Origin of the sequence: Pseudomonas sp. DCB_AW (assembly GCF_026240895.1) — a bacterium.
Lineage (GTDB): Bacteria > Pseudomonadota > Gammaproteobacteria > Pseudomonadales > Pseudomonadaceae > Aquipseudomonas > Aquipseudomonas kermanshahensis.
Genome location: NZ_JAPFCE010000033.1, coordinates 1 through 54,710 on the forward strand (window position 1 = coordinate 1; position 54,710 = coordinate 54,710).

57 protein-coding genes and 1 pseudogene are annotated in these 54,710 nt (G+C 63.6%); 6 read left to right on the plus strand and 52 right to left on the minus strand.

The window, feature by feature from the left end:
• Positions 1–88: 88 nt before the first annotated feature.
• Complete coding sequence (locus tag OO306_RS17665) at positions 89–1,015, minus strand: class I SAM-dependent methyltransferase (protein WP_265969478.1); 927 nt, start codon at positions 1,013–1,015, stop codon at positions 89–91.
• A 147-nt stretch (positions 1,016–1,162) separates the two neighbouring features.
• Positions 1,163–2,059: a DMT family transporter gene (locus OO306_RS17670; RefSeq protein WP_265969479.1), complete on the minus strand. Its 897-nt coding sequence runs from the start codon at positions 2,057–2,059 to the stop codon at positions 1,163–1,165.
• A 133-nt stretch (positions 2,060–2,192) separates the two neighbouring features.
• On the opposite strand from OO306_RS17670, the gene OO306_RS17675 reads away from it, so the two are divergent.
• The 3 genes from OO306_RS17675 (at position 2,193) to OO306_RS17685 (ending at position 5,379) form a co-directional block, all read left to right on the plus strand.
• Entirely contained in the window at positions 2,193–2,630 is a 438-nt protein-coding gene (locus OO306_RS17675) for an Lrp/AsnC family transcriptional regulator (RefSeq protein WP_027592981.1), read from the plus strand.
• A gap of 471 nt (positions 2,631–3,101) precedes the next feature.
• Positions 3,102–4,634 (plus strand): NCS1 family nucleobase:cation symporter-1, encoded by a 1,533-nt coding sequence (locus OO306_RS17680; RefSeq protein ID WP_265969480.1) that lies wholly within the window; start codon positions 3,102–3,104, stop codon positions 4,632–4,634.
• Positions 4,635–4,650: 16 nt separating this feature from the next.
• The gene (locus OO306_RS17685) at positions 4,651–5,379 is read left to right on the plus strand and encodes an aspartate/glutamate racemase family protein (RefSeq protein ID WP_027592983.1); all 729 of its coding nucleotides are present in this window, start codon (positions 4,651–4,653) and stop codon (positions 5,377–5,379) included.
• Positions 5,380–5,494: 115 nt separating this feature from the next.
• On the opposite strand, the gene OO306_RS17690 is transcribed toward OO306_RS17685, so the two are convergent.
• From OO306_RS17690 to ccmA, 17 genes are all read right to left on the minus strand, one after another.
• Entirely contained in the window at positions 5,495–6,688 is a 1,194-nt protein-coding gene (locus tag OO306_RS17690) for a D-amino acid dehydrogenase (RefSeq protein WP_265969481.1), read from the minus strand.
• Between the two features lie 45 nt (positions 6,689–6,733).
• Positions 6,734–7,396, minus strand: a complete 663-nt coding sequence (locus OO306_RS17695) for a hypothetical protein (protein WP_027592985.1) — start codon at positions 7,394–7,396, stop codon at positions 6,734–6,736.
• A 236-nt stretch (positions 7,397–7,632) separates the two neighbouring features.
• Positions 7,633–8,139, minus strand: a complete 507-nt coding sequence (locus OO306_RS17700; protein ID WP_099428663.1) for a hypothetical protein — start codon at positions 8,137–8,139, stop codon at positions 7,633–7,635.
• A gap of 309 nt (positions 8,140–8,448) precedes the next feature.
• Complete coding sequence (locus OO306_RS17705; protein WP_265969482.1) at positions 8,449–8,787, minus strand: FKBP-type peptidyl-prolyl cis-trans isomerase; 339 nt, start codon at positions 8,785–8,787, stop codon at positions 8,449–8,451.
• Between the two features lie 41 nt (positions 8,788–8,828).
• Positions 8,829–9,770: a DMT family transporter gene (locus OO306_RS17710; protein WP_265969483.1), complete on the minus strand. Its 942-nt coding sequence runs from the start codon at positions 9,768–9,770 to the stop codon at positions 8,829–8,831.
• 387 nt (positions 9,771–10,157) lie between these two features.
• Entirely contained in the window at positions 10,158–10,946 is a 789-nt protein-coding gene (locus OO306_RS17715) for a PhzF family phenazine biosynthesis protein (protein ID WP_265969484.1), read from the minus strand.
• A gap of 51 nt (positions 10,947–10,997) precedes the next feature.
• Positions 10,998–11,936: a 2-hydroxyacid dehydrogenase gene (locus tag OO306_RS17720; RefSeq protein ID WP_265969485.1), complete on the minus strand. Its 939-nt coding sequence runs from the start codon at positions 11,934–11,936 to the stop codon at positions 10,998–11,000.
• 96 nt (positions 11,937–12,032) lie between these two features.
• Positions 12,033–12,452, minus strand: coding sequence for a hypothetical protein (locus OO306_RS17725; protein WP_027592990.1), 420 nt, complete (start codon positions 12,450–12,452; stop codon positions 12,033–12,035).
• A 12-nt stretch (positions 12,453–12,464) separates the two neighbouring features.
• Positions 12,465–13,655: a c-type cytochrome biogenesis protein CcmI gene (gene ccmI, locus OO306_RS17730; protein ID WP_085272511.1), complete on the minus strand. Its 1,191-nt coding sequence runs from the start codon at positions 13,653–13,655 to the stop codon at positions 12,465–12,467.
• Positions 13,648–14,136, minus strand: coding sequence for a cytochrome c-type biogenesis protein (locus OO306_RS17735; RefSeq protein ID WP_265969486.1), 489 nt, complete (start codon positions 14,134–14,136; stop codon positions 13,648–13,650). The genes ccmI and OO306_RS17735 overlap by 8 nt, the downstream gene beginning before the upstream one ends.
• Positions 14,133–14,669, minus strand: a complete 537-nt coding sequence (locus tag OO306_RS17740) for a DsbE family thiol:disulfide interchange protein (protein WP_027592993.1) — start codon at positions 14,667–14,669, stop codon at positions 14,133–14,135. Before OO306_RS17740 ends, OO306_RS17735 begins: the two co-directional genes overlap by 4 nt.
• Entirely contained in the window at positions 14,666–16,639 is a 1,974-nt protein-coding gene (locus OO306_RS17745) for a heme lyase CcmF/NrfE family subunit (protein WP_172960407.1), read from the minus strand. The genes OO306_RS17740 and OO306_RS17745 overlap by 4 nt, the downstream gene beginning before the upstream one ends.
• 11 nt (positions 16,640–16,650) lie before the next feature.
• On the minus strand, positions 16,651–17,106 hold the full coding sequence (ccmE, locus tag OO306_RS17750) for a cytochrome c maturation protein CcmE (RefSeq protein ID WP_099428657.1): 456 nt from the start codon (positions 17,104–17,106) through the stop codon (positions 16,651–16,653).
• Positions 17,103–17,279 carry a heme exporter protein CcmD gene (gene ccmD / locus OO306_RS17755; RefSeq protein WP_099428656.1) on the minus strand — a complete coding sequence of 59 codons (177 nt, stop codon included), beginning with the start codon at positions 17,277–17,279 and terminating at the stop codon, positions 17,103–17,105. The genes ccmE and ccmD overlap by 4 nt, the downstream gene beginning before the upstream one ends.
• A complete protein-coding gene (locus tag OO306_RS17760) occupies positions 17,276–18,043 on the minus strand; it encodes a heme ABC transporter permease (RefSeq protein ID WP_027592997.1) in 768 nt (255 codons plus the stop codon). The genes ccmD and OO306_RS17760 overlap by 4 nt, the downstream gene beginning before the upstream one ends.
• Before the next feature lie 46 nt (positions 18,044–18,089).
• The gene (gene ccmB, locus OO306_RS17765; RefSeq protein ID WP_027592998.1) at positions 18,090–18,758 is read right to left on the minus strand and encodes a heme exporter protein CcmB; all 669 of its coding nucleotides are present in this window, start codon (positions 18,756–18,758) and stop codon (positions 18,090–18,092) included.
• Positions 18,755–19,387, minus strand: a complete 633-nt coding sequence (gene ccmA / locus OO306_RS17770) for a cytochrome c biogenesis heme-transporting ATPase CcmA (protein ID WP_265969487.1) — start codon at positions 19,385–19,387, stop codon at positions 18,755–18,757. The genes ccmB and ccmA overlap by 4 nt, the downstream gene beginning before the upstream one ends.
• Before the next feature lie 165 nt (positions 19,388–19,552).
• Here ccmA and OO306_RS17775 point away from each other — a divergent pair, with 165 nt between their 5' ends.
• The 3 genes from OO306_RS17775 to OO306_RS17785 all read left to right on the plus strand — a co-directional run bounded on the left by OO306_RS17775 (position 19,553) and on the right by OO306_RS17785 (position 24,265).
• Positions 19,553–21,109 (plus strand): flagellar hook-length control protein FliK, encoded by a 1,557-nt coding sequence (locus tag OO306_RS17775; RefSeq protein ID WP_265969488.1) that lies wholly within the window; start codon positions 19,553–19,555, stop codon positions 21,107–21,109.
• On the plus strand, positions 21,106–21,444 hold the full coding sequence (locus OO306_RS17780) for an EscU/YscU/HrcU family type III secretion system export apparatus switch protein (protein ID WP_265969489.1): 339 nt from the start codon (positions 21,106–21,108) through the stop codon (positions 21,442–21,444). The genes OO306_RS17775 and OO306_RS17780 overlap by 4 nt, the downstream gene beginning before the upstream one ends.
• A gap of 82 nt (positions 21,445–21,526) precedes the next feature.
• Positions 21,527–24,265, plus strand: a complete 2,739-nt coding sequence (locus tag OO306_RS17785) for a DUF6543 domain-containing protein (RefSeq protein ID WP_265969490.1) — start codon at positions 21,527–21,529, stop codon at positions 24,263–24,265.
• Positions 24,266–24,512: 247 nt separating this feature from the next.
• On the opposite strand, the gene OO306_RS17790 is transcribed toward OO306_RS17785, so the two are convergent.
• From OO306_RS17790 to OO306_RS17950, 33 genes and pseudogenes are all read right to left on the minus strand, one after another.
• Positions 24,513–24,908, minus strand: coding sequence for a DUF2802 domain-containing protein (locus tag OO306_RS17790; RefSeq protein WP_027593003.1), 396 nt, complete (start codon positions 24,906–24,908; stop codon positions 24,513–24,515).
• Between the two features lies 1 nt (position 24,909).
• Positions 24,910–25,389: a chemotaxis protein CheW gene (locus OO306_RS17795; protein WP_003254393.1), complete on the minus strand. Its 480-nt coding sequence runs from the start codon at positions 25,387–25,389 to the stop codon at positions 24,910–24,912.
• 42 nt (positions 25,390–25,431) lie between these two features.
• On the minus strand, positions 25,432–26,307 hold the full coding sequence (locus OO306_RS17800) for a CheW domain-containing protein (protein WP_085272507.1): 876 nt from the start codon (positions 26,305–26,307) through the stop codon (positions 25,432–25,434).
• A complete protein-coding gene (locus OO306_RS17805) occupies positions 26,307–27,095 on the minus strand; it encodes a ParA family protein (RefSeq protein WP_265969491.1) in 789 nt (262 codons plus the stop codon). The genes OO306_RS17800 and OO306_RS17805 overlap by 1 nt, the downstream gene beginning before the upstream one ends.
• Positions 27,096–27,270: 175 nt before the next feature.
• Positions 27,271–28,116 (minus strand): flagellar motor protein MotD, encoded by an 846-nt coding sequence (motD, locus tag OO306_RS17810; protein ID WP_186679668.1) that lies wholly within the window; start codon positions 28,114–28,116, stop codon positions 27,271–27,273.
• A gap of 2 nt (positions 28,117–28,118) precedes the next feature.
• Positions 28,119–28,859 carry a flagellar motor protein gene (locus OO306_RS17815; protein ID WP_027593007.1) on the minus strand — a complete coding sequence of 247 codons (741 nt, stop codon included), beginning with the start codon at positions 28,857–28,859 and terminating at the stop codon, positions 28,119–28,121.
• Positions 28,859–29,992: a chemotaxis response regulator protein-glutamate methylesterase gene (locus OO306_RS17820; protein ID WP_186679667.1), complete on the minus strand. Its 1,134-nt coding sequence runs from the start codon at positions 29,990–29,992 to the stop codon at positions 28,859–28,861. Before OO306_RS17820 ends, OO306_RS17815 begins: the two co-directional genes overlap by 1 nt.
• A 46-nt stretch (positions 29,993–30,038) precedes the next feature.
• Positions 30,039–32,258: a chemotaxis protein CheA gene (locus OO306_RS17825; RefSeq protein ID WP_099428647.1), complete on the minus strand. Its 2,220-nt coding sequence runs from the start codon at positions 32,256–32,258 to the stop codon at positions 30,039–30,041.
• A 12-nt stretch (positions 32,259–32,270) separates the two neighbouring features.
• Entirely contained in the window at positions 32,271–33,059 is a 789-nt protein-coding gene (locus tag OO306_RS17830; protein WP_027593010.1) for a protein phosphatase CheZ, read from the minus strand.
• Between the two features lie 20 nt (positions 33,060–33,079).
• Entirely contained in the window at positions 33,080–33,454 is a 375-nt protein-coding gene (locus OO306_RS17835; RefSeq protein WP_077068541.1) for a chemotaxis response regulator CheY, read from the minus strand.
• Positions 33,455–33,571: 117 nt separating this feature from the next.
• Positions 33,572–34,312, minus strand: coding sequence for an RNA polymerase sigma factor FliA (fliA, locus tag OO306_RS17840; protein WP_027593012.1), 741 nt, complete (start codon positions 34,310–34,312; stop codon positions 33,572–33,574).
• Entirely contained in the window at positions 34,309–35,142 is an 834-nt protein-coding gene (gene fleN, locus OO306_RS17845) for a flagellar synthesis regulator FleN (RefSeq protein ID WP_027593013.1), read from the minus strand. Before fleN ends, fliA begins: the two co-directional genes overlap by 4 nt.
• 93 nt (positions 35,143–35,235) lie before the next feature.
• The gene (flhF, locus tag OO306_RS17850) at positions 35,236–36,543 is read right to left on the minus strand and encodes a flagellar biosynthesis protein FlhF (RefSeq protein ID WP_265969492.1); all 1,308 of its coding nucleotides are present in this window, start codon (positions 36,541–36,543) and stop codon (positions 35,236–35,238) included.
• An 11-nt stretch (positions 36,544–36,554) separates the two neighbouring features.
• Positions 36,555–38,684 carry a flagellar biosynthesis protein FlhA gene (flhA, locus tag OO306_RS17855; RefSeq protein WP_027593015.1) on the minus strand — a complete coding sequence of 710 codons (2,130 nt, stop codon included), beginning with the start codon at positions 38,682–38,684 and terminating at the stop codon, positions 36,555–36,557.
• 318 nt (positions 38,685–39,002) lie between these two features.
• Positions 39,003–40,145: a flagellar biosynthesis protein FlhB gene (flhB, locus tag OO306_RS17860; RefSeq protein WP_027593016.1), complete on the minus strand. Its 1,143-nt coding sequence runs from the start codon at positions 40,143–40,145 to the stop codon at positions 39,003–39,005.
• Positions 40,146–40,147: 2 nt separating this feature from the next.
• Positions 40,148–40,924 carry a flagellar biosynthetic protein FliR gene (fliR, locus tag OO306_RS17865; RefSeq protein WP_027593017.1) on the minus strand — a complete coding sequence of 259 codons (777 nt, stop codon included), beginning with the start codon at positions 40,922–40,924 and terminating at the stop codon, positions 40,148–40,150.
• Positions 40,925–40,931: 7 nt separating this feature from the next.
• Positions 40,932–41,201: a flagellar biosynthesis protein FliQ gene (gene fliQ, locus OO306_RS17870; RefSeq protein ID WP_027593018.1), complete on the minus strand. Its 270-nt coding sequence runs from the start codon at positions 41,199–41,201 to the stop codon at positions 40,932–40,934.
• 21 nt (positions 41,202–41,222) lie between these two features.
• Entirely contained in the window at positions 41,223–41,978 is a 756-nt protein-coding gene (gene fliP / locus OO306_RS17875) for a flagellar type III secretion system pore protein FliP (protein ID WP_027593019.1), read from the minus strand.
• A complete protein-coding gene (fliO, locus tag OO306_RS17880) occupies positions 41,978–42,412 on the minus strand; it encodes a flagellar biosynthetic protein FliO (protein ID WP_099430875.1) in 435 nt (144 codons plus the stop codon). The genes fliP and fliO overlap by 1 nt, the downstream gene beginning before the upstream one ends.
• Before the next feature lie 12 nt (positions 42,413–42,424).
• Positions 42,425–42,889 (minus strand): flagellar motor switch protein FliN, encoded by a 465-nt coding sequence (gene fliN, locus OO306_RS17885; RefSeq protein WP_186679658.1) that lies wholly within the window; start codon positions 42,887–42,889, stop codon positions 42,425–42,427.
• A 47-nt stretch (positions 42,890–42,936) separates the two neighbouring features.
• On the minus strand, positions 42,937–43,905 hold the full coding sequence (gene fliM / locus OO306_RS17890; RefSeq protein ID WP_027593022.1) for a flagellar motor switch protein FliM: 969 nt from the start codon (positions 43,903–43,905) through the stop codon (positions 42,937–42,939).
• A gap of 9 nt (positions 43,906–43,914) precedes the next feature.
• Positions 43,915–44,412, minus strand: a complete 498-nt coding sequence (fliL, locus tag OO306_RS17895; protein ID WP_085272506.1) for a flagellar basal body-associated protein FliL — start codon at positions 44,410–44,412, stop codon at positions 43,915–43,917.
• Between the two features lie 338 nt (positions 44,413–44,750).
• On the minus strand, positions 44,751–46,016 hold the full coding sequence (locus OO306_RS17900) for a flagellar hook-length control protein FliK (RefSeq protein ID WP_265969493.1): 1,266 nt from the start codon (positions 46,014–46,016) through the stop codon (positions 44,751–44,753).
• Between the two features lie 72 nt (positions 46,017–46,088).
• Positions 46,089–46,436, minus strand: a complete 348-nt coding sequence (locus OO306_RS17905; RefSeq protein WP_027593025.1) for an Hpt domain-containing protein — start codon at positions 46,434–46,436, stop codon at positions 46,089–46,091.
• A gap of 60 nt (positions 46,437–46,496) precedes the next feature.
• Complete coding sequence (locus OO306_RS17910; RefSeq protein ID WP_265969494.1) at positions 46,497–48,188, minus strand: fused response regulator/phosphatase; 1,692 nt, start codon at positions 48,186–48,188, stop codon at positions 46,497–46,499.
• Positions 48,189–48,196: 8 nt separating this feature from the next.
• Positions 48,197–48,502, minus strand: coding sequence for an STAS domain-containing protein (locus tag OO306_RS17915; protein ID WP_265969495.1), 306 nt, complete (start codon positions 48,500–48,502; stop codon positions 48,197–48,199).
• A 248-nt stretch (positions 48,503–48,750) separates the two neighbouring features.
• Entirely contained in the window at positions 48,751–49,203 is a 453-nt protein-coding gene (gene fliJ, locus OO306_RS17920; RefSeq protein ID WP_027593028.1) for a flagellar export protein FliJ, read from the minus strand.
• Positions 49,204–49,209: 6 nt separating this feature from the next.
• Positions 49,210–50,568 (minus strand): flagellar protein export ATPase FliI, encoded by a 1,359-nt coding sequence (gene fliI / locus OO306_RS17925; RefSeq protein WP_085272503.1) that lies wholly within the window; start codon positions 50,566–50,568, stop codon positions 49,210–49,212.
• Positions 50,558–51,328: a flagellar assembly protein FliH gene (gene fliH / locus OO306_RS17930; protein ID WP_085272502.1), complete on the minus strand. Its 771-nt coding sequence runs from the start codon at positions 51,326–51,328 to the stop codon at positions 50,558–50,560. The genes fliI and fliH overlap by 11 nt, the downstream gene beginning before the upstream one ends.
• A gap of 160 nt (positions 51,329–51,488) precedes the next feature.
• Positions 51,489–52,508, minus strand: coding sequence for a flagellar motor switch protein FliG (gene fliG, locus OO306_RS17935; RefSeq protein ID WP_027593031.1), 1,020 nt, complete (start codon positions 52,506–52,508; stop codon positions 51,489–51,491).
• On the minus strand, positions 52,501–54,279 hold the full coding sequence (gene fliF / locus OO306_RS17940) for a flagellar basal-body MS-ring/collar protein FliF (RefSeq protein WP_238215376.1): 1,779 nt from the start codon (positions 54,277–54,279) through the stop codon (positions 52,501–52,503). The genes fliG and fliF overlap by 8 nt, the downstream gene beginning before the upstream one ends.
• 15 nt (positions 54,280–54,294) lie before the next feature.
• Entirely contained in the window at positions 54,295–54,579 is a 285-nt protein-coding gene (gene fliE, locus OO306_RS17945; RefSeq protein ID WP_265969496.1) for a flagellar hook-basal body complex protein FliE, read from the minus strand.
• 5 nt (positions 54,580–54,584) lie between these two features.
• Positions 54,585–54,707, minus strand: a pseudogene (locus OO306_RS17950) (multifunctional CCA tRNA nucleotidyl transferase/2'3'-cyclic phosphodiesterase/2'nucleotidase/phosphatase); the annotation flags it as partial.
• Positions 54,708–54,710 lie beyond the last annotated feature (3 nt).

The window sequence follows — 54,710 nt, forward strand, 5'->3', positions numbered from 1 at the left end:
CCCGCTCCCACAGCGCTCTACTGCGCTCGAATGTTGAGCTGATCCTGTGGGAGCGGGCTTGCCCGCGAAGGGGCCAGCAAAGCAAGCCTCAACCCTGCCGGAATACCAAGGCTTTAAGGCCCCCAGCCGGATCCGCATCAGGAAACTCCGGCGGGTTCTCCAGCCGCTCGACAAAAGCCAACGCCGGCGCCTGCTCGGCCATGCCTTCGATCAAAAACGCTGGCCCGATCGCCGGGTCGTTCACACAGGCCAGCACGGTCCCGCCCTCACTCAGCAGCTCCGGCAACCGCCGCAGAATCTTCGCGTAATCCTGGGTCAGCACAAAGCTGCCCTTCTGGAAGGTGGGCGGGTCGATGATGATCAAGTCATAGGGCCCGTACTTACGCACCTTGCCCCAGGACTTGAACAGCTCATGCCCCAGGTACGCCACCCGTGACGCATCGTGGCCATTGAGCCGGTGGTTGTCTCGCCCGCGGGACAACGCCGACTTGGCCATGTCCAGGTTCACTACCTGCTCCGCCCCACCCGCAATGGCCGCTACCGAGAAACCGCAGGTATAGGCAAACAGGTTGAGCACCCGCTTGCCTGCTGCCTGTTCGCGTACCCAGCGTCGGCCATAGCGCATGTCCAGGAACAGGCCATTGTTCTGCCGTACGCCCAGGTCCAGCAGGTAGGTCAGGCCGTCCTCGACGACCTCCCGCTGCTGGCACGGCTCGCCCCACAGCCATTGGCCGGGGCTGTCCGGCAGGTAGCGATGCTGGATGAGGATGGCCTGGCCATGCCATTGCGGGCGCTGGGCGAGGTCACTCAGCATGGCCTCCAGCTCCGCCAGTTGGCCTTCAGGCGGCTCACGGAACAGCGCCACCGACAGCACACCTTGCAGCCAGTCCACCGTCACCTGCTCAAGGCCCGGCCAGCAGCGGCCACGGCCGTGGAACAGGCGACGGGTTTCCTGTGGGGCGGGGTCGAGGGCGGCGAGCAGGTGTTGCTCAAGGGTCTGGATCGGCGAGGTCATGGCGGGTCGCAAGCTGGAAAAAGCGGCATTCTACCCTTGCGGGCCTCTTCGCGGGTAAACCCGCTCCCACAGGTATCGTGCTGTCCTTCGAAGCGGTGCAGTACTGGTGGGAGCGGGTTTACCCGCGAAGAGGCCCGCAAGGTCACCTCAATGTTTGGCTGCAACCCGCGCAGAACTAAACCACCATCCCTGCTGCATCCCCGCCGCTGCCAGCAGAATCAGTGCCACGCCCAGCCATTGCAACGGTGCCAGCCGGTGCCCAAAGGCCACCCAGTCGACAAGAATTGCCGCAATCGGGTAAACGAACGACAGCGCGCCAGTCAGTGCGGTAGGCAAGCGCTGGATAGCGCTGTACAGCAACACATACATCACCCCGGTATGAACGATGCCGAGGGTCACCAGGCTGGCCAGCGCCGAAGTCTCACCCGGCAACCCACTCAGCTTGACCCACGGCGCCAGCAGCAGCACGCCGGTGGCAACCTGGATCAATGCAATCAGGTGCGGTGGCGTACCTTTAAGGCGCTTGATGATCAACGCAGCGATTGCATACAAAAACGCCGCGCCCAGCGCCAGGCCAATGCCCAGCAGGTAATCCTCGCCACTGCCCTGCCCCACGCCGTGGGCGCTGACGATAGCCAGCATGCCCAGGAAGGCAACGCTCAACCAGGTGACCTTGGGCAAGGTGATCTTCTCGCCCAGAAACACAGCCGCCAGGCCCACCAGCATGAACGGTTGGACGTTGTAAACGGCGGTGCCGATGGCGATCGAAGCGCGTGAATAAGAGGCGAACAGCAACACCCAATTGCCGACGATGGCCACACCGCTGGCAATCGCCAGCACAAACGCCGTGCGGCCGATCACACCCGGCTTGAGAAAGCCCAAGGCCGCGCAGATCACCAGCAACGTGCCGGTACCGAACACGCACCGCCAGAACACCACGTCGAGTACTGGCTGGCCCGACACCAGCACGAACCAGCCGATGGTCCCGGAAATCAGCATGGCAGCGACCATTTCCAGCGAGCCACGGCGCAATGAACTGTCCATCTCACACCTCCGTTGATAATGGCAACAGTATGCAAAGGGTGACGTGGGACCTTCCAGCGGATATCAAAGGCGCATCCGCCAGCTTGCCTTTACTATCAAGGCAAATCACCCGAATAGCCTGATGAGGTTACGCATGACCGATGCTATCGACCAACTGCTGATCAACGCGTTGATGGAAGACTCGCGGCGCTCACTCAAGGCCCTGGCGCAGATCAGTGGCTTGTCTGCCCCCAGCGTCAGCGAGCGCTTGCGCCGCCTGGAAGAGCGCGGTGTCTTGCGCGGTTACACCGTGGATGTCGACCCACGCAGTTTTGGTTACCAGTTGCAGGCGATCGTGCGTATCCGCCCGCTGCCGGGGCAGTTGCAGGAAGTGGAGCGGCAGATCATCGCGATCCCTGAGTTCACCGAATGCGACAAGGTGACCGGCGAGGACTGCTTCATTGCGCGTTTGCATGTGCGCTCGATGGAACAGCTCGACACCCTGCTCGACCGGATCAATGTGCTGGCCGAAACCAACACCGCGATCATCAAGAAGAGCCCGGTGAAGCGACGCCTGCCGCCGATGGGCTGAACCTGCCTCGAGGTGGTCGGCACAGGCAAAAGCTGACTATTTTTTGTACACACAAATGTCACCATAGGTGCCATTTTTGTGTGCACTTTTCTCAACCGCGCCCCAATACGTTACACCCTTCACGCCACTAATTTTGACCAACTGATCAACTAACAAAACGATAAAAAAATAAAAGCTGTTTAGTTGGTCAATTTTTATTTCCTTAATTTCATTTAGTTAGCGTTAAACAAGACGAAATCAAAACAATGGCAACTTGAACGTCGCTTTTCGGCTGGCATGGAACTCGCTTTTGTGTGTTCGTGTTTTGTATACAAGTTAGGCAAAACATAAATACACAAGAACCCGCGACGCCGCCCTACCCGTCGGCCGCCGCGCCCAGAACCCAGTGATGCCAACGCTGCACCGACGAGATGGCGAGCCCGTGCGCATTGCCCGCTCATCGCAGTCCACGTGCATCAGGAGCCTGCCGGAATGCGTACAAGCCTCGACCTTGCCCCTGAACTTTCCGTCGCCAGCAGCAACCCCATCTCCACACTTGCCGGCCCTGCGCCAGCACTTGAACTGAGCCCACGCCTGCACAACCGCGACCTCGCCCCGACACGGGCCGAAGGTCGGCGCTGGGGCGGTTACAGCATCTTTGCGTTATGGACCAACGATGTGCACAACATCGCCAACTACTCGTTCGCCATGGGGCTGTTCGCCCTCGGGCTGGGCGGCTGGCAGATACTGGTGTCGCTGGCCATTGGTGCGGCGCTGGTGTACTTCTTCATGAACCTGTCGGGTTACATGGGGCAAAAGACCGGTGTACCGTTTCCGGTCATCAGCCGCATTGCCTTCGGTATCCATGGTGCGCAAATACCGGCGTTGATCCGCGCGGTCATTGCCATTGCCTGGTTCGGCATCCAAACCTACCTGGCCTCGGTGGTGCTGCGCGTGCTGCTGACTGCCGTGTGGCCGCAACTGGCCGTCCACGACCAGGACAGCATCCTTGGCCTGTCGAGCCTGGGCTGGGTCTGCTTCGTGGCGATCTGGTTGGTGCAGTTGGTGATCCTCGCCTACGGCATGGAGATGGTGCGCCGCTACGAGGCCTTCGCCGGCCCGGTGATCCTGCTCACCGTCGCCAGCCTGGCGGTGTTCATGTACTTCAAGGCCGACGCGCGTATCGCCTGGTCGGTGGCGGCGCCGCTGACCGGTTACGAGATGTGGCGCAACATCTTCGCGGGCGGTGCCCTGTGGTTGGCGATCTACGGCACCCTGGTGCTCAACTTCTGCGACTTCGCCCGCTCTTCGCCCTGCCGCAAGACCATCCGCGTCGGTAACTTCTGGGGCTTGCCGGTGAATATCCTGGTGTTCGCGATGATCACCGTGGTGCTGTGCGGCGCGCAGTTCCAGATCAACGGCCAGATCATCGACAGCCCGACGCAGATCGTCGCCAGCATCCCCAACACCCTCTTCCTGGTCCTGGGTTGCCTGGCCTTCCTGATCGTCACGGTGGCCGTGAATATCATGGCCAACTTCGTCGCCCCAGCCTTCGTGCTCAGCAACCTGGCGCCACGCCACCTGAACTTCCGTCGCGCGGGGCTGATCAGCGCCACCCTCGCCGTGTTGATCCTGCCCTGGAACCTGTACAACAGCCCGCTGGTGATCGTGTACTTCCTGTCGGGCCTGGGCGCCCTGCTCGGCCCGCTGTACGGGGTGATCATGGCCGACTACTGGTTGCTGCGCAAAGGCTGCATCAACGTGCCGCAGCTGTACAGTGAAGACCCGGCCGGCGCCTATCACTACACCAAGGGCATCAACCTGCGCGCCGTGGCCGCCTTCGTGCCGGCCGCACTGCTGGCCATCGTGCTCGCCCTGGTACCCAACTTCCATAGCGTGGCGCCGTTCTCCTGGCTGATCGGTGCCGGCATCGCCGCGGCCCTTTACCTGCTGATCGCGCCACGCAACCGCCACTACCTGGATGTCAGCGGTGAGTGCATCGCCGTTGACCACAGCAGCCACTGATCAGGGAGAACTGTCCATGCGTATTCTGATTGCCAACGTCAACACCACCGAAGCCATCACCGAGGCCATCGCCGAGCAGGCGCGCGCCGTTGCCGCGCCAGGTACCGAAATCATCGGCCTGACCCCGTGGTTTGGCGCCGAGTCGGTGGAAGGCAACTTTGAAAGCTACCTGGCGGCCATCGCGGTGATGGACCGGGTGCTGGCCTATGATGGCCCCTACGATGCAGTGATTCAGGCCGGCTACGGCGAGCACGGCCGCGAAGGCCTGCAAGAGCTGTTGAACGTCCCCGTGGTGGACATCACTGATGCCGCCGCCAGCACGGCCATGTACCTGGGCCATGCCTACTCGGTGGTGACCACCCTGGACCGCACCGTGCCCTTGATCGAAGACCGCTTGCGGCTTTCCGGCCTGTACGACCGCTGCGCGTCGGTGCGCGCCAGTGGCCTGGCCGTGCTCGAGCTGGAAGCCGACCCGCAGCGTGCCGTGGAAGCTATCGTCGAGCAGGCCGAGCGCGCAGTGCGCGACGACAAGGCCGAGGTGATCTGCCTGGGTTGTGGTGGCATGGCGGGGCTGGATGAGCAGATCCGTCAACGTACCGGCGTGCCGGTGGTGGACGGTGTAAGTGCGGCGGTGACCATTGCCGAGTCGCTGGTGCGGATGGGGTTGAGTACGTCCAAAGTGCGGACCTATGCCACGCCGAGGGTGAAGAAAGTGGTGGGCTGGCCGATGCGCTTCGGGCGTTAACGCTACTTCGTTCTTACCGACCTCTTCGCGGCTAAAGCCGCACAGGCTCAGCGCTGCTTTCGGGCACTGCGCGGTCCCTGTGGGAGCGGGTTCACCCGCGAAGAGGCCGGCACATTCAGCGCAATATCCTGGCCAACCGCTCCCCACTGCCACAGGCCAACGTAAAACCCAGTGCCCCATGCCCCACGTTCAGCCAAAGGTTCCGATACGCCGTCGCCCCAATGATCGGCACCCCGGTAGGCGTCGCTGGCCGCATCCCCGCCCATTCCACCGCCTGCCCGTAGTCGGCGGCATTGGGCAGCGTATCCAGCGCCAGCCGGCGCATGCTGTCGAGTCGGCGCGCATCCACCGATTCATCGTAACCGACGATATCCACCATCGCCGCCACCCGCAGTTGGCGGTCCAGGCGCGCATAGACGATCTTGCGTTCATAGTCGGTAACACTGACCTCAGGTGCTCGATGTTCCAGGGCAATCGGCGCAGTCAGGCTGTAGCCCTTCAGCGGATAGAGCGGCAACTTCAACCCCGGTAGCGCCAACCCCGCACTGCGATGACCCGCACACAGCACCAGGCGCTGCACATCCACCTGCTCGCTGCCCAATTGCAACGCAACCACCCGATCGTGATGTGTGACCAGTTGAGTCACTGGCTTACCGAGCAAAAACTGGCACTGCCCGGATGCACGCAAGCGCTCGGCCAGGCGTACACAGAAGCGGTGACAGTCGGCGACTTCCTCATCAGGTGTGAGCACGCCCCCCACGAACGGCGCCCCGGCCAAGGCCGGCTCCAGGGCCTTGAGCTCGGTGGCATCGAGCACGCGTTGGCTGATTGGATCGAGCAGGCGCCTGCGCCCTTGGGCGAACGCCCGCTCACTGCGAAAGGCGACCAGCTTGCCGTTACGCCGCCAGGCAAAATCCGTCAGCCCATCCTCCTCGCGCCAGCGCGCCAGGGCGGCTTGGCTTTCCAGCGCCAACGCCAGCAGTTGTGCGCCATTGCGAGCATTGACACGGCTGCGACAGGCCATCATGAACGCCAGTAACCAACGCCACTGCGCCGGGTCAAATCGCAACCGCAAACGCAGCGGCGAATCCCCCTGCAGCATCCAGCCCAGTGCCTGCCACGGCACACCGGCATCGGCCAATGGCGCCACATAGCGGTACGACAACTGCCCGCCATTGGCGAAACTGGTGGCAGACGCCAGGCTGTCCCGCGCCTCGATCAGTGCTACCGACAACCCTTCGCGCACCAGCGCATAGGCCGTCGCCAAGCCAATGACACCCCCTCCAATGACCGTCACCTCGTGCTTCATGCATGGCCCCTGTTTCGGCTTCCTTGCCCAAACAGTAGCAGCGCATCAGCTCGGACAGCTATGGGCACCGTCATTGAGGCCCTGCCGCACATTGCGGCTGAGCAGGCTGGCCTTGCCGTCGTGCCAGGTCAGCGTGAGCACATACAGGGTGTCGAAATCGTCGCCGTTCCAGTCCTCGGTGATCACCCGCTCCTCACCCAGGGCCTTGCCGGCCACGGTATTGATGAGTTCTGGCAGGTAGCCGTGGGACCAGGCGGTGTAGACCGTCGCGTTGCGGTATTTGTCGCTCAGCAACTCTTCGGCCAGCGCGTCGGTGTCGTTGGCACCGTAGTCGATGTTCACCGGCAGGCCCAGGCGGATGGCGCTGGGGGTGATGGTCATCAGCGGGCGGATATAGCTGTAGCTCTCGTCCTTGCTGCCTTCCTCGACATGCCGCGACGGGTTGGCAGCAAACACGTAGTCGGCATTGCCAAAACGCTCTGGCAGCAACGTGGCCAGGTCCAATGCCCGGTTGAGGCCTTGGCAGTTCAGTTGCCCGAGCCCCTCGCCCGGTTTCTCGGCGTGGCGCAGGAAGACCAGGGTCTGGGTGCCATCGACCGGCTGCGCACGGCTTTCGACAGCATCCAACGCCAGCGGTATGGCCACGGCCGTGAGCGCGAGGCTCAACAGCAAGTGGCGACGACGGCGGAGAAAGGTTGGCAACTTCATCAAGGCAGGCTCTTGTGGCAGAGAAAATCGGGTTGACCCGCCACGTTGCCCTGCGTCGCAGCCGCAGGGCGTCCTTGTAGTGAGTGCCATCCCTGGCAACGAGTGAGGGTCAGAGTGCCGTCAACCCGTTTGGTTCCTCCCTGAGCGTGATTGCCGTTCCCTAGGCAAGGCCAACGTTAGAGGATGTGTGTTGCTGAATTATGTCCTGATCAGGCCAATACGCGCGCAAGCAGCGGCTAAGGTAGATTGCCTGCGTTGATCGCAGAGGTTGGAACGATAATGGTTACACCAAACACCTGCTCGATTACCTGCCTAGGGCCTTGATTCAGGCTCCAGGTAAAGAAAACAAGAAAACCGAGCAAAAAAACGAAGAGGACCGACCCCACGAGACTCTGCGCCACCCCCAGCCAAAACCCTGGTTTGGTATTTCTGATTTCGCTGCTGGCTTTGTCGGAATAATACTGCTCGAGCTCTACAGCCTGCGCGGCTATCGAAGCATCAAGAAACCCCTGAGCAAGCTGGCTGGCCTGGTTGCGATAGCTTTCAAGCTGGGTGGGGCTATTGCTGACATCGTGGAAAGGCGCCAGGTCTTCGTCTTTGGGTTCCCTGTCATGCTTGACCTTGAAGGCCTGGATGAATTCGATCTTCTGCCTCTTGTACAACGAATAGGCAATGATACCCAGCGTATCTTGCTCATTCTCTACAAGGACCGAGTAGATGTGGTTGTAACAGCCATCGGCCATCTGGCTGTTACTCCTTGCGCAACCGTGAATACGCCGCGTTGAATGCTGCTTTCAATTCCGAGCGAGATTTTTGGGTACAGGTGAGGACGCCTGCCAATTCGCGCGGTAGCGAAATCTCCATTCGGGCGCCGGACGCCACCAACAAGGCATTTGCCTCTCGCACCACTCGCGAGGAAAAATGCGATTTCATAGCCATGCCCTCTTCACTCAAGTCATGTTGAAGAGTAACCATCCTTGAATGACTGCTCAATCAGACGGGGGCCGACAAGGCGTGTAATCCTTTTCCTATCTGGCGTAGGACTGGATTATTCAATCATCCCGCGTCAGCACTTCCAGCAGCTCAATCTCAAACGTCAAATTCGAATTTGGCGGTATCGCCCCCACACTGCGCTCGCCGTAACCCAGGTGCGCCGGCACCTGCAGTTTGCGTTTGCCGCCGACGCGCATGCCCATCAAGCCTTGGTCCCACCCTTTAATCACGCGCCCCGTGCCGATCACGCACTGGAAGGGTTTGCCGCGCGACCAGGATGAATCGAACGTGCTGCCGTCGGCCAGCCAGCCGGTGTACTGGGTGGTGATCAGGGCGCCTTTGACGGCGGCTTTACCGTCGCCTTCGACGAGGTCGATGATCTGCAGTTCGCTGCTCATGGGCATGCTCCAACGCTGAAAAAATCAAAGCCGCCCTTTTCTCAGGTATGCACCGGTTTGGCAAGTTCTCGCGGCGTTCCGTGCTGGCGCATGGACCACAGCACGCCGCCAATCACCAGAACGATCGCTGCCGCCTCTAGCACGCTCGGCCCGGTCTGCCGCCAAAGGAAAGCATAAAGGAGGGCGAACAAGGTCTCGAAGACGATCAGTTGGCCGCTCAGGGTGAGTGGCAGACGCTTGGAGGCAGCGTTCCACAGCGCCATGGCCAACCACGAACCCAGCACCGCGCAGCCCAGGCTGGCCGCCCAGAACAACCACCAGCGCGCCATCGGCGCGTCCACCTGCAACTGTTGCGGCTGCCACAGGGCCAGGGCTGCAACCATCACCAGGCTGGCCAGCCCGGTCATCACCCCGCACAGCACCGACCACTGATGGCTGTCGAAATGCCCGCATTGTTTGAGGTAACGGCTGTTCTGTACCGCGTACCAGGTCCAGCAGGCCAGAGCGGCCAAAGCGTAGAACAGGCCCAGGAGCTTGTCACCGATGTCGCCGGGGGCGAAGGCGAACGTCTGCAGGTTGATGCACAGCATGCCCCCCAGAATCAGCGCCAATGGGCCGATCAGCCGCGCCAGCGGTACCGCGCCACTGTCGTTGCGACCGTACAGGGTGATGGTCAGCGGCAGAACGCCGACAATCAGCGAAGCCGGCGCCACGCCCAGACGCTGGATGGCGGCCACCAGGAAAACGAAATAGACCAGGTTGCCGATGACGGCCAGGCGTAACAGCATCCACGCGTCGTGCAGGGTCAGCTGACGCAGCTGGCGGGCCATGGGCAGTGCCAGCAGCAGCGAGATGACCCCGACCATGACATAGCGCACGCTGCTCAGCAGCATCGGGTTGAACTCAGGCAGCAGCTCAGGGACCATCAACACCATGCCCCACAACGCACCGGCCATGCCGGCGTACATCACACCGCGTCTCACGTCTGCGATCCTCGTTTGAATTGGGCGCAGGCTACTGGTTGTGCGGGGGGGAGGCAATGATTTGGGGGATGCGGGTGGGGTTGCGGGGGCATGTCTTGGGGTTTGCAGCGCCTGGGAGATCGAGCGCCGCCCGCGCGGCGCTTCGCAGCACAAGGCTGCTCATTTGTTTCGGGCCAATTAGTCCTGGGGCATTGGCGCGCGGCCCCTTGGCGCACACCATGATATCGCGTCGGACCAACAAGGCGGTCGCGCGCCGCCCCCACAGGCGTGACTGGCCCGAAACAGATGTGGGAGCAGCCTTGTGCTGCGAAGCGCCGCGCGGGCGGCGCTCGATCTCCCAGGCGCTGCAAACCCCAAGGCATGCACCTCAGGCACCAAAAACATCCCTCAGATAAACACCTGCCCCCGCAGATACAACGCCGCCCGCCCGCTAATGATCACCCGCCCATTGCCCGGCACCTCGCACAGCAGCTGCCCCTTGCGCACCCCACCCTGCTCGCAACTCAGCACATTCTTGCCCAGCCGCTCGGCCCACAACGGCGCCAGCGAGGTGTGCGCCGAGCCCGTTACCGGGTCCTCGTTCACGCCCACCCGCGGGCCGAACCAGCGGGTGACAACATCAAACCCACGCCCCGCCGCAGTCACGGCGACCCCGCGCACATCAAAGGCCGACAGGGCGACAAAATCGGGTTTCAACGGGTCCAGCAACGACGCGTCATCGATCACCACCACCAAGTCATCGCTGCGGTACACCGCACGCGCACTGCTCAGGCCCAGCGCCTCCAACAGGCCCGCTGGGGCCTGCACCGCTTCCGGCTGCTTGGCCGGGAAATCCATCGCCAACAGCCCGTCGGCGCCACGGCTGACGCGCAACTCGCCGCTGCGGGTATTGAACCGCAACACGGGCGCCTGCACACCCAACTGCTCGAACAACACATAAGCCGAGGCCAAGGTGGCATGGCCGCACAGGTCGACCTCGACCGTCGGGGTGAACCAACGCAGGTCGTATGCCTCACCGTTACGCACGAAATAGGCGGTTTCGGACAGGTTGTTCTCTTCGGCGATGCGTTGCAGCACATCGTCCGGCAGCCAGCTGTCCAGCGGGATGACTGCCGCCGGGTTGCCACCGAAAGGCTCAGCGGAAAACGCATCGACCTGGAAGATCTCGAGTTGCATGCACACACTCCTTGTTGGCCCGGACGCTGCCAGGCTCATGGGTGAAAAGAGTCAGTTTCGTACCGGGGTCAGCACCGGTTCACCGGCAAAGAACGCCTGCAGATTGCGCACCACCAACGTCACTGTGTCGCGCGCGGCCTCCGGCGACTGGCCCGCCACATGGGGCGTCAGCACCGTATTGCCGAGCGCCTTGAGGGCATCGGGCACTGCCGGCTCGTCGTCGAACACGTCCAGGGCGGCACCGGCAAGCTGGCAGCCCGCCAGCGCTGCCACCAGGGCCTGGGTGTCCACCACGCTGGCACGGGCGATGTTGACCAAGTAGCCCTCGGCGCCGAGGGCTTTGAGCACCGGTGCATCGACCAAGTGATGGGTAGCGGCGCCGCCTGGCATGGCCACGACCAGAATGTCGACGGCATCGGCCAGGTGCAGCGGGCTGTCGTACCAGGTGTACGGCACATCCGGGCGCGGCGTGCGGCTGTGGTAGCTGATGCTCATGTCGAAGCCGAGGTTGGCACGCTTGGCGATCGCCAGCCCCACCGCGCCCAGGCCGAGAATGCCCAGGCGCTTGCCGCTCACCGACGGGCTGATCACACGGTTCCACTCGCCACGGCGGGTACTGGCATCGGCACGGGGAATGTCGCGCAGCAGCGCCAGTACCATTGCCAGGGTATGGTCGGCGACCGCGGCGGCATTGGCCCCGGCACCGTTGGTCACCGTAATACCGCGCGCGGCGGCGGCGGCCAGGTCGACCTGCTCGTAGCCGGCACCGATCACGCAGATGATCTGCAAGTGGGGCAGCGCCTCGATTTCCGCGGCAGTCAGGCCCAATGGGCCCCGGGTGAGCACGGCATCAATTTCGCAGGCGTGGCGCTGGATGGCTTCGGTACGCAGTTGCGGCGACGGTGCGCGAATCAGCCGATAACCCGCCTGCTCCAGCAGGGGCAGGTAATCGTCGACGGTTTCCACCAACACCAGGACTGTCTTGCTCATGCCACCTCCGCGTCTGATCGAAGGGGCATTATGCGTAATCAGCGGGCGGTACAGTCAATCGATAAATCAGCAGAAAACTGTACTGTACCGGGCAACTTACTGGGCGAACGCCCGCCCAAGGCCACCGGGCACACCGCTGCTGTCGGTGTCCTGCCATGGGCCATCGGGGCTCAGTGACCAGCTCCAGCCCCCGTCGTAGCGGTAGTAGGTGCGCTGGCGGTAGAAGGTGTTGGGTTTTTTCTCTAGCACGTACACGCCCAGCTTAGGGTCCCAATGGCTGGAACCACCCGGCGGCGGTGCAAAGCTGGCGGACGTGCGGGGCATCGGCTTGGGCGTCGCTGCGGGCTTGCTCGGTTGGGTCGAAGGCTGCCCGCCCGGCAACGGCTTGACCACCGGCCCCTGGTGCGGTGGTAGCCGCTCGATCGGTGGTGCGGGCTGCTCGTAAGGTTCATGCACCGTACACGCGGACAAACCCAGGGCCAGGGTGATCAGGGTCAGGCGGACGGTGCTGTGCATGGCAATGCTCTCTTACGGGTCTGGGCTGTCGATGGTCAGGTGTTGCGTGGCCTGGGTGGCAGTGGCCAGTGGCGAACCCTGGCCGATCCACTCGCCATGAGTGGGCTGGCCGGCACGCGACACACGGGCAACGAGTTGGACTTCAGTAAAGTCCGACAGTTTCATCTGCGGCATCATCGCGTCGGCATCGGACAACTCCACCTCGATCGGCAACTGCGCCACGGTCACCCGCTTCGCTGCCACGGGCATGGGCGGGCCATTACTGGCACGGGCGAAAATGAACACCGTGTCGTCGGGCTTGACCTTGTCTTTGAGCGCCGCTGCCAGCTCCACACGCACCTTCAGCCGGGCAGCCACGGGTGTGACGGTTTGGCCAGGCTCACCGCCCAGGCGCTCGGCAGCCCGGTCGATACCGCCTTGCAAGGCGGCGCGCGAGGCATCGCCTTCAGGCAGTTGTGCCAGCAGGCGCTTCCAATAGTCGATGGCTTCCTGGTAACGCTCACCCTCGAACGCAGCAATGCCGCGCAGGCCCAGGCTGGTCACTTCGTTCGGGTCAGCCTTGAGGGCTTCATCGGTCAACGCCTGCAGTTGCGGATTCCACTGTTTATCGGCGGCAAAGTACTGCGCTTGGGCCCATTGCCCCAGCAACTCGGGCTGACGGCCCGCCAGGGCCACGGCACGTTCGAAGGTGCGTGCCGCATCGCCCGGGCGCTGTTCGGCCATGTAGGCACGCCCAAGGAAATACAGGGCTTCGGCGGAATCCGGCTGGGCCTTCACCACACGCTCAAGGCGCGTGGTCATCTCTTCCATGGTCTTGGGCGCCTGGGCAAATTCCTGGGTCAGTTCGACTTTGTCCGCCGCACCAAAGTGCAGGTACAGCCCCAACGCCATCAGCGGCACCAGCACCGCCGCCAACAGCGGCAGCGCTTTGCCCAGATGGCCTTGGCGCGCGGCCTCGCCACCTTCGGTGTCAGCCAGCAGTTCACGGGCCGCTTCGTCACGGCCCTTGGCCAATTGCACGTCATCGAGCACACCGGCGGCTTGCTGCGCAGCCAATTCGGCCACGCGCTCCTGGTACAGGGCGACGTTCAGGGCGGTGCGGTCTTCCTCTTGCTGACGGCGACGGCCACGCAGGATCGGGATCAGCAGAAAGCTGAGGGCAGCGAGCAGCAGCAGGCCCGCGCTAAGCCAGAATTCAATCATGGGTCTGTTCTTTTTCCAGCAGTTTGGCGAGACGCTCGCGTTCGTCGACGGACAACTCATGCGCACCTTGGGCCGCTGCACCGCGGCGGCGGCGAACGATCACCAGCAGCACCACGAAGCCACCGGCCAGCAGGATCCCCGGGCCGAACCACAGCAACCAGGTGCGCCCGCTGAGCGCGGGCTTGTAGCGCACGAAGTCGCCATAGCGGTCGACCATGAAGTCGACAATCTGCTCGTTGTTCTTGCCTTCGCCCAGCATGCGGAAGATTTCGCGGCGCAGGTCGGCGGCAATCGGTGCGTTGGAATCGGCGATGTCCTGGTTCTGGCACTTCGGGCAGCGCAGCTCCTTGGTCAGTTGCTGATACCGCTCACGCTCGGCGTCATCGCGGAACTGGTAGGTATCGATGGCCGCCCTGGCCACGCCTGCCACGCCCAGGCCCAGGGCCAACCCCAGTACGGCTGCTGCCAGCCCGCGCGTCATGGCTTGGCCTCATCGACCAGGCCCTGGTACAGCGGCGCCAGCTGTTCACGCCAGACGCTGGCATCGACAATGCCCACGTGCTTGTAGCGGATGATGCCCTTGGCGTCGATCAGGAAGGTTTCCGGTGCACCGTACACGCCCAGGTCCAGGCCCAGCGTGCCCTGCTCGTCGCGGATATCCAGTTGGTAAGGGTTATGGAACTCGGCCAGCCACTTCAGCGCCGCGCCATTGTCATCCTTGTAGTTGACCCCGTGGATCACCACACCCTGCTCGGCCAGCTGGTTCAGGTACGGGTGCTCGACCTTGCACGACGGGCACCAGGTCCCCCACACGTTGACCAGCGCCGGGCGGCCCAACAGGTCGGCCTGGGTCAGGTTGCGGTCGCCCTGCACCGAGGCCAGGGAAAACGCCGGGAAGGGCTTGCCGATCATCGCCGAAGGCAGTTCGTCGGGCTTGAGGAACAAGCCTTTGTAGAGGAAAACCGCCACCAGCAGAAACACCGCCAGTGGCACCACCATGATCCAACGCTTCATGCAGCTGCTCCAGACACGCCCAGGACATCACGCACCCGGGTCTTGACCTTGACGCGGTAACGCCGGTCGAGGGCCGCCAGCAACCCGCCCAGGCCGGTCAGCAGACCGCCCAGCCAGATCCAGCGGACATAAGGCTTGATATGCACACGCACCGCCCAGGCGCCGTTTTCCAACGGCTCGCCCAGGGCCACGTACAGGTCGCGGGTGAAGCCGGCGTCGATGCCGGCTTCGGTCATCATCGACTGCTGCACGGTGTACAGCCGCTTCTCGGGGTGCAGCGTGGTCACTTCGCGACCGTCGCGAGACACCACCACGGTGCCCTTGTCGGAAATGAAGTTCGGCCCCTCGAAGTGCTTGGCACCCTGGAACAGGAAGTGATAGCCGCCAAGCTCGACGCTTTCGCCCGGCGCCATGCGCAGGTCGCGCTCGGCACTGTTGTTGCTCGACAACACTACGCCCAGCGCGCACACCGCCAGGCCCAGGTGTGCCAGCTGCATGCCCCAGTAGCTGCGGGTAAGGCCGCGCATGCCTTTGGCCAGGCCCTTGTGGCGGGTCTTGTCGAGCACATCACGCAACCCACTGAGTACGACCCAGGCCGCCAGGGCAAAGGCCGTCAGTGTGGGCCAGTCGAAGTCGTCGACGATGAAGCCCGCGACCGGGGCGAGCACTGCGCTGCCGATCAGTACCGGGGTCATCATGCTTGCCAGCCATTTGCCGGGCGTGTCCTTCCAGCGCACCACCACGCCCACCCCAAGCACCACCATCAGCAGTGCCATCAGCGGCAGGAACAACGCATCGAAGTAAGGCGGGCCGACCGACAGCTTGGCCCCGGTGAGGGCATCGAGCACCAAGGGGTACAGGGTGCCCAAAAGGATCATCGAAGCCGCCACCACCAGCACCAGGTTATTGGCCAACAGCAGCGTCTCGCGCGACCACAGGGCAAAGCCGACCTGGCTCTTGACCACCGGCGCACGCAGGGCGAACAGGGTCAGCGAGCCACCCACCACGAACAGCAGGAAGATCAGGATGAACACGCCGCGTGACGGGTCAGCGGCAAAGGCATGCACCGAGGTCAGCACCCCGGAACGGACCAGGAAGGTGCCCAACAGGCTCAACGAGAAGGCTGCGATCGCCAACAGCACGGTCCAGCTCTTGAACACGCCACGCTTCTCGGTCACCGCCAGCGAGTGGATCAAGGCTGTGCCCACCAGCCAAGGCATGAACGAGGCGTTTTCCACCGGGTCCCAGAACCACCAGCCGCCCCAACCCAGCTCGTAGTAAGCCCACCACGAGCCCAGGGTGATGCCCACGCCGAGGAAGGCCCAGGCGACGATGGTCCACGGCCGCGACCAGCGTGCCCAGGCGGCATCAAGGCGCCCGCCAAGCAAGGCGGCGATGGCGAAGGCAAAGGCCACCGAGAAGCCCACGTAGCCCATGTACAGCATCGGCGGGTGGACGATCAGGCCGATGTCCTGCAGCAACGGGTTGAGGTCACGGCCATCGGTCGGCACTTGCGGCAGCAGGCGCTGGAACGGGTTGGAGGTGATGATCAAAAAGCTCAGGAAGCCCACGCTGATCATGCCCATTACCGCCAGCACACGGGCCAACATCACTTGCGGCAGCTGGCGCGAGAACACCGACACGGCGAAGGTCCAGCCGCCCAGGATCAACGCCCACAGCAGCAACGACCCCTCGTGCGCGCCCCACACGGCACTGAACTTGAAGTACCACGGCAAGGCGCTGTTGGAGTTGCTGGCGACGTAGGCGACCGAGAAGTTGTCGGTCATGAAGGCATGGGTGAGACAGGCAAAAGCAAAGGTCAGGAAGGCGAACTGCCCCCAGGCCGCCGGGCGTGCCAGGCTCATCCACAGGCTGTCGCCGCGCCAGGCGCCTAACAGCGGCACACTGGCCTGCACGGCGGCGAAGCAGATGGCCAGGATCATCGCCAACTGGCCGAGTTCGGGTATCACCAGTGCCGCGTTCATGGCTTGGCCTCCGCGCCGGCGGCGGCTTGGCCGCTTTCTTTCAGGGCCTTGGTGACCTCGGGCGGCATGTATTTTTCGTCATGCTTGGCCAGCACTTCATCGGCCACCACCACACCCTCGGCATTGAGCTTGCCCAGGGCAACGATGCCCTGCCCTTCGCGGAACAGGTCGGGGAGGATGCCGCGGTAGGTGATCGGCACCGACTTGTTGAAGTCGGTGACCACGAAGCGCACGTCGAGCGAGTCGGCCGAACGCTGCACCGAGCCTTTTTCGACCATGCCACCGGCACGGATACGGGTATCCTGCGGCGCCTCGCCGTTGGCGATCTGGGTGGGGGTGTAGAACAGGTTGATGTTCTGCTGCAAGGCGCTCAGGGCAAAGCCGACGGCAATCCCGACACCGACCAACAGGCCGACGATGAGCAACAGGCGTTTCTTGCGCTGCGGATTCACTGGTTGTTCTCCCGGCGCAAACGGCGCGCCTCTTCTTGCAGGTAGCGACGGCGGGCCAGCAGCGGCGCGGCGACATTCAGCGCCAGCACCGCCAGGCAGATGCCATAGGCCGTCCACACGTACAGGCCATGGTGGCCCATGGCGAGAAAATCGCCGAACGAGGCAAAACTCATCGTGCGGCCCTCCGCCCCAGGCTGTTCAATACTTCCTCCTTGACCCAACTGGCGCGTGCCTCGCGCTTGAGCACTTCAAGGCGCATGCGCATCAACAGCACCACGCCGAAGAAGCAGTAGAAACCCAGCGCCGTGCACAGCAGCGGCAACCACATTTCGGCAGGCATCGCCGGTTTTTCAGTCAGGGTGAACGTGGCGCCCTGGTGCAGGGTATTCCACCACTCCACCGAGTACTTGATGATCGGGATGTTGATCACACCGACAATCGCCAACACCGCACAGGCCTTGGCCGCGCTGTCACGATTACTGATTGCCTGGCCCAGCGCAATGATGCCGAAGTACAGGAACAGCAGAATCAACATCGACGTAAGGCGGGCATCCCACACCCACCAACTGCCCCAGGTCGGCTTGCCCCAGATGGCACCGGTGACCAGCGCCACGGCGGTCATCCAGGCGCCGATCGGCGCTGCGCACTGCAGGGCGACGTCGGCCAGTTTCATCTTCCACACCAGCCCCACCACCCCGGCCACCGCCAGCAGCACGTAGCAGGACTGCGCCAGCATCGCCGCCGGCACATGGATGTAGATGATGCGGAAACTGTTGCCCTGCTGGTAGTCCTGGGGCGCGAACGCCAGGCCCCAGGTGATGCCCACCAGCAGCAGCGCAAGGGAGGCAATGGCCAGCCACGGCAACATACGGCCGCTGATGGCATAGAACCATTTGGGGGAACCGAGCTTGTGGAACCACGTCCAACTCATTTTCATCAGGGTACATCCAGGGTATTAGCCAGGCTTGAGAGCCCAGGACTCGTTATTCGCCGACGCTGATCTTCAGGCCGGCCGCTATCGCAAAGGGTGCCAGTGTCACCGCCAGGGCCGTGAGGCTGGCAAGCCAGAGCAGATGGCCGGTGGCTGGCATATTTTGCAACGCCGCCTGCAACGCACCACTGCCCAGGATCAATACAGGGATATACAACGGCAGAATCAGCAATGCCAGCAGCAGACCACCGCGTTTAAGACCGACTGTCAGCGCCGCCCCCACCGCGCCCAACAGGCTCAGCACGGGCGTCCCCAGCAGCAACGAGGCGAGCAGCACCGGCAGGCAATGGCTCGGCAGCCCTAGCATCAGAGCCAGCAGTGGCGCCAACAATACCAGCGCCAGGCCGGAAAAGATCCAGTGCGCCAGAACCTTGGCCAATACCAGGAGCGCCAGCGGATGCGGCGACAGCACCCACTGCTCCAGCGAGCCATCCTCGAAATCGCTGCGGAACAGGCCGTCCAGCGACAGCAGCACGGCCAGCAAGGCCGCCACCCACACCAGGCCCGGCGACAAGGTTTGCAACAATTGGCTCTCAGGGCCGACCGCCAGCGGGAAAAGGGCCACGACGATGGCGAAGAACACCAGCGGGTTGGCCAGCTCGGCCGGGCGGCGGAACAACAGGCGCGCTTCGCGGCGCAACAACAGGATGAATACGCTCATGCCGCCCATTGCCCCAAGTTCAGTTCACGGTAGCCCGACGGTTTGCGTTCGAGGCTGTGGTGGGTGGTCAGCACCACCGTGCCGCCCTGCTCGCAATGCGCCGCCAGGTGCGCTTCGAGCTGCGCCACGCCTTGTTTGTCGAGGGCGGTGAACGGCTCGTCGAGAATCCACAAGGGGGGGCTTTCGAGGTACAAGCGGGCCAGGGCCACACGGCGCTGCTGGCCGGCGGACAAGGTATGGCAAGGCACGTCTTCGAAACCGCGCAGGCCGACCGCCGCCAGCGCCGCCCAGATTGCCTCGGCGCTGGCCGGCTGGTGCAAAGCACAGAGCCAGGTGAGGTTCTCCTCGGCGGTGAGCAGGTCCTTGATCCCCGCAGCATGGCCAATCCACAGCAGGATGCTGGCCAGGGCATGGCGCTGTTCGGCCAACGGCTGGCCACCGAGCAGAATGTGCCCGGCAGTCGGCTGCATCAACCCGGCCAGCAGGCGCAACAGGCTTGTCTTGCCGCTGCCGTTGGGGCCACTGATCTGCAGCATGTCGCCGGGCCGCAGCTCGAAATCCAGGTGCTCGAACAGCAGGCGCCAGTCGCGCTCGCAGGCCAGGCCCGCGGCTTGGAGGTGAAGGGTCACGGTTTCGCCTTATCTGTGTAGGGTTCAAGACCAGTCGCCGATCTTGAACCCAGTGTCTCAAGTCGCCCCCCTCCCTGCCGTTACAGTGGCAGTGGCGGACGGGCGGCATTATTACATGCACGGCCTCGCTGCCAAGAGGGCGGGTTCGACAGGTTGTATACAATCATGACTGAAATCAATAGTCTCGGCGCACAAACCGCAATCAGCGCCCAGGCCATCAAGGCGGGCATGACCGGCGAACCGCTGCGCCTCACGCAAGCGCAACCCGGCTTGCTGGCCCCGGGCGAAACGGCGCAGGCCGAGGTGTTGTCGATGCGCCAGCTGGGCCGGGAATTCCAGCTCGTGCTGCGGCTGATGCAGGCCAACGGCGCCCAGACCCAGCTGCAAGCCAGCGCCAGCCAGCCCCTGCCCCCGGGCAGCCAGGTCACGGTCAGTCAAACCGAAGGCAATCGCCTGGCCATCCTGTTGCAACAGGCCAGCACCAGCAACATCGCCACCCTCACCCGCCTGGACACGGCCAAGGTACCGGTCGGCACCCTGCTGCAAGGCAAGGTCCTGACCAACCAGCCCATCCTTCAAGCGCAGGGCCAGGCCGCCGGTTACCGTTCGCTGGTCAGCCTGCTCAACAGTGCCCAGGCCGGCGCCACCCTGACCATCGACAGCCCACGCCCGCTGCCAGTGGGCAGCCTGCTCAGCGCGCGGGTGCAAGGCGACCAGTCGCTGCAATTCGTGCCACTCAGTGGCCGGCAAGACCAGCTGAGCATCGCCCAGCAACTGCTCACCCAGCAAAACCGTCAGGCCTCGTTACCGGGCCTGCTCAGCGCATTGCAACGGCTCGCCCGCGACCCCGGCGCCGACGGCGATTTGCGCGCGACCGCCGACCGCGTGCTCGCCGGCCTGCCGGACGCGCGCCAGCTCGGCGATGCCAAGGCCGTCGCCCAGGCCCTGAACAACAGCGGCGCCTTCCTCGAGGCAAAGCTGCTGGGCGGCCTGCCAGCAAGCGTCGCGACCGACCTCAAGGCGCACCTGCTCAGGTTGGTAACCCAGGCCTCGGTCACCACACCCGGCGCACCAGCCCTAGCCCCCAGCACCTTGGCCCTGACAATGCCGGCCTTGGCGCGCGGGGCGCTGGGCATGCTGGACCGAGTCAGCCCGAAACCCCAGCCTGGGGCGTTTCCGCTGCCCTCACGGCTGCTCAAGGCCATGGAAGACGAAGGTGACCTGCAACAACTGCTGCGCCTGGCCGCGGCGGCTGTCTCGCGCCTGCAAAGCCACGCCATGAGCAGCCTGCAACAAACTGGCACGCTTGAAAACGGCAACCTGCAAACCACCTGGCAGACCGAAGTCCCCATTCGCCATGGCCAGGAGTTCATCCCGCTGCAGGTCAAGCTGCAACGCGAGGAAACGCCGCAGCAGCAAGCCGACCGCCAGCAGGAATCGCAAGACCCGCTGCAGGCCCTGTGGCGCATCGAGCTGGCCTTTGACCTCGCGCCGCTTGGCCCGCTGCAAGTCCAGGCCCAGTTGAGCCAGGGCCGCTTGAATGGCCAGCTGTGGGCAGAACGTGAACCCACCGCACGGCTGATCGACAGCCAGCTCGGCACCCTGCGCGAGCGCCTGCTGGCCCGCGGCCTGGACGTCGGCGACCTGGAATGCCACCCCGGCATCCCCCCTCAAGGCCCCCGCACGCGGGTCGAACAACGCTGGGTGGACGAAAACGCATGACCCTCAAAACACCCCGCCAGGCCATTGCCCTGAGCTACGACGGCCAACAGGCACCCACCCTCAGCGCCAAGGGCGACGATGCCTTGGCCGAAGCCATCCTCGCCCTGGCCCGCCAACACGAGGTGCCGATCTACGAAAACGCCGAGCTGGTGCGCCTGCTGGCCCGGCTGGAGCTGGGCGATCAGATACCCGAGGCGCTGTACCTGACCATCGCCGAGATCATTGCCTTTGCCTGGCAACTGCGCGGCAAGGTGCCGCCAGGCTTTGACGATTCCGCCAAACCCGAGCGTGACGTCACCGAGCTGTTGCCGCGCCTGCCCGGCAAGTCGGGCTGAACCGCCCGGCAAGCATTATCTACCGTCGCACCCTGGCCCTGTCGGTCGATCCTGTGGTTTTTCCCGAGCCACGGAGACCGACATGCCGACCACCCACATCAACGCGGCTGGCGTGCAGTACGTACGCAACCACCTAGCCACCCTGCCCCGACCCGACCGCGACGCCAAGCAGGCCATCCAGGACTGGCTGGCGACACAAGGCGTGCACCTGGACCCCGACCAGGTCGAGGTGGTGACGCTGCACATACACCCGGCCGGAGCCACCCAGTACCAGGCACAGGTAGTGCAGCGTGTGAGCCTGACGCAAGCCGTGCTGATGAACTGGCAAGGTGAATCCAACAACGACTTTTTCGGCGGCCTGTTCAAAGCCCCCTGGGCCGGCAGGCTGCCCGAAGACGGCCCAATCACCTGTGTCGAGCACCTCCCAGCACAACCGCACGTCGACAACGGGGCCTGGTATGAGGTGTTCAACGGCCTGTTCACGCGGACCGAACCTGCCCGCTACGACCACTCGACGCTGCTGAACGTGCGCGCCGAAGCCCTGCAGCGTCACATCGAGGCTCTGGACTTCCACACCCGCTACAAGGCGTCACTTGACGCCTATTGGCACGACCAACTGCCCAGCTACCGCCTGTGCTGCAAACTCAACTTCCTTGCTGCCTGCAACAAGCAGATCGGCGACGGCAGCCTCAGCGACGCCGCGCGCCAGCTGGCCTGGCGCGCGGCCGATGTCATCCCACGCGGCAAGGGCCTGCGCCTGAGCACCCTGAGCATTTACGGCTACGCATCCACGGACCTGCTGTACATCAACGACAGCCACAGCGACCTGACTTTGCTCTATGTACCCGGCAACAGCTCGCCCCTGCTGGAATTCGCCAGCGAAGCCCTGTTGAAGGATTGGGTCGGCCAACAGTGCAAGGACGCCACCCGGCGCCAGGCGCTCAAGCAACACTTTCGCTTGGCCGATGGCCCCCAAGGTATCGACTTCAGCGGCCTGGACACCGCCCTTGAAGGCTTGGGCGAATACCCACGCAGCCATCGCCTGCCACCGGAACATGGCTTTTTCAACGACGACGGCACCTGGCCCCCGCGCACCTATGTCAACTACCGCCCCGGCAAGTACAACCCGCGGATCACCGGCGATTTGTTCCATGCCATGGCCTTGCGTCAGCGGCAGCGCTGCTACGACGATGCCGATTTCATCATCACCAGCAACAGCGAGATCAGCAAACGCAAATGGCGCAGCTACCTCAACAGCACGCTCAACCTGCTGGCGCCGCTGACCTTCGTGGTGCCTGGCCTGGCGCCCTTGCTGGCGCTGGGCGGTATCGTGCAACTGGGCCTGGGCCTGGACCAAGCCATCAATGGCAAGACCCTGCACGACAAGCTCGACGGCATCGGCAACATCACCTATGGCCTGCTCAATGCAACGCCGCTGGCACTGGAAGCAGTGGCCAAAGGCAAGGGCCTGCTGCGTTTCGAGCAGGACGGCTTCGTCGCCCCGCGCCGGGTGAACGAGCAGTGGGGTTACCCGCTGAGCCCTTCCGACCCACCGCATTTGCCCCCGGTGGATGTCGCGCCCTACTTCCACCGCCCTGCTCCCATCGCGCCACTACCGGACGGCGATGCCGCAGTGGCCAACTCTATACGGCGCTACCCGCGGTACACCGGCGACACCGATCGTATGATCAGCTATTGGGAGGAGACGCCGGATTACCCGCAAGAGCTTGAATTGGTTTATGACATGAAGGCCGACCTGTTCATCACCGAGGAAGGCACCAATGAGGTAGACCCGACCTACTTCGAAGCCGAACCGCTCACCGGCAACATGCGCCCCGCCAACCCCGAAGGCCGGGCCGTCACCGACCCGATGCGCATGGCATCACTGCGTGGCCTGGGTATCGACCTGCAACTGCCCGTGCAGCTTCCCAGCCCGTTCCCAGCGGGGGCCCGCCCCATCCCGCAACGGATTACATCGCTGTGGGTAGGCGACAAGACGCTTGGCCCCAAGTTGCTTGAGACGTTGGCTGGCAATGCTCGGCGCCTGCAAGAAGGCCCGTACCAGTACCGGCTGTACTTGTCCAAGGCAAACCCGCAGGCCTATGCGCACAACGTCGGCAAACTGGCCAGCAAGGTGCCGGGGCTGCAGGTACTGCCATTGGAGGACCAGGCGTTTTTCAAAGCCTTCGAGCGAAGTCAGTATTTCAGCCATTACCAGGCAGCGATCGAGGGCAATAATGGCGTGGCCACCAACTTCTCTTCCGCGTCGGACGTGTTGCGCTACCCGATGCTGCACGCCGAAGGTGGGCTGTACATGGACGTCGATGACGAACTACTGGGTCAAGGCGCACACGCGGTGATCGATGATGTGGTGCTGGCGACCACCGATGACGGGTTGCTCCTGCATCCGCCCATGTCCAATCAGAAACTGGGCATGAACACTCTGTATAACACCAGCATGATTGGCAGCCATGCCGGCAACCCGACCTTGCTGGCGATATCGGAAGAGATGCAGGCGCGTTTTCTCGCCGACCCGGACTTCTACCGGGCGCGGCCGACCTTGGCCAGCGACCCGCGAGGGTTCTATGCGTACGCCAAACGCCTCAGCCACATCACCGGCCCGGCGATGCTCAGCGCCGTGACCGACCGCTTGCTGCCCGACCTGTACCTGATTCGTCAGCTGTACAACCTGTACGCGATGCCACGCATCAACAGTTTTCTGTATGTCGACATGGAGGCCTTGCGCCTGGTCTGGCATGACCGCTTGCCGCTCAATCGCCTGGCCAAGGTGGGTGGCATGCATTCCTGGGCTACCACCTAAGGTGTGAGCCATTGGGGCTGCTGTGCAGCCCTTCGCAGCACAAGGCTGCTCCTACAAAATGGCGCTGTACCTGTAGGAGCAGCCTTGCGCTGCGAAGGGCCGCAAAGCGGCCCCAAGGACCACCGCACATTCTGTAGGAGCAGCCTTGCGCTGCGAAGGGCCGCAAAGCGGCCCCAAGGACCACCGCACATTCTGTAGGAGCAGCCTTGTGCTGCGAAGGGCCGCACAGCGGCCCCAAGGATTCAGCTCACTCGGTGCGGTGCAACTTGCTCATCAACTCCGCCTCGGCCTGGGTCAGGCCGCAGGTCTCGGTCAGCTCGGACACGCTCGCCCCCATGCCGACCAGCTTGGCCGCCTGGCTGAAGGTGACGCTGCTGGGGTCACGCTGCTCCAGCCGCTCCAGCCGATCCGGCAAGGTGGCCAACGTCTCGCGCACGTCTTGGATAGCCTCACCCATGCGCACGGTACCGTTCTGGTAGTCGTCCAGGCGCTTGGCCAGGTCCTTGATACGCTGATCACGCAGCGCATCGCCCGCAGCCTGTTGCGCCGCCAGCTCGCGCTGGCGCTTGGTGTGGTTGAGGAACATCCACACACCCAGCGCCCAAAGCAGCGCCAGGAAGATGACAGCAACCTCAAGGATCAACTCAGATGTTCTCAAGCTCGGACCACTCTTCCTCGGTCATCATCTTGTCCAGTTCCACCAGGATCAGCAGCTCGCCGTTCTTGTTGCACACGCCCTGGATGAACTTGGCCGATTCTTCGTTACCCACATTCGGCGCCGTCTCGATCTCGGACTGACGCAGGTAGACCACCTCGGCAACACTGTCGACCAGGATGCCGACCACTTGCTTGTCCGCCTCGATGATGACGATACGGGTGTTGTCGGTCACCTCGGTCGGCATCAGGCCAAAACGCTGGCGGGTGTCGATCACCGTCACCACATTGCCACGCAGGTTGATGATGCCTAGCACGTAGCTCGGCGCGCCCGGTACCGGGGCGATCTCGGTGTAGCGCAGCACTTCCTGCACCTGCATGACATTGATCCCGTAGGACTCGTTGTCCAGACGGAAGGTTACCCATTGCAGGATCGGATCTTCGGAACCTTGTGCGGACGACTTTTTCATTCCCCTACCCCTCAAAATCCGCGCTAGGCGGTGTGTTCGGTGTCATTTGTGTTTGGCGTGCATCTGCTTGACTGCGCCGCTGGCGATCAGCTCGGCCAGTTCGGCGACGTCAAGCAAGGCACACATGTGTTCGATCACCGTGCCGGCCAACCAGGGGCGCTGGCCACGCTGGCTGCGCCACTTGATCTCGGACGGGTCCAGGCGCAGGGAACGGCTGACCTGGTGCACGGCCAGCCCCCATTCATAGCCCTGGACCGAAATCACATACTGCAGGCCCTGGCGAAAATCGTCGCGGTAGCGGTCGGGCATTACCCAACGCGCGGTGTCGAGGACCTTCAGGTTGCCGGCCTGGCAGGTCAGGATGCCAAGAAACCAGTCCGGTTGGCCGAACAGCGGCGTCAGCTCCTGGCCGGCCAGGTTGTAGATCGAGCCCAGGCACACCAAGGGCACCGCCAGGGTCAGCCCGGCGACGTCGAACAGCAGGCACTCGAACGGCTCCGCGGCCCAGGCCGGGCGGCCATCGATGCTTGCTGGCGGCACCGGCAGGTTCGGCGCAGGCAGGTGCACATCCACCACCGGCACCGCCGGTTCTACCGCGGGCGCTTCGATCAGCACCGGGATGCTGGCCTCGGCCACTACTTGCTGCTCGACCACCGCCACCACCGGTTCTTCCACCGGCAGCACGCTGGGCAGCACCTGTAACCGCGGCTCGGCAAAGGGCCGGGGCGCCGCGAGGGTGGCCTGGGCAGGCTGGCGTGCATCACGCGCCTGCTCCTCACGCACCGCGTCGGCGAAGTCTTCCGGTGCCGTCGGCAGCTCGAGCAGGTCGTCGGCCTCGGTGGCCTCTTGCAACAAGCCATCGAGGTAGGATTGCAGGGCCATCTGCGGCCGCGTGCTGGTTTGCCGTGTCTGGGTCATCAGGCCACCTGCACTGCGGTTTGGTAGGTCAGTAAATGCTTGAGCAGAGCCCGGTAGGCAATCAGCCCACGGCTCTTACCATCGAACTGCGAAGGCGTCACGCCCTTGCGGCTGGCATCGCGCAAGCGCGTGTCGACCGGGATGTAACCCTGCCAGACATGCTGCCCATAGGTGTCGCGCAGCAGTTTGAGCGTGCCCAGGGAGGCCTGGGTACGGCGGTCGAACAGGGTCGGTACGATTTGGTAAGGCAAGGCCTGTTTACGCGAACGGTTGACCATGGCCAGGGTCCCGACCATGCGCTCCAGGCCCTTGACCGCGAGGAATTCGGTCTGCACTGGGATCACCAGTTGCTGGCTCGCGGCCAGGGCGTTGACCATCAGCACGCCGAGCAAGGGCGGGCTGTCGATCAAGGCAAAGTCGAAGTCTTGCCACAGCTGCGCCAGACTCTTGGCGATCACCAGCCCCAGGCCGTTCTTGCCCGGCGACTGGCGCTCCAGCACCGCCAGCGCAGTGCTCGATGGCAACAGCGAAATACGCTCGTCGCTCGTCGGCAGCAGCAATTGCCCCGGCAAGCCCTCGGGCACGCTGCCCTGGTGCAGGAACAGGTCATAGCAGCTGTGTTCCAGCGCATCGGGGTTGTGCCCGAAATAACTGGTCATCGACCCGTGCGGGTCGAGGTCGACGACGACCACGCGCTTGCCCGCCTCAGCCAGCAGGCCAGCCAGGGCGATGGTCGTGGTGGTCTTGCCGACGCCACCTTTTTGATTGGCTACTGCCCAGACTCTCATAGGACAACTCTTGACTCATAAATTTAGCGCCCACCCTTGTGGGAGCGGGCTTGTCCCGCGAACACGGGCGTAGCCCGTGCCATCCACCACGTCGCCTGCTTCGCGGGGCAAGCCCGCTCCCACAGGTACCGCGCTCAGCAAGCAAGACAACACGCAGTGACGGAGAATTGACGAGTTACTGACTCGCCGTTGCCGGTGCACTTTGTGTGCCAGCACGGCGCAACGCCGCATCCGGCGTGGCATTGGCGCTACCTGTGCCAGTCAGGCTGCGGCGCACTTCGAGGTTGCGCGAAATCACCAGCACCACGCGGCGGTTGCGCGCACGGCCTTCGGCACTGTCGTTGCTGGCGACCGGCTGATACTCGCCATAGCCCACCGAGGCCATGCGCGCCGGGTTGACCCCTTCCATGGCCAGCAGGCGGACGATGCTGGCCGCCCGTGCCGACGACAGTTCCCAGTTGGTCGGGTACTGCGCGGTACGAATCGGCAGGTTGTCGGTAAAGCCTTCGACATGCACCGGGTTGGCGAACGGTTTGAGGATGTTCGCCACCTTTTCGATGATGTCGAAGGCCTTATCGCTGGGCATGGCATCACCGCTGCCGAACAGCAGCGAGGAACTGAGCTCGATTTCTATCCACAGCTCATTGCCGCGCACGGTCATCTGGTCGGTCTTGATCAGGTCACCAAAGGCGTCGCGCACGTCGTCGCTGATGGTCTTCAGCGGGTCGACGTTGGTCTGCGCCAGGCCCGCTTCGGTCTGCTCGCTGTCCCTGACCAAAGGCTCGGCCGGGCGCACGCTCAGCGGCTGCTCATCACCGATGGGGATCGGCTTCATGCTCCGCTCGGGGTCGTTGAACACCCCGAGCAAGGCCTGCGAAATGACCTTGTACTTGCCCTCGTTGATCGAGGAAATCGAGTACATGACCACGAAAAACGCGAACAGCAAGGTGATGAAGTCGGCGTACGACACCAGCCAGCGCTCGTGATTCTCGTGTTCCTCGGTATGACGACGGCGGCGCATGGTTACTCCATGAAGCCTTGCAGCTTCAGCTCAATCGAGCGCGGGTTTTCACCCTCGGCAATCGACAGCAGGCCCTCAAGCAGCATCTCGCGGTAGCGCGACTGGCGCATGACGATAGCCTTGAGCTTGTTGGCGATCGGCAACAGGATCAGGTTGGCGCTGGCCACGCCGTAGATGGTGGCGACGAACGCCACGGCGATGCCGTTACCCAGCTGCGACGGGTCGGCCAGGTTGCCCATCACATGGATCAGGCCCATGACCGCGCCGATGATGCCTATGGTCGGGGCGTAGCCACCCATGCTCTCGAACACCTTGGCGGCCTGGATGTCACGGCCCTCCTGGGTCAGGAAGTCGACTTCAAGAATGCTGCGGATGGCTTCAGGCTCGGCACCGTCGACCAGCAACTGCAGGCCCTTGCGCGCATAGGGGTCGGGCTCGGCATCGGCCACCCCTTCCAGGCCCAGCAGGCCCTCTTTGCGCGCCGTCAGGCTCCAGTTCACCACCCGGTCGATACCGCCCGCCAGGTCGACCCGGGGCGGGAACAGGATCCAGCGCAAAATCTGCAAGGCACGCTTGAAGGCCGACAGCGGCGACTGCAACAGCGCCGCCGCCAAGGTGCCGCCCAGCACGATCAAGCCCGCCGGGCCATTGATCAGCGCACCGACATGCCCGCCTTCGAGGAAGTTGCCGCCGACAATCGCGACAAACGCCAGGATCAGGCCGATCAGGCTTAGCACGTCCATCAGACGCAGGCCTCGACCAGGTGCTTGCCGATCTCGTCCAGGCTGTACACTGCGTCGGCCAGGTTGGCCTTGACGATGGCCATGGGCATGCCATAGATCACGCAGCTGGCTTCATCCTGGGCCCACACGGTACTGCCGCCCTGCTTGAGCAGGCGCGCGCCTTCACGGCCGTCGGCGCCCATGCCGGTGAGCACCACCGACAGCACCTTGTCGCCGTACGACTTGGCGGCCGAGCCGAAGGTGATGTCCACGCACGGCTTGTAGTTCAGGCGCTCGTCACCCGGCAGGATCTTCACCGTGCCACGGCCGTCGATCATCATCTGCTTGCCACCCGGGGCCAGCAGCGCCAAGCCTGGGCGCAACAGGTCACCGTCCTCGGCTTCCTTCACGCTGATCTTGCACAGCTTGTCCAGGCGTTCGGCAAACGCCTTGGTGAAGGCCGCTGGCATGTGCTGGATCAACACGATCGGCGCCGGGAAGTTGGCGGGCAGTTGCGTCAGCACCCGCTGCAGCGCCACCGGGCCGCCCGTGGACGTACCAATGGCCACCAGCTTGTAAGGTTTGCGCTTGGGTGCCGGGGCATGTGCCGCGGGCGCTGCGGCCGGGGTGCGCACCGGCGGTGCCGTGCGCGCCGGGGCCGAGGCCGGGCTTGCGAAGCTGCTGGTCGGCGCATGGCTGCTGCTGGTAGTGACCGGCGCAGCGGCAGGTGCTGGGTTGTAACTGCCGAAACGACGATTGCTGCGCGACAGGGTATGCACCTTTTCGCACAGCATCTGCTTGACCTTCTCGGGGTTGCGCGAGATGTCTTCGAAGTTCTTCGGCAGGTAATCCACCGCACCGGCATCCAGCGCGTCGAGGGTCACCCGGGCGCCTTCATGGGTCAGCGAAGAGAACATCAACACCGGCGTCGGGCAGCGCTGCATGATGTGCCGCACTGCGGTGATGCCGTCCATCATGGGCATTTCGTAGTCCATGGTGATGACATCGGGCTTGAGCGCCAGCGCCTGGTCGATTGCTTCCTTGCCATTGGTCGCGGTACCCACTACCTGGATCGTCGGGTCCGCCGAGAGGATTTCCGAGACACGGCGGCGGAAGAAACCGGAATCATCCACCACCAGGACCTTGACTGCCATAAACACTCCATTAGGCGGCGCAACCCGCCAGGGCGCGCCACCGAAATCAAATACGCCGCGCGGCGTAACGCTTGAGCATGCTCGGAACGTCGAGGATCAACGCGATGCGACCGTCGCCGGTGATCGTGGCCCCGGACATGCCCGGCGTGCCCTGCAGCATCTTGCCCAGCGGCTTGATTACCACTTCTTCCTGGCCCACCAGTTGATCGACGACAAAGCCGATGCGTTGGGTGCCGACCGACAGGATCACCACATGGCCCTCGTGCTGCTCTTCGTGCACCTGGCCCTGGACCAGCCAGCGCTTGAGGTAGAACAGCGGCAATGCCTTGTCGCGCACGATCACCACTTCCTGGCCATCGACCACGTTGGTACGCGAGAGGTCAAGGTGGAAGATCTCGTTGACGTTGACCAGCGGGAAGGCGAAGGCCTGGTTGCCCAGCATCACCATCAAGGTCGGCATGATCGCCAGGGTCAGCGGCACCTTGATGACGATCTTCGAACCCTGGCCCTTGGCCGAGTAGATGTTGATCGAGCCATTGAGCTGGGAAATCTTGGTCTTCACCACGTCCATGCCGACACCACGGCCAGACACGTCAGAGATCTCGGTCTTGGTCGAGAAGCCCGGGGCGAAGATCAGGTTGTAGCAGTCCGACTCGCTCAGACGCTCGGCGGCGTCCTTGTCCATCAGGCCCTTTTCCACGGCCTTGGCGCGCAGGATGTTGGGGTCCATGCCCTTGCCGTCATCAGAGATCGACAACAGGATATGGTCGCCTTCCTGTTCAGCCGACAGCACCACCCGGCCCGTACGCGCCTTGCCGGTGGCTTCACGCTCGTCGGGCATCTCGACGCCATGGTCGACGGCGTTGCGCACCAAGTGCACCAACGGGTCGGCCAGGGCCTCGACCAGGTTCTTGTCGAGGTCGGTTTCTTCACCGACCAGCTCCAGGTTGATCTCTTTCTTGAGCTGGCGGGCCAGGTCGCGAACCAGGCGCGGGAAGCGGCCGAAGACTTTCTTGATCGGCTGCATGCGGGTCTTCATGACCGCGGTCTGCAGGTCGGCGGTGACCACGTCGAGGTTTGACACGGCCTTGGACATGGCCTCGTCACCGCTGTTCAAGCCCAGGCGCACCAGGCGGTTACGCACCAGCACCAGTTCGCCGACCATGTTCATGATCTCGTCCAGGCGCGCAGTGTCGACGCGCACGGTGGTTTCCGCCTCGCTGACCGCATGTTTTTCTGCCGCTGGGGCGGGCGCGCGAGGCGCAGGTGCGGGCTTGCTGGCAGCTGCTGGGGCGGCGGCTGGAGCAGGTGCCGGTTTGGCCACCGGCTTGCTCTCGACCTTGGCGGCGACAGGCGCTTCGACCGCGACCGCGTCACCCGAGAACTTGCCCTTGCCGTGCAACTCATCAAGCAAGGCTTCGAACTCGTGCTCGCTGATCTCGTCACTCGTTGGGCTGGCCGCTGCAACGCTTTGCGGCGCTGCCGCTGCTGGCGCATTGGCGGCCGGCAAGGCATCGGCCTGGAAGGTGCCCTTGCCGTGCAACTGATCGAGCAGCGACTCGAACTCTTCATCGGTGATTTCATCGCTGACCGGGGCCGCAGCGCTGGCCACAGGCTCAGCGGCGACTTCCGCGCTGAACTGGCCTTTGCCATGCAACTGGTCGAGCAACGATTCGAATTCGGCGTCGGTGATTTCGTCACCGGCGCTGCTGACGGTTTCGCCTTGCATCTGCTCATCGGCAGCGGCCTGGGCCTTGACCGCGTCGAGCGAGTCGAGCAGCTGCTCGAATTCGCTGTCGGTGATGTCTGGCTCTTCGGCAGGCGCCGCGGCGACCGGCTCGGCTGCAGCCGCAGGCGCTGCGACTGCGTCGGCAGCAGCAGGCTCGGCCAGGCGCGACAACGCCGCCAGCAGTTCTGGGGTAGCGGGGATGACCTCGCTGCGCTCGCGGACCTGGCCAAACATGCTGTTGACCGTGTCCAGCGCCTCCAGCACCACGTCCATCAATTCGGCGTCGACCCGGCGCTCACCTTTGCGCAGGATGTCGAACACGTTCTCGGCGATATGGCAGCACTCCACCAGCTCGTTGAGCTGGAGGAAGCCGGCGCCCCCTTTTACAGTGTGGAAACCGCGAAAAATGGCATTGAGCAGGTCGGCATCATCCGGTCGGCTTTCCAGCTCGACCAGTTGCTCGGACAGTTGCTCAAGAATTTCGCCGGCTTCTACCAGGAAATCCTGAAGGATTTCTTCATCGGCGCCGAAGCTCATTAAACGTGCTCCTTAAAAACCCAGACTGGACAGCAGATCATCGACATCGTCCTGACCGGACACGACGTCTTCACGCTTATCGGCATGAATCTGCGGACCTTCACCCCGAGTCGGATGTTTTTCTTGATCTTTTTCAGCACGCAGCTGCTGGTGGTCATGTTCGATACCGGCAAAACGGTCGACTTGACTGGCCATCAGCACGAGCTTGAGCAGGTTGCTTTCCACCTCGGTGACCAGCGCGGTGACCCGCTTGATCACCTGCCCGGTCAGGTCTTGATAGTCCTGAGCCAGCAGAATGTCGTTGAGGTGGCCTGAGACCTTGCGGTTACCTTCAGCGCTGTGCGTCAGGAAACTGTCGACGCGTTTGACCAGGTCACGGAATTCCGGCGCGGCCACTTCGCGGCGCATGAAGCGCTGCCAGTCCACGCTCAGGGCCTTGGCCTCACCCGCCAGGTCGTTGAGCACTGGCGTGCTCTCCTCGACCAGGTCCATGGTGCGATTAGCGGCACCCTCGGTCAGCTTGACCACATAGGACAGGCGCTCGGTGGCGTCGGTGATCTGCGAGACCTCCTCGGCCTGCGGCATGTGCGGGTCGATCTGGAAACTGACGATCGCACTGTGCAGCTCACGGGTCAGCTTGCCGACTTCCTGATACAGGCCGCGGTCGCGGGTCTGGTTCAGCTGATGAATCAGCTGCACCGCCTCGCCGAAGCGCCCGCGTTCCAGGCTCTCGACCAGCTCCTGGGCATGCTTCTTCAGGGTCGATTCGAACTCCCCCAAAGACGTTTGTGATGAATCCATGGCGCGCCCCCTGACGTGACTCAGCCGTTGACGCGTTCGAAGATCTTCTCGATCTTTTCTTTGAGCACCTGAGCGGTGAACGGCTTGACCACGTAACCATTGACGCCGGCCTGGGCCGCTTCGATGATCTGGTCGCGCTTGGCTTCGGCCGTCACCATCAGTACCGGCATGGTTTTAAGCTTTTCGCTGGCGCGGACTTTGCGCAGCAGGTCGATACCGGACATGCCCGGCATGTTCCAGTCGGTCACCAGGAAGTCGTAGTGGCCGTTTTCCAGCATCGGCAACGCAGTGGTGCCGTCGTCAGCTTCGTCGGTGTTGGTGAAGCCCAGATCACGCAGCAGGTTCTTGATGATCCGCCGCATCGTCGAAAAGTCGTCAACGATGAGGATTTTCATGTTCTTGTCCAATTAGACCTCCAAGCAGTCTCAAACGCGCTCGGCCCCCGAGCACGCATTCATTCAATTCGGCACAACGTGAAACGGCTGCAGCGTCTTCAGTGCAACGGCTGGCGCTCAGCGCGCCCGCCACTCACCCAGACGGCTGCGCAAACGTGCGGCGCACTGGCTGTGCAACTGGCTTACCCGCGACTCGCTGACGCCCAGCACCTCACCGATTTCCTTGAGGTTCAGCTCTTCGTCGTAGTACAGCGCCAGCACCAGCCGCTCGCGCTCTGGCAGGTTGGCGATCGCATCGGTCAGGGCAGCCTGGAAGCGCTCGTCTTCAAGGCCACGCGCCGGTTCGACCTGGCCACTGGCGCCGTCTTCGTGCAGGCCTTCGTGCTCGCCGTCCTGCAACAGGTCGTCGAAGCTGAACAGCCGGCTGCCCAGGGTATCGTTCAAAATCCCGTAGTAATCATCGAGACTCAATTGGAGTTCGGCAGCAACCTCGTGATCTTTAGCGTCGCGACCGGTTCTTGCTTCAACGGCGCGCATTGCATCACTGACCATGCGGGTATTGCGGTGCACCGACCGCGGTGCCCAATCGCCCTTGCGCACCTCGTCGAGCATGGCGCCGCGGATGCGGATGCCGGCGTAGGTCTCGAAGCTGGCGCCCTTGCTGGCGTCATACTTGTTGGCCACTTCCAGCAGGCCGATCATGCCGGCCTGGATCAGGTCTTCGACCTGGACGTTGGCCGGCAGCCGCGCCAACAGGTGATAGGCGATGCGCTTGACCAGCGGGGCGTAGCGTTCGATCAGCTCGTACTGGGCGTCTTTCGACGCCCTGCTGTACATCTTGAAGCCGCTCGCATTCATAGTACCGGTCCTGCGCTGGTGGGCTGCACCAGACGCTCGACGAAGAATTCCAGATGCCCGCGCGGGTTGGCCGGCAACGGCCAGCTGTCGACCTTCTGCGCAATGGCCTTGAAGGCCAACGCACACTTGGAACGCGGGAACGCTTCGTACACCGCGCGCTGCTTCTGCACCGCCTTGCGCACGCACTCGTCGTACGGCACGGCGCCCACGTACTGCAGGGCAACGTCAAGGAAGCGATCGGTGACCTTGGTCAACTTGGCGAACAGGTTGCGCCCTTCTTGCGGGCTCTGCGCCATGTTGGCCAGCACCCGGAAGCGGTTCATGCCGTAGTCACGGTTGAGCAGTTTGATCAGTGCGTAGGCGTCGGTGATCGAGGTGGGTTCGTCGCACACCACCAGCAGCACTTCCTGGGCCGCGCGAACGAAGCTGACCACCGAGTCACCGATACCCGCAGCGGTGTCGATCACCAGCACGTCGAGGTTGTCGCCGACGTCGCTGAACGCCTGGATCAGGCCAGCGTGCTGGGCCGGCGCCAGGTGCACCATGCTCTGAGTGCCGGAGGCCGCCGGTACGATGCGCACACCGCCGGGGCCTTGCAGCATCACATCGCGCAGCTCACAGCGCCCTTCAATAACGTCGGCCAGGGTGCGCTTGGGGGTCAGGCCTAGCAATACGTCGACATTGGCCAGGCCCAGGTCGGCGTCCAGCAACATGACCCTGCGGCCAAGCTCGGCCAGCGCCAGAGACAGGTTCACTGAAACGTTAGTCTTGCCGACGCCACCTTTGCCACCGGTCACGGCGATCACCTGTACGGGATGCATGCTACCCATGTCTGTTCTTTACCTTGTCTCGCTGGGACTCAGGCCACACGTGAGGCAATTCTGCGTGCCCCTTGGCATAGCTACGTTGCACACACTTCATCATCAACCCGCTCGCCGTGGGTTGTGATAGAGATCAGCGAACATATCGGCCATGGCCTCTTCGCTGGGCTCGTCCTGCTGCTGCACATTGACCGCACGGGTGACCAGCTGGTGCGCCCGGGGCAAGTGCAAATCATCGGGAATGCGCGGCCCATCGGTCAGGTAGGCCACCGGCAATTCATGACTGATGGCAAGGCTCAGCACGTCGCCGAGGCTTGCCGTTTCGTCGAGTTTGGTCAGGATACAGCCGGCCAGGCCACAGCGCTTGTAGCTGTGGTAGGCGGCGGTCAGCACCTGCTTCTGGCTGGTGGTTGCCAGCACCAGGTAATTCTTCGCGGCGATGCCACGGCTGGCCAGGGTTTCCAGCTGCATGCGCAGGGCCGGGTCGCTGGCCTGCAGGCCAGCGGTATCGATCAGCACCACGCGTTTACGCAGCAGCGGTTCCAGCGCCTGGGCCAGGGACTGGCCCGGGTCGACGTAGGTCACCGGCACATTGAGGATGCGCCCCAGGGTCTTGAGCTGCTCCTGGGCACCGATGCGGAAGCTGTCCATGCTCACCAGCGCCAACTGCGGGGCGCCGTACTTGAGCACGTAGCGCGCGGCCAGCTTGGCCAGGGTGGTGGTCTTGCCCATGCCGGCCGGGCCTACCATGGCGATCACACCGCCCTCTTCAATCGGCTCTACCTCGGGGATTTCGATCATCCGCGCCAGGTGCGCCAGCAGCATGCGCCAGGCCTGGCGTGGCTCTTCGATCTCAGTCGTGAGGTCGAGCAGTTCACGGGCAATCGGGCCGGACAGGCCGATGCGTTGCAGGCGGCGCCAGAGGTTGGCCTGCTGCGGCTTGCTGCCTTGCAGCTGGCTCCAGGCCAGCGAGCCGAGCTGCACTTCCAGCAGCTCGCGCAGGCCCGACAGCTCCGAGCGCATGGCATCGAACAGGCGCGGGTCGACCGGCGCTGGGACTGGCGCAGCGGCAGGTGCCGGGGCGTCCACGTGGGGCTCGACCAGCGGCTCGGAGGCCGTCAGCGACTGGCCGGCGAACAATTGGCGGTTGTTGTCGCTGGTGTCGCTGCGCTGGTCCAGCTCGGCCTGGGCCGTGGCAATGCGCGTGTGGGTCTTGCGCAGCTCTTCTTCAAGCTCGGCGTTGGGTACGCGCGGGGCCAGGGCGGACAATTTGTAGTCCAGCGCGGCCGTCAATTCGACACCACCGGCGATGCGGCGGTTACCGATGATGGCGGCATCGGAGCCAAGCTCATCCCGGACCAGCTTCATGGCCTGACGCATATCGGCGGCGAAAAATCGCTTAACTTGCATTATCCACTACCTCAGCCGTTAGGGCCCACGGTGGCAACGATGGTGACTTGCTTGTTGTCAGGTATTTCCTGATACGCCAGAACATGCAAATTCGGTACAGCCAGGCGACCGAAGCGCGACAGCATGGCGCGGATCGGGCCGGCGACCAGGAGAATGGCCGGCTGGCCTTGCATCTCTTGGCGCTGGGCCGCGTCAATCAGCGAACGCTGCAGCTTTTCGGCCATGCTCGGTTCCAGAAGAACACCGTCTTCCTGACCCTGCCCGGCCCTTTGCAGACTATTGAGCAAAATCTGTTCCAACCTCGGTTCAAGGGTGATCACCGGCAGCTCAGACTCAACGCCGACAATGCTTTGCACGATGGCGCGACACAATCCGACGCGCACCACGGCCACCAGCGCGGCGGTATCTTGACTCTTGCCCGCGTTGTTGGCGATGGCCTCGGCGATGCTGCGGATATCGCGCACCGGCACTTGCTCGGACAGCAATGCCTGCAGGACCTTCAGCAGCCCCGACAAGGAAATGACACCCGGCACCAATTCTTCTGCCAGTTTAGGCGAAGCCTTGGACAACACTTGCAGCAATTGCTGCACTTCCTCATGGCCGATCAGCTCGTGACAGTGCTTTTGCAGGATCTGGTTGAGGTGCGTGGCCACCACCGTACTGGCATCGACCACGGTATAGCCCAGCGACTGCGCCTGGGAGCGCTGGCCGACGTCGATCCACACCGCCTCCAGGCCAAAGGCCGGGTCGCGTGCGGCAATGCCGTTGAGGGTGCCAAATACCTGGCCCGGGTTGATCGCCAGTTCGCGGTCCGGGTAAATCTCCGCTTCAGCCAGGATCACCCCCATCAACGTGAGGCGGTAGGCGCTGGGCTGCAGGTCGAGGTTGTCGCGAATGTGCACGGTGGGCATGAGGAAACCCAGGTCTTGGGACAGCTTCTTGCGCACGCCCTTGATCCGCGCCAGCAACTGGCCGCCCTGGTTGCGGTCGACCAGCGGGATCAAGCGGTAACCGACCTCAAGGCCGATCATGTCGATCGGGGTAACGTCGTCCCAGCCCAGCTCCTTGGTTTCCAGCGCACGCTGTGGCGAGGGCAGCAGGTCCTGCTGGCGCTGCGCCTCTTCCTGGGCCTTGACCTTCACCTGCTGCTGTTTCTTCCACACCAGGTAGGCACCGCCACCGGCCATCAGGCCAAGGCTGAGGAAGGCCACATGCGGCATGCCCGGCACCAGGCCCATGATGATCATCAGCGCACCAGAGACCGCCAGGGCCTTGGGTGAGTCGAACATCTGCCGGTTGATCAGCTTGCCCATGTCTTCCGAGCCCGAAGCCCGGGTGACCATGATGGCCGCAGCGGTGGACAGCAGCAGTGATGGCAATTGCGCCACCAAACCGTCACCGATGGTCAACAAGGCGTACACCTTGCCGGCTTCGCTGAACGGCATGCCGTGCTGGAGCATGCCGATGAGCATGCCGCCGATGAGGTTGATGAACAGGATCAGCAGGCCGGCGATGGCGTCGCCGCGCACGAACTTGCTGGCACCGTCCATCGAGCCATAGAACTCGGCCTCCTGCGCGACCTCGGAGCGGCGGGCCTTGGCCTGGGCCTGGTCGATCAAGCCGGCGTTGAGGTCGGCGTCGATGGCCATCTGTTTGCCGGGCATGGCATCGAGGGTGAAGCGCGCGCTTACCTCGGAAATACGCCCGGCACCCTTGGTCACCACGACGAAGTTGATGATCATGAGGATGGCGAACACCACCGCACCGACCACGTAGTTGCCGCCGATGACCACTTCACCGAAGGCCTGGATCACCTTGCCCGCAGCGCCATGGCCCTCCTGGCCGTGGAGCATGACCACACGGGTGGAGGCGACGTTCAGGGCCAGGCGCAGCAGCGTCGCCACCAGCAGGATGGTGGGGAATGCGGCGAAGTCGAGTGGGCGCAGGGCGTAGACGCAGACCAGCAGCACCACGATCGACAGCGCGATGTTGAAGGTGAAGAACACGTCGAGCAGGAACGGCGGTATCGGCAACATCATCATTGCCAACATCACCAGCAGCAACAGCGGCACACCCAGGTTGCCCCGGCCGAGACCGGCCAGGTTGTGGCGTGCGTTGTTGATTAACTGAGTGCGATCCACCGCGAGTCCTCTTGATGCAAAACTTTGACGCCCAGGGAGCGCCTGGGCGTGGCTCTGCAAGAAGCCTTCCAACTTTGCTATTTGGGTGTTCGCCTTGGGGTTTTTGGTGGGTTTGAGATCGAGCGCCGCCCGCGCGGCGCATCGCAGCACAAGGCTGCTCCTACATTTTTCTCGGGCCAATTATTCCTGAGGCGATCGCGCGCGAATATCACAGGCCTCACTGGCCCGAAACAGATGTAGGAGCAGCCTTGTGCTGCGAAGCGCCGCGCGGGCGGCGCTCGATCTCACAGGCGCTGAACGACCATCGCCAAGCACCTATCAGCTATCACGCCGCAAATCCGGCGGAATCGGCAAATCATCCTTCAACGGCTCCGGCCGCTTGCCCTTGCCCGACCGGTACTGACGAATCTGGAACACATACGCCAACACCTGCGCCACCGCCAGGTACAACCCCGCCGGGATCTCGTGCTCAAGCTCGGTGGAGTAATAGATCGCCCGCGCCAGGGCCGGCGATTCAAGGATCTGGATCTTGTGCTCGACACCAATCTCGCGAATCTTCAACGCCATGAAATCAGTACCCTTGGCCAGCAGCAAGGGCGCTGCCCCGCCCTTCTCCGGGTCGTACTGCAGGGCCACGGCATAGTGCGTGGGGTTGGTGATGATCACGTCCGCCTGCGGCACCGCCGCCATCATGCGCCGCTGCGACACCTCGCGCTGCAGCTGGCGAATACGCTGCTTGACCTCAGGCTTGCCCTCCGAGTCTTTGTACTCGTCACGCACTTCCTGCTTGGTCATCTTCATTTTCTTGTGCGTCTGCCACAGCTGGAACGGCACGTCCGCCGCCGCGATCAGCAGCAGCCCCGCCGACATCCACAGCGCACTCCACCCCACCACCTGGACACTGTGAATGATCGCCTGTTCCAACGGCTCATTGGCAATCGACAGCAACGCCTGGCGGTCGCTGACCAGCACCACCACCGCCACGATCAGGATCGCGAAAAACTTGGCCAGGGCCTTCAGCAACTCGGTCAGGGCATGCATCGAGAACATGCGCTTGATCCCTGACAGCGGGTTCATGCGGCTGAATTTGGGCTGCAGCAGGCTGCCGGAAAACAGGAAGCCACCCAACGCGATCGGGGCAACGAACGAGATCACGAACAGCAGAATCAGTACGGGCTGCACCGCCCAGATCGCCATCTTGCCCGAGGCCAGCAAAAACGCGCCCATGGCGCGCTCGTCGACGATCATGTCGCGGGTCAGGCTGAAGTTCATGCGCATCACGCTCAGCAGCGTCTCGGCCAAGTGGCCGCCGAACATCAGCAGGCCGCCGGCGCCTGCCAGGGTCACCGCCACCGTGTTCAGCTCCTTGGAGCGGGCAATCTCACCTTTCTCACGCGAATCGCGCTTGCGCTTGTCGGTGGGGTCTTCTGTCTTGTCCTGACCACTCTCGCTTTCAGCCATGCTCAGCGCGCCCTTGCCAGATCACGCAGCCATTGCAGCGCGTCGCTGGCCAATGCCTGGTAGTGGGAAAGCATATCGGCCAGGCCGACCCAGAAAATCCCCATGCCCATGACCAGCGTCAGCGGGAAGCCAATGGAGAAGATGTTCAGCTGTGGCGCCGCCCGCGTCATCACGCCAAAGGCGATGTTCACCACCAGCAACGCGGCAATCACCGGCAAGATCAGCAACAGCCCGGCACCGAACACCCAACCCAGGCGCCCGGCCATTTCCCAGAACTGGCTGACCATCAGCGCATTGCCCACCGGCAAGGTGGTGAAGCTTTCGGTCAGCACTTCGAAGACCACCAGGTGCCCGTTCATCAACAGGAACAGCACACTGACCAGCATGGTCATGAACTGGCTGATCACCGTGACGTTGACGCCGTTGGCCGGGTCGACCATCGAGGCGAAGGCCATGCCCATCTGCACCGCGACAATCTGGCCAGCGATGACGAAGGCCTGGAACAGCAACTGCAACGAGAACCCGAACAACGCCCCGACGATGATCTGCTCGCCACACAGCAGCAGGCCCTGCAAGCTCAACGGCTCGAACTCGGGCAACGGTGGCAGCGCCGGGACGATCACCACGGTGATGGCCACCGCCACGTACAGGCGCACCCGCGCCGGCAGCATGCGCGTGCCGAAGATCGGCATGGTCATCAGCACTGCCGTCACCCGGAACAACGGCAGGATGAAGGTGGCGACCCAGGTGCCGATCTGTGCGTTGGTCAGCTCCAGCATGGCCGTGTCAACCGATCAGCTGCGGGATGCTGGTGTAGAGCGTGGTGATGTATTCCATGAACTTCTGCACCAGCCAAGGCCCGGCGACGATCAGCGTGACCAGCATCACCAGCAGACGCGGCAGGAAGCTCAGGGTCTGTTCGTTGATCTGCGTGGCGGCCTGGAACATCGCCACCATCAGGCCCACCAGCAGGCTCGGCACCACCAGGATGCCGACCATCAGCGTGGTCAGCCAAAGTGCATCGCGGAACAGGTCGACAGCAACTTCAGGGGTCATGCGTGGCTCTCCTTGACGGCGTCAGACGCCGCCGAAACTACTGGCCAATGTGCCCATGATCAGCGCCCAGCCATCGACCAGGACGAACAGCATGATCTTGAACGGCAGCGAAATGATCAGCGGCGACAGCATCATCATACCCATGGCCATCAGCACGCTGGCGACCACCATGTCGATGATCAGGAACGGGATGAAGATCATGAAGCCGATCTGGAACGCGGTCTTCAACTCGGACGTGACGAAGGCCGGCACCAGGATGGTCAGTGGCACCTGGTCAGGGCCTTCGATGTCAGTGCGCTTGGACAGGCGCATGAACAAGTCCAGGTCGCTCTGCCGGGTCTGCGCCAGCATGAAGTCCTTGAGCGGCCCCTGGGCCTTGTCGATGGCCTGTTGGGCAGTCATCTGCTCTTTCAGGTAGGGCTGCAGCGCATCCTGGTTCACCCGATCGAACACCGGCGCCATGATGAACATGGTCAAAAACAGCGCCATGCCGGTCAGAATCTGGTTCGAAGGTGTCTGCTGCAGGCCCAGGGCCTGGCGCAAAATCGAGAAGACAATGATGATGCGGGTGAAGCTGGTCATCAGGATGACGAACGCCGGGATAAAGCTCAGCGCCGTCATGATCAGCAGGATCTGCAGGCTGACCGAATACTCCTGCTGCCCATCTGCCCCATTGGACAGGGTGATGGCCGGGATCGACAGCGGGTCGGCGGCCAGGGCCAATGGCGCGGCCAGCAGCAGCGCCAGGGTCAACATCATGCGCAGCACGCCGGTCATCACTTCTTGTCCTTCTGGTCCTTGCCCATCAGCTCCATCAGCCGCTGGGCAAACTCCGGCGCTGCCTGACGGGCAGCTGCGGGCACTTCGACGGGTTCGGCCAGCACATGCAGGGCCTCGATACTGCCTGGGGTGTGACCGATCAGGATCTGCTCCTTGCCGACTTGCACCAGCAACAGGCGGTCACGCGGGCCGATGGCCCGGCTGCCGACGATCTCGATCACCTGGCCACCTTTGACCGCCGCGCCTTGCATGCGGCGCAACATCCAGGCCAGGAAGAAGATCAGGCCCACCACCAACAGCAGGCCAAAGACCATCTGCGCCAGTTGCCCACCCAGGCTGCCAGGCGCGGCAGCGGTGGTTGCCGCAGGGCTGGCCGCCGCGCAGGCCCACTGGCTGGCGAGCAGCCCGGCAAAAGCAGCGCCGGCGCGCATCGTGCCCTTCACTCAGCGCAGCTTCTTGATACGTTCGCTGGGGCTGATCACGTCGGTCAGGCGAATGCCGAACTTCTCGTTGACCACCACCACTTCGCCATGGGCGATCAGCGTGCCGTTGACCAGCACATCGAGCGGCTCGCCGGCCAGGCGGTCGAGTTCGATCACCGACCCCTGGTTGAGCTGCAGCAGGTTGCGGATGTTGATCTCGGTGCTACCCACTTCCATGGAAATGTTCACCGGAATGTCCAGGATCACGTCCAGGTTAGGGCCTTCGAGGCTGACGTTCTCGTTCGGCCGCGGCGAGCTGGCGAACTCTTCCATCGGCAGGCGGCCAGCGCCGCTGTTACCGGTGTCGCCGCCCAGCAGCGCGTCGATATCGGCCTGGCCGGCATCACCGGTTTCCTCCAGCGCCGCCGCCCATTCGTCGGCCAGGGCCTGGTCTTCCGCGGACGTGATCTCGTTTTCGTTAGCCATGATTTCCTCGACAGGCATTCAATTCGTAGTGAGCGACCGGCACGCCGTCAGCGGCGTTCGATCGGGTCGATGATCTGCAGGGCCAGGTTGCCCTTGTGCGAACCCAGCCGCGCTTTGAACGACGGCACGCCGTTGGCGCGCAGCACCAAGTGCTCGGGCAGCTCCACCGGGATCACATCGCCAGGCTGCATGTGCAGGATGTCGCGCAGCTTCAGCTGGCGGCGGGCAACCGTGGCGGTCAGTGGCACGGCCACGTCCAGCACGTCTTCGCGCAGGGCCTTGACCCAGCGCTCGTCCTGGTCGTCCAGGTCGGACTGGAAGCCCGCATCGAGCATCTCGCGCACCGGCTCGATCATCGAGTACGGCATGGTCACGTGCAGGTCGCCGCCACCGCCGTCCAGCTCGATGTGGAAGGTCGACACCACCACCGCCTCGCTGGGACCGACGATGTTGGCCATGGCCGGGTTGACCTCGGAGTTCATGTACTCGAAGTTGACCGGCATGATGGCTTGCCAGGCTTCCTTGAGGTCGACGAAGCATTGGTCGAGGACCATGCGCACCACGCGCAACTCGGTCGGGGTGAACTCGCGGCCTTCGATCTTGGCGTGACGGCCGTCACCGCCAAAGAAGTTGTCCACCAGCTTGAACACCAGCTTGGCGTCGAGGATGAACAGCGAGGTGCCGCGCAGTGGCTTGATCTTGACCAGGTTGAGGCTGGTCGGCACATACAGCGAATGCACGTACTCGCCGAACTTCATCACCTGCACGCCGCCCACCGCCACGTCCGCCGAGCGGCGCAGCAGGTTGAACATGCTGATACGGGTGTAGCGGGCAAAGCGTTCGTTGATCATTTCCAGGGTCGGCATACGACCGCGGACGATACGATCCTGGCTGGTCAGGTCGTAGCTTTTGATACTGCCTGGTTCGGAAGCGCTCTCGGTCTGCACCAGACCATCGTCGACACCGTGCAACAGCGCATCGATTTCATCCTGGGACAGCAGGTCCTGTACGGCCATTGCGGACTCCTACTGCAATACGAAATTGGTGAACAGCAACTGGTCGATGACCGGCTTGCCGACTTCCTTCTGGGCGACTTCCTGCACCACGGCGGTGGCTTTCTGGCGCAGCATCTCTTGCCCTACCGGGCTGCCGGCCAGGGTGTCGAAGCCCTGCCCGGAGAACATCATCACCAGGTTGTTGCGAATCACCGGCATGTGCACCTTGAGGGCATCCAGGTCAGCCTGGTTACGTGCTTGCAGGGTGATGCTCAGTTGCATGTAGCGCTGGCGGCCGTTCTGGTTGAAGTTGACCACGAAGGCCGGGGTGAGGGCTTCGTAGATGGCCACAGGCTTGACGTTGGCGGCGGCCGGGTCGGTGGCCGGCGCGGACTCGCTCTTGTGCATGATGAACCAGGTAGCGCCCACCGAAAGGCCGATCGCCAGCACCAGGCCCAGCACCAACAGCAGGATCAGCTTGAGTTTGCCTTTTGTGGCGGGGTCTTTTACTGCTTCGGTTTTCGCCATGCCAATAATCCGTCGTCCATCGGGGGTTCAAAGGAGGATGACGTGGCTTGAGCAAGTGTTATGCCAGGTTTTGGGTGGGGGATGGAATGAGGTTTGGGTGGGTTTGGCGTTAGGGGGGCAGCGCCTGGGAGATCGAGCGCCGCCCGCGCGGCGCTTCGCAGCACAAGGCTGCTCCTACATTTATTTCGGGCCAGTAAAGCCTGTGATAGAGGCGCGCGCCCCCACCACAGGAATAATTGGCCCGAAACAGATGTAGGAGCAGCCTTGTGCTGCGAAGCGCCGCGCGGGCGGCGCTCGATCTCAACGGCACCAACAACCTAAAGACAGGCACCCCGCCCTCAGGCGTAATAATCAACCGCACTGTCGCCAATCACCACCTGCTGCTCAACCGGCCTGCTGCTATCGACCTGTTCGGAGCCGCCCTGCCCAGCCTGTTGCCGCGCCGCGACGCCCGACAGATTGCTGCCCTGTTCCTGCGCCTGCTGATGCTGTTGCCCACGCGACTGGTCAGCAACGTTGACGTCTGGCTGCGCCAGGCCCTGCTGGGTAAACAGCTCGCGCAAGCGGTGCACCTGGCTGTCGAGGGCATCACGCACACCGGCGTGGCCACTGATGAAGGTCACCTGGGTCGACTGATCCGCCGCTACATTGACGCGAATGTCCAGCCGCCCCAACTCGGCGGGCTCCAGCTGGATGTCTGCCGACTTGAGGTTCTGACTGGACAGGTACATGACCCGATTCACCAGGCCTTCGGTCCAGGCGTTCTGGTTCATCGGCAAGGGTTGGTGCAAGGGGCTGGCATTCGCCGGCACGGCATTGGTGGTTTTCGCCGTGGCCGCCTGGGTCAGGCTGGCCAGGCGATCGGCGAAATCGTCGACGCGCGTGTCGCTGCTGGCGCTCTTGGTGTCCTTCAGGCCCTCTTCTAGCAGTGCACCGAAGGCCTTGTCGCCTGGCTCGCCCGCCTCGCCCTCAGCGGTATCGACCAGATTCGCCAAGGTATTGACGGCTCCTCGGCCTTCATCGCCTTGAGCTTGCGAAGGGTCCACGGCGTGTGCCGAGGTGGTGCCTTTGGCCTGGGCGCTCTGTTCCAGTGCCAGGCGCAAGGTTGGCAGGTTGGCCAAGGGGTCGGCGTCGGGGTCGAACGCCTCTTCGGCGGCAGGCTCCTCCGTCAGCGCTGCGCTGGCTTGCGACTGTGCAGTGGCAGCCTGAAGCACGGGCGCCACGGCCTCAGCCTGGGCTTGAATCAGTTGCGCACCGGGCTGCGCATCGGTGACCTGGCCGGCCACCAGGCTGGCGTCGCGCAACCCTGTGTCAGCGGGGTCTGAGGCCTGATCGTCGGCTGGCAATTTGTTGCCGTCATCGGCAACCGATGGCTTGTCGGCAGCATCTTTCTTGCCGCCGTGTGCCACTTCCGGCTTGTCCTTGGGTTTGGCTTGGGCGACCTTGTCGTCCTGCCCAAACGCTTTCTGCTTGGCCATGACCTGGTCGAAGCCACCGCCCGCGTCACCCAGCGCCTGCGAGGGCTTGTCCACCATCGAGCTGGTCGCTCGCGACGACTTGCCAACAGCGTTTGCTTGCAACAAAGGATTGGGTGCGACAGGCATTGAGCGGTCTCCGCGCCAGAAACTGAAAAGTCATCCGGGCAAAGAAAAGCAAGACTCGCGCCAAGTCGCGCATCAGCCCGCCGAGATACGGTGTTCCTCACCGCGGTAGAAGCGCCGAACCTCTACATATTCCAGGTCGATACGGTTGATCAGGTCCTCGATGCCATACAGCGGTGGCTGGCGCACGCGGTCTTCCAGTTGCTGGCACAGGCCAGCCAGCGCGACAGCCCCCATGTTGCTGCTGCTGCCCTTGAAGCTATGGGCCGCTGACCCCAGCTCATCGGCGTTTTTGGCAGCGTGCAACTCGCTCAAGCGCCGCTCGGAGTCATCCAGGAATGTCTGCACCAGATGCAGGTAGCCATCCTCCATGACCTCACGCAGGTCGTTGAGCACCTTGTGGTCGATATGAATCTCAGTCACTTGTTCACTCCTTGATCAAGCCAGATTATGCCCGAGCCAGCCCCAGGGTCACAGGCGGGCTCACCATACAAACTCTACCCGGGCGCAGCGGCCGCCTTCGCACCACTGCGCATTACTGCCCAGCCGCGTTACCAGCTGCAGGCCACGGCCACTCAGGCCCTGCTCCGAAGGCGGCTGCGACAGCACCCGCTGCACATCGAACCCTGCGCCGCTGTCACGCACCTCGATCATCAGACGCCCGCCATCGGCGCGGGGTTCAACCTTCAAGTCAATGCGCACAAAACCGTCAGCCAATGCCGCCAAGCGCTGGGCTCGCTCCCGGTAGTAATCTGCAAAGCCCTGCACATCGCGCTTGAGCCGCGAATCCAGGCCCAACACCCCATGCTCCAAGGCATTGGAGAACAGCTCACTGAGCACACTGTGCAGATTGCCGGTGCGCGCGCGCAGCGGGTGGATTTCCTGCAACAGCTGCACCAGGTACGGCACTGGGTTGGACTGCTTCAGGCTTTCGCCGCGCAGTTCGAACCCGAGCGACCAATCCAGCGGGCTGGGGCGACCGCGTTCAGCGTAGATCATCGGCGCCGGCACCCGCTCATCGGCCGCGAACATGCGGATATCGCACAGGCTGATGTCGTCTCGAGGCTGCCCGCCGAAACGTTCCAGGGCCTGCATCACCTCATCAAACAAGTGGGCCGGGTCTCGGTTGTCAGCCAGCACCCCTTGCAAGCGCTCGACGCCAAACAAGCGTTCCTGGTCATCGGCCGTGTCCAGCACGCCGTCTGACAACAGCAGCAAGCGCTCCCCCGCCGCCAGCGGCAGCACTTGCGTGCTGTCGTCGAAGCGCTCAGGGGCAAGAATACCCAGCGGCAAATGGCGCGAAGCCAGCGTCGACAGCACCTCGCCGCCTTCAGACAAGCGATAGCCGTCCGGCATGCCGCCGTTCCACACCTCCACCGAACCACGCTGCACGCTCAGGTTGAGCATCACTGCACAGCAAAACATGTCCACCGGCAGGATGCGTTTGAGCTTGGCGTTCATTTCGCGCAGGGTTTGCGCCAGGCCATACCCCTTGGCTGTCATGCCGTAGAACACTTCAGCCAGGGGCATGGCGCCGACGGCGGCGGGCAGGCCGTGGCCGGTGAAATCCCCCAGCAGCACCTGCATGTCCCCCGAGGGCGTGAACGCGGCCAGCAGCAGGTCACCGTTGAACAGCGCATAGGGCGATTGCAGGTAGCGAATGTTGGGGGCAGCCAGGCAGCCCGCATGGGCCACCTTGTCGAATACCGCCTTGGCCACCCGCTGCTCGTTGAGCAGGTGGTGATGGTGGCGGGTGATCTCGTCGCGCTGGGCCAGCACGGTGGCCTGCAGCCTGCGCAGGCGGCCCATGGCGCGTATCTTGGCGGCGAGGATCACCGCGCTGTAGGGCTTGGCCATGAAGTCGTCGCCGCCGGCCTCCAGGCAGCGCACCAGGGCATCCTCCTCATTCAGCGAGGTGAGGAAGATGATCGGCACCAGCGTTTCGCCGGCCAGGGCCTTGATCTGTCTGGCCGCTTCGAAGCCGTCCATCACCGGCATCAGCGCATCGAGCAGCACCAGTTGCGGGCGTTGCTCGACAAACAGCGCCACCGCCTGCTCGCCGTTTTCTGCGGTGAACACCTGATGCCCCTGGCGCCGGACGATCTGCGCCAGCAACAAGCGGTCGGCGGCCCCGTCTTCGGCGACCAGCACGGTCAACGCCTGTTCGGCAGCCATCACGCGGCTCAACTGATGTCGAACAGTTTTTCGAAATTGGAAATGGCGAGGATCTTGCGCACATCGGAGCTGGCATGCACCACGCGCACGTCCGAATCGTCGCCGCCCGCGTGATCGCGCAGCAGCAACAACATGCCGAGCGCAGAGCTATCGAGGTAGGTGGTGTCTTTCAGGTCCACGACCACCGAGTCCGGCCGATCAGGCTGGCGCTCGTAGGCTTCGCGAAACTCCTGATGCTTGCCGAAATCGAAACGACCCTTGACCGTGATCGTCAGCTTTTTCCCGTCCTGCGAAAAATCAGTCTCGACTGCCATGCTAGCGATTCCTTCGATGATGGCGGATGCAACCCTTTAAGGTTTAGCAGCCTGGGGTGGGAGTGCAAGCGAGACGGCCAACAGATCCCCCTCAGCGACGCGCCCCCCCCTGTAGGAGCAGCCTTGTGCTGCGAAGGGGCCGTGAGGGCAAGCTGGGGCTACTGGCCTATTCGCAGCACAAGGCTGCTCCTACAAGGAATTGTGCGTCGACGATTAGAAACAAGGAATTGCGCGCCGGCGATAAGAAATCAGGGGTGATTCTGCCTGGGCAAGCGCTGCGACAGCTCATCCAACAGGCGCTGCTCGCGCTTGTCTTCGGCGCGCCGCGCTTCATCCAGGTAACGTTGTACCAACTTGCGCAACCCCTCGACCCGGGCATAGGCCTGCTGCCAGGTGCCGCGGGCGTTGTTCAGGTTGTTCTGGTGCCAGGTCAGGCTCTGGCGCTGCTGGGTCATGGCTGTTTCCAGCTGCCCGAGAAAGCGCTGGTAATTGACCAGCCAGCTGCCATTGACGCCCTGCCCGCCGCGGTTGATCCACTGCAGCTGGTAGTCCTCGCGAAAACGCTCCAGCTCAGCCAACTTGACCTGCGCCTGGGTCACCAGTTGCTGAAAATGCCCAAGGCGCTGGGCGGCCTTGCGCTCGGCCTCTTCGGCCATGTCCACCACCGGCGCCAGGCGCGCGGCTCGTCCAGGCAGTGCCATGGCCTATCAACCGCCCGCCGGAGGCGTGAATATCGCCCCCAACTGATCGCGGCTCTGCGCCATGCCGACGTTCTCGTCCAGGCCTTGACGCAGAAAGTCCACCAAGCGGGACTGCAAGGCGATCGCCAGGTCGGTCTCCGGGTCACCACCGGCCACATAGGCACCGACGCTGATCAGGTCGCGGCTCTGCGACAGGCGCGACCACAACTGCTTGAATTTTTGCGCCTGGCGCAGATGATCAGCATCGACCACTTGGGGCATTACCCGGCTGATCGACGCTTCGATGTCGATCGCGGGGTAGTGGCCTTCTTCGGCCAAGCGCCGGGACAACACGAAGTGGCCGTCGAGCACCCCCCGCGCCGAGTCGGCGATCGGGTCCTGCTGGTCGTCGCCCTCCGACAATACCGTGTAGAACGCAGTGATCGAGCCGCCACCAGGCTCGCCATTGCCCGCCCGCTCCACCAGCTTCGGCAGCTTGGCGAACACCGACGGCGGGTAGCCCCGGGTGGCCGGCGGCTCGCCGATCGCCAAGGCGATCTCACGCTGGGCCTGGGCAAAACGGGTCAGCGAATCCATCAGCAACAGGACATTCTTGCCCTTGTCGCGGAAGTATTCGGCAATGCGCGTGCAATACATGGCCGCGCGCAGGCGCATCAACGGCGCGTCATCGGCGGGCGAGGCGACCACTACCGAGCGCTTGAGGCCTTCTTCACCGAGGATGTGCTCGATGAATTCCTTCACCTCGCGGCCCCGCTCGCCGATCAGCCCAACGACGATGATCTCGGCTTCGGTGAAGCGCGTCATCATGCCCAGCAACACCGACTTACCCACACCGGTACCGGCGAACAGGCCCAGGCGCTGGCCACGGCCGACGGTGAGCAGGCCATTGATGCTGCGGATGCCCACGTCCAGCGGCACGCTGATGGGGTCGCGGTTGAGCGGGTTGATCACCGGCCCATCCATCGGCACCCAGTCTTCAGCCTTCATGCCGCCTTTGCCATCGAGGGCGCGCCCGGCGCCATCCAGCACTCGCCCGAGCATGCTCATGCCCATGGGCAAGCGGCCGCCGTCGTCCAGCGGTACCACCCGCGCACCGGGGGCGATGCCGACGATGCTGCCAACCGGCATGAGGAATACCTTGGACCCGGCAAAGCCCATGACTTCGGCCTCGACCTGCACCGGGTGGTAGCTGTCGTCGTTGATCACCAGGCAGCGGCTACCCACTGCGGCGCGCAGGCCTTCGGCTTCGAGGGTGAGGCCAACCATGCGCAGCAGGCGGCCTTCGACGATTGGCTGCACCGGCAGCTCGATCGCCTCAGCGTAACTGCCCAGGCGCTTGCCGAAACTGGTGCGGTCAAGGCGCATCGGGGCGGTCCAGGTCGATCGACACATCGGCCGGTGCGGGGTGCAGGGAATGGTCGTGAAGCTGGTCGAACAGCTGCGCCACGGCCTTCTCGATGCGCGTTTCCATGCTGGCGTCGATACGGCTGTGAGCGGTCTCGATGCGGCAGCCACCCGGCAGCAAGGCTTCGTCTTCGAGCAGCCGCCAGTTTTCTTCGTGGCGCTCGCGCAAGGCCTTGGCCAGTTCGAAGTCCTGGGGGTTGAGGTGAATGCGGATGTTGTCGGCGCCCATTGGCAGCAGCTTGAGGGCTTCGCGCAGCACGTGGGTAATCTGGCTGGAATCGCTGCGCAGCTCGCGGCCGATCACCTGGCGGGTCATGTGCGCGACCAGGTGCACCAGGGTTTTCTCGATCTGCGTGTCTTGCTCGGCAATGGGCGCCATCAGGTTGACCATCAGCCGCTCGAGGCTGCCGACCTTGGCCGCCAGGGCCTGCTCAGCCTCTTGGCGCACCTTCAGCTGGGTGCTGTGAAAGCCCTCGCGCTCGCCGGTGGCAAAGCCCTCGTTGTAGGCGTCCTGGCGAATGGCTTCGAGTTCTTCGAGGGTCAGCGGCTGGACTTCTTCCAGCGGCACTTCCTCGACTTCTTCCTCGATGACTTCGGGTTCCGGCTCGGGCTCGGGTTGCGGCTCGGGTTCCGGGTCGAAGCTGGGCAGTGCCCAGACATCGACGCCCTCGAGGTCGCGGGCGCGGATCAGGTCGCTGGGGTGATGTTCTTTGCTGGACATGCTGTGATGTTCTCAAACCACGTTCAGCCAACGCGATCCCTGTGGGAGCGGGCTTGCCCGCGAATGCGTCGGCAGGGACAACCTCATCACCCGATCTGGCGCATTCGCGGGCAAGCCCGCTCCCACAGTGGGCTGCGCCAGTCGGCAGAATCCGGCAACGTTAGATCATTTCCTCAGCACCCTTGCCGCCGAGCACGATCTCGCCGGCCTCGGCCATGCGTCGGGCGATGGTGAGGATTTCTTTCTGCGCCGTTTCCACGTCGCTGACCCGAACCGGCCCTTTGGCCTCCAGGTCGTCGCGCAGCAGTTCCGACGCACGTTTGGACATGTTCTTGAAGATCTTGTCCTTGACCCGCTCGTCGGCGCCTTTGAGCGACACCACCAGCACGTCCGAAGACACCTCGCGCAGCAGCGCCTGGATGCCACGGTCGTCGACATCGGCCAGGTTGTTGAAGACGAACATGAGGTCTTCGATCTGCTCCGAGAGGTCGTTGTCGACTTCGCGGATCGAGTCCATCAGCGCACCTTCCACCGAACTGTCGAGGAAGTTCATGATGTCGGCCGCACGCTTGATACCGCCCAAGGTGGTCCGCGCAGCATTGGAGTTGCCCGAGAACTGCTTCTCGAGGATCTGGTTCAGCTCTTTCAGCGCCGCCGGTTGCACGGTGTTCAGCGACGACACGCGCAGGATGATGTCCAGGCGCACCTTGTGGTCGAAGTTGCTCAGCACTTCACCGGCCTGGTCAGGGTCCAGGTAGGCGACCACAATGGCTTGGATCTGCGGGTGCTCGTAGCGGATCACATCGGCCACGGCACGCGGCTCCATCCACTTGAGGCTGTCCAGGCCGCTGGTGTTGCCGCCCAGCAGGATGCGGTCGATCAGGCCGTTGGCCTTGTCCTCGCCCAAGGCCTGGTTGAGCATCTTGCGGATGTAACCGTCAGAGCCCACGCCCAGGCTGGTCTGGTCGCCGACGATGTCGACGAACTCGCTCATCACCTGCTCGACCTGGTCGCGGTGCACGTTGCCCATCTGCGCCATGGCCACGCCCACACGCTGCACTTCCTTGGGGCCCATGTGCCGCAGTACCTGGGCCGCATCGGTTTCACCCAGCGAGAGCAGGAGGATCGCCGCTTTGTCGACGCGGCTCAGCTTGGCGGTAACGGCTCGGTTATCACTCATCGGCGTTGATCCAGTCTTTCACGACCTGGGCCACGCGGCCCGGGTCTTCGGCCACCAGGCCTTTGATTGCGTTGAGCTGTGCCTCGTAGCCCTCGCTCGGGCTTGGCAACAGAATGCTTGTCGGGCCACCCAGACTGACGCGGTCGTTGGCCAGTTCGCCATCCAGACCGATCATGCCGCCCAGCTCCATGTCGCTGTCCGAGGCAGCCTGCTTGCCGCCCCCTGTGATGTTGTTGAGCACCGGGCGCAGCACGCCGAACACCAGCACCAGGATGAACACCACGCCCAGCACTTGCTTGACGATGTCCCAGAACCACGGCTGCTGATAGAAGGCGATGTCGGCGATTTCTTCGCCGCGGTCGGCGGCAAACGGCACGTTGATCACCGTCACGCTGTCGCCACGGCTGGCATCGAAGCCGACCGCGTCCTGCACCAGGCGGGTAAAGCGCGCCAGGTCCTCGGCACCCCAAGGGGCACGCGTGGTCTCGCCACTGGTGGGGTCGATCTTGAGCTGGTCGTCGACCACCACCGCCACCGACAGGCGGGTCATGCGACCCTGCTGCTGACGGGTGTGGCTGATGGAGCGGTCCAGCTCGAAGTTCTTGGTGCTTTGCTGACGCTTGTCTGCCGGGTACGGCGCGAGCATCGGCTGACCGGTGGCCGGGTCCATGATCTGCTGGCCGTTGGCATCCACCAGCGGCTGGCCGGGTTGGATGGCGGCGGCCGGGGTGGCGGCTGCACCCGTGGTTTGCGGCGCGGACGCAGCACCCGGTGGCTGGTTGCTCAGCGCGCCGGGCACGCCTTGCGGGCCCTGGCTGCTGGCGCGCTGTTCGTCCACCGACTGTTCGCTGCGCAGCGCCGGCTGGTCGGGGTTGAACTGCTCGGAGGTCGACTCGACCGCACTGAAATCCAGGTCGGCGGAGACTTCGGCCTTGTAGCGATCGTTACCCAACACCGGCTGCAAGATATTGTGCACGCGCTGGGTGAGCATGCTTTCCATGCGGCGGCTGTAGTCGAACTGCTTGCCCGCCATGGTCAGGGCGGTGTCCTGCAGCTGTTCGGAGAGCAGGTTGCCCTTCTGGTCGACGACAGTGACTTGCGACTTGTCCAGCTCTGGCACGCTGGTGGCGACCAGGTTGACGATCGCCATCACCTGCCCGGCTTCCAGGCCACGGCCTGGGTACAGCTCGACCAGTACCGAGGCGCTGGGCTTGCGTTCGTCACGCACGAACACCGAACTTTTCGGGATGGCCAGGTGCACGCGTGCAGCCTTGACGTTGTTCAGGCTGGAAACGGTACGGGCCAGTTCGCCTTCCAGGCTGCGGCGATAACGGGTGGCCTCCATGAACTGGCTGGTGCCCAGGCCCTGCTCCTTGTCGAGCAGCTCGAAACCGACGTTGCCATCGCTCGGCGCCACGCCTGCGGCCGCCAGCTTCAGGCGCGCACGGGAGAGGTCGTCGGCCTTGACCAGCAGGGCGCCGGAATTGGGCTCGACGTTGTAGGGAATGTCTGCGGCGGCCAGGGTTTCCATGACCTGCTTGGTGTCCATGCCCGACAGGCTGCCATACAGCGGCCGGTAGTCCGGCTGTTGCGACCACAGCACCACGGCGAAGCCGATCGCCACGCTCGCCGCCAACCCGACCATGAGGCCGACCTGACGCAGCATGGGCATCTGCGAAATGTTTTCCAGAAACGCCATGCCGAACAGCGGCGGTTTGGCCGCTGGCTGGCCGCTCTTGGCGGGGGCGTTATCGACGACTGCTTCAGCCATGGGTTACGTCCGTCCTCAAACCGGCATCTGCATGATGTCTTGATACGCCTGGACCAGCTTGTTGCGTACCTGGGTGAGTGCCTGCATGGAGACGCTGGCTTTTTGCGAGGCGACCATGACATCGGTCAGGTCGACGCCGGTCTTGCCAATTTCGAAGGCGTTGGCCAGCTGGGTGGAAGCCTGCTGCGTCTCATGCACCTTGCCGATGGCCTGGCCGAGCATGTCGGCAAAGCTGCTCTGGCCCGGGGCCAGTTCGGGGGCAGCGGACACCTTGGGCAGCGACATGGCATCAGCCTGCATCGCGCCGGGCGATAGCCCAGGGCTTGCATCTGTTCGACGGTCGCGCCAACCACCAGCCAGTCGATATCGCTGACGGGGCGCCCGAGCAAGCGGTCGCGCACGGCGCCGCCGACTTTGTAGATGTGCATGTA

Bases quoted from the DNA above. Each gene is read 5' to 3' on its own strand.
- OO306_RS17665 (WP_265969478.1), bottom strand. From the start codon at position 1,015: ATGACCTCGCCGATCCAGACCCTTGAGCAACACCTGCTCGCCGCCCTC.
- OO306_RS17670 (WP_265969479.1), bottom strand. From the start codon at position 2,059: ATGGACAGTTCATTGCGCCGTGGCTCGCTGGAAATGGTCGCTGCCATG.
- OO306_RS17675 (WP_027592981.1), top strand. From the start codon at position 2,193: ATGACCGATGCTATCGACCAACTGCTGATCAACGCGTTGATGGAAGAC.
- OO306_RS17680 (WP_265969480.1), top strand. From the start codon at position 3,102: ATGCGTACAAGCCTCGACCTTGCCCCTGAACTTTCCGTCGCCAGCAGC.
- OO306_RS17685 (WP_027592983.1), top strand. From the start codon at position 4,651: ATGCGTATTCTGATTGCCAACGTCAACACCACCGAAGCCATCACCGAG.
- OO306_RS17690 (WP_265969481.1), bottom strand. From the start codon at position 6,688: ATGAAGCACGAGGTGACGGTCATTGGAGGGGGTGTCATTGGCTTGGCG.
- OO306_RS17695 (WP_027592985.1), bottom strand. From the start codon at position 7,396: ATGAAGTTGCCAACCTTTCTCCGCCGTCGTCGCCACTTGCTGTTGAGC.
- OO306_RS17700 (WP_099428663.1), bottom strand. From the start codon at position 8,139: ATGGCCGATGGCTGTTACAACCACATCTACTCGGTCCTTGTAGAGAAT.
- OO306_RS17705 (WP_265969482.1), bottom strand. From the start codon at position 8,787: ATGAGCAGCGAACTGCAGATCATCGACCTCGTCGAAGGCGACGGTAAA.
- OO306_RS17715 (WP_265969484.1), bottom strand. From the start codon at position 10,946: ATGCAACTCGAGATCTTCCAGGTCGATGCGTTTTCCGCTGAGCCTTTC.
- OO306_RS17720 (WP_265969485.1), bottom strand. From the start codon at position 11,936: ATGAGCAAGACAGTCCTGGTGTTGGTGGAAACCGTCGACGATTACCTG.
- OO306_RS17725 (WP_027592990.1), bottom strand. From the start codon at position 12,452: ATGCACAGCACCGTCCGCCTGACCCTGATCACCCTGGCCCTGGGTTTG.
- ccmI (WP_085272511.1), bottom strand. From the start codon at position 13,655: ATGATTGAATTCTGGCTTAGCGCGGGCCTGCTGCTGCTCGCTGCCCTC.
- OO306_RS17735 (WP_265969486.1), bottom strand. From the start codon at position 14,136: ATGACGCGCGGGCTGGCAGCAGCCGTACTGGGGTTGGCCCTGGGCCTG.
- OO306_RS17740 (WP_027592993.1), bottom strand. From the start codon at position 14,669: ATGAAGCGTTGGATCATGGTGGTGCCACTGGCGGTGTTTCTGCTGGTG.
- ccmD (WP_099428656.1), bottom strand. From the start codon at position 17,279: ATGAGTTTTGCCTCGTTCGGCGATTTTCTCGCCATGGGCCACCATGGC.
- OO306_RS17760 (WP_027592997.1), bottom strand. From the start codon at position 18,043: ATGAAAATGAGTTGGACGTGGTTCCACAAGCTCGGTTCCCCCAAATGG.
- ccmB (WP_027592998.1), bottom strand. From the start codon at position 18,758: ATGAGCGTATTCATCCTGTTGTTGCGCCGCGAAGCGCGCCTGTTGTTC.
- OO306_RS17775 (WP_265969488.1), top strand. From the start codon at position 19,553: ATGACTGAAATCAATAGTCTCGGCGCACAAACCGCAATCAGCGCCCAG.
- OO306_RS17780 (WP_265969489.1), top strand. From the start codon at position 21,106: ATGACCCTCAAAACACCCCGCCAGGCCATTGCCCTGAGCTACGACGGC.
- OO306_RS17785 (WP_265969490.1), top strand. From the start codon at position 21,527: ATGCCGACCACCCACATCAACGCGGCTGGCGTGCAGTACGTACGCAAC.
- OO306_RS17795 (WP_003254393.1), bottom strand. From the start codon at position 25,389: ATGAAAAAGTCGTCCGCACAAGGTTCCGAAGATCCGATCCTGCAATGG.
- OO306_RS17800 (WP_085272507.1), bottom strand. From the start codon at position 26,307: ATGACCCAGACACGGCAAACCAGCACGCGGCCGCAGATGGCCCTGCAA.
- OO306_RS17805 (WP_265969491.1), bottom strand. From the start codon at position 27,095: ATGAGAGTCTGGGCAGTAGCCAATCAAAAAGGTGGCGTCGGCAAGACC.
- motD (WP_186679668.1), bottom strand. From the start codon at position 28,116: ATGCGCCGCCGTCGTCATACCGAGGAACACGAGAATCACGAGCGCTGG.
- OO306_RS17815 (WP_027593007.1), bottom strand. From the start codon at position 28,859: ATGGACGTGCTAAGCCTGATCGGCCTGATCCTGGCGTTTGTCGCGATT.
- OO306_RS17820 (WP_186679667.1), bottom strand. From the start codon at position 29,992: ATGGCAGTCAAGGTCCTGGTGGTGGATGATTCCGGTTTCTTCCGCCGC.
- OO306_RS17825 (WP_099428647.1), bottom strand. From the start codon at position 32,258: ATGAGCTTCGGCGCCGATGAAGAAATCCTTCAGGATTTCCTGGTAGAA.
- OO306_RS17830 (WP_027593010.1), bottom strand. From the start codon at position 33,059: ATGGATTCATCACAAACGTCTTTGGGGGAGTTCGAATCGACCCTGAAG.
- OO306_RS17835 (WP_077068541.1), bottom strand. From the start codon at position 33,454: ATGAAAATCCTCATCGTTGACGACTTTTCGACGATGCGGCGGATCATC.
- fliA (WP_027593012.1), bottom strand. From the start codon at position 34,312: ATGAATGCGAGCGGCTTCAAGATGTACAGCAGGGCGTCGAAAGACGCC.
- fleN (WP_027593013.1), bottom strand. From the start codon at position 35,142: ATGGGTAGCATGCATCCCGTACAGGTGATCGCCGTGACCGGTGGCAAA.
- flhF (WP_265969492.1), bottom strand. From the start codon at position 36,543: ATGCAAGTTAAGCGATTTTTCGCCGCCGATATGCGTCAGGCCATGAAG.
- flhB (WP_027593016.1), bottom strand. From the start codon at position 40,145: ATGGCTGAAAGCGAGAGTGGTCAGGACAAGACAGAAGACCCCACCGAC.
- fliR (WP_027593017.1), bottom strand. From the start codon at position 40,924: ATGCTGGAGCTGACCAACGCACAGATCGGCACCTGGGTCGCCACCTTC.
- fliQ (WP_027593018.1), bottom strand. From the start codon at position 41,201: ATGACCCCTGAAGTTGCTGTCGACCTGTTCCGCGATGCACTTTGGCTG.
- fliP (WP_027593019.1), bottom strand. From the start codon at position 41,978: ATGACCGGCGTGCTGCGCATGATGTTGACCCTGGCGCTGCTGCTGGCC.
- fliO (WP_099430875.1), bottom strand. From the start codon at position 42,412: ATGCGCGCCGGCGCTGCTTTTGCCGGGCTGCTCGCCAGCCAGTGGGCC.
- fliN (WP_186679658.1), bottom strand. From the start codon at position 42,889: ATGGCTAACGAAAACGAGATCACGTCCGCGGAAGACCAGGCCCTGGCC.
- fliM (WP_027593022.1), bottom strand. From the start codon at position 43,905: ATGGCCGTACAGGACCTGCTGTCCCAGGATGAAATCGATGCGCTGTTG.
- fliL (WP_085272506.1), bottom strand. From the start codon at position 44,412: ATGGCGAAAACCGAAGCAGTAAAAGACCCCGCCACAAAAGGCAAACTC.
- OO306_RS17900 (WP_265969493.1), bottom strand. From the start codon at position 46,016: ATGCCTGTCGCACCCAATCCTTTGTTGCAAGCAAACGCTGTTGGCAAG.
- OO306_RS17910 (WP_265969494.1), bottom strand. From the start codon at position 48,188: ATGGCTGCCGAACAGGCGTTGACCGTGCTGGTCGCCGAAGACGGGGCC.
- OO306_RS17915 (WP_265969495.1), bottom strand. From the start codon at position 48,502: ATGGCAGTCGAGACTGATTTTTCGCAGGACGGGAAAAAGCTGACGATC.
- fliJ (WP_027593028.1), bottom strand. From the start codon at position 49,203: ATGGCACTGCCTGGACGAGCCGCGCGCCTGGCGCCGGTGGTGGACATG.
- fliI (WP_085272503.1), bottom strand. From the start codon at position 50,568: ATGCGCCTTGACCGCACCAGTTTCGGCAAGCGCCTGGGCAGTTACGCT.
- fliH (WP_085272502.1), bottom strand. From the start codon at position 51,328: ATGTCCAGCAAAGAACATCACCCCAGCGACCTGATCCGCGCCCGCGAC.
- fliG (WP_027593031.1), bottom strand. From the start codon at position 52,508: ATGAGTGATAACCGAGCCGTTACCGCCAAGCTGAGCCGCGTCGACAAA.
- fliF (WP_238215376.1), bottom strand. From the start codon at position 54,279: ATGGCTGAAGCAGTCGTCGATAACGCCCCCGCCAAGAGCGGCCAGCCA.
- fliE (WP_265969496.1), bottom strand. From the start codon at position 54,579: ATGCAGGCTGATGCCATGTCGCTGCCCAAGGTGTCCGCTGCCCCCGAA.